The sequence below is a fragment of the Ectopseudomonas toyotomiensis genome, assembly GCF_900115695.1.
In the GTDB taxonomy this organism is placed as follows: domain Bacteria; phylum Pseudomonadota; class Gammaproteobacteria; order Pseudomonadales; family Pseudomonadaceae; genus Aquipseudomonas; species Aquipseudomonas toyotomiensis.
On record NZ_FOXK01000002.1, the window covers coordinates 277260 to 333822 of the forward strand.

A 56563-nucleotide genomic window follows, 5' to 3' on the forward strand; every position below is an offset into this window, starting at 1 on the left:
TGGGGCGATGAACTCATTGAATGCTCGCTGCGGCATGCCGCGCCGAGTTGGCTAATCCTGCAAATCGGATATCTGGAGGGATAAATGGAAAAGGTAGGTGCTTTCACCGACCGGACTACCGAGGGGGGCGAATGGCGCTCCGGTAACCCGGCCTCGGGGCAACAGGCGACGCCGATGCTGGCGGCGTACTTCAACATGCTGCAGCGCGAGCTGGTTTCGGTGGTCGAGTCGGCCGGCATCGAGCTGGACAAGGACGATGACGGCCAACTGCTGCAGGCGATCCGCCGCCTGCGCGGTGGCGCGGCCACAAACTTCGGTCAATGGCTCTGGAGCAGCAGCACGGCCGGCAATCCTGGCACCGGGCGCATCGCTCTGAACAATGCCACGCCAGGCTCGGCCACCACATTGTTCATTGACGAGATCAGCGCCGAGGACGTCGACTTTGCCCAAAGCCTGGGTCTGCTGCGTGCGGGCGATACCATCACGCTCCAGGAACGCGATACGGCCGAGCTGTCGCACCGCCTGCGCGTAACCGGCCTGGCTGTTGATCATGGGACTTACCGCTCGATCCCGGTTGACTACGTCAGTGGCTCGGGCGGCCTGCCCGAGAATGACGCTATCGTCTCGGTGTTGCTGACTCAGGCCGGCGCCTCTGACGCCTCGATCCCGCTCTTTATGGCGCAATGGTGGCCGAACCGCGCCAGCATCCCGGCCGGCTATGCCCCGGCTGATGGGCAACTGCTCTCGCGCGCGACGTTCCCGGACGCCTGGGCCGGCATCGAGGCGGGCAACGTCCCGACCGTAGCGGACGGCACCTGGCTTAGCACCCCCGTCGAACGCGGTAAGTACACCGCTGGCGACGGGGCGACATCGTTCCGGCTGCCTGACTACAACGGTAAAGCTGCCGGTTCGCTGGGTGCCGTCTTCATGCGTGGTGATGGGGCGCTGTCTGCTGCGGTGGCTGGTGCGATTCAGTCAGATGCTTTCCAGGGTCACAAACATAAGTATGGCGGAATTTTATCGGCCGTAGGCTCAGGTGCTCAGGGGGTTATTAACTACAGCGCTGCGTCGGCTGGCGATGTTGGTGATGCAACTTCAGACGGTGTAAACGGTGCCCCTCGCACTGCTTCGGAAACTCGCCCGCTGAACGTGACCGGCTGCTGGATCGTCAAGATCTTCGGCAGTGTCACCAACCCTGGTAGTGCTGACGCGGCACAGCTAGCAACGGATATGGCAGCGCTGATCACGCGTGTGACAGCACTTGAGGCCAGGCCTTTCTCGGTTCAGTTCGTTAGCTCGTGGGCGCAGATGGTCAACAGCGGCCTACTGACGTTCACCCATGGGCTTGGTGTTGAGCCAACGAGCATTGAGCTGGTCGCCGAGTGCATAACCGCAGATGGTGGCTATGCAGTTGGTGACAGGGTCAGGCTCAGCCCTGGCGCTGGTGTCTCGTCGATCAACGGCATTCAGCCGACGGTCTACGCAAACGAAACAAATATCTTTGCCCAGTGCTCTGCCAACGGCTTCGCTTACCTTCCCAAGGGCGGCGGCTCTGGCGTGACTCTGGTGCATGCGCGTTGGCAACTGAGAGTGAGGGCTTGGGCATGACGGCTATGAAGTACTACGTCAGTAATGATGGCCGCTATCTTGGTGGCTGGGACGCTAACCCGCCACCTGGCGCAATCGAAGTACCCAGCGCGCCTGACGATGCTCGTCAACTTTGGCTGGGTGATAGTTGGGGAGAAGTACCAAGCGCTCCGGTCACCTCCCTTGATATCGACATCGAGCGAGATCGCCGTATCGATGCGGGCGTTGAGTTCCAGGGCTTGCTGTTCCAAAGCCGTGCGACCGACCGCGAGAACATCGCAGGCGCCGCCCAGCTGGGCTTTATGGCCGTCGTGGCCGGGGCAGAAGCAAACGACCTGCGCTGGTCAAACCCGGACCAGGACTTCGCCTGGATCGCCTCGGACAACAGCCTTGTGCCAATGGACGCGCAAACTGTGGTGGCCTTCGGCAAGACAGCGGCCGAGCGCAAGCAAGCGCTGATCTTCGCAGCGCGCCAGTTGAAGGACATGGAGCCAATCCCGGCCGACTACACCGACGACAAGTGGTGGCCATGATGGGGCGCTTTCCTCTTCCACTTAACGTGCAGCTCCTAAACGGCGGCGACCTGGCTCGCTTGCTTACCGAGTTCATGTACCACGACTCGGCCGGGCCAACTGTTCGCGTGCCGGCCGGCTTCGAGACGGACTTCGCCAGCGTGCGGCCGCTGCGCAATATCGCCGTAGGTCTGCTGGCCCTGAGCCTGGTGATTGGCTGGTTCCTGCCGATGCTGGGCGCGGCGGTCGGCACTGCCGGCTATGGCGCCCTGGCGCTGTATGCCAGTGTCGTCGGCTATGGCCACGCGGCGGCGACCATTCATGACCGCCTGTACGCCACCGGGGAGTTGAGCCGCTACTGGTCAGATCGGGTTTTCTACCACGCGCTGCGCTCCAGCGGCGTGGCCCGCTGGCGAGCCTGGCTCATGTATGCCGGCGTCCGCATCGGAGGGCACTGGCGCTACAACAAGCAGTAAAAAGAGGGCGACCCGTTTCGAGTGTTCCAGCACCCAAACGGGCCGCCGACCAGCAGAGCTAGCCTGCAAGCCAGCCAAGGCCCTCCTGCTCGCGCGAGCGCCGGGGAGCCTACCTGAAAGAAGGCAATTTTGCAGGATGTTTGACATACGTTGCGGCGGCTGTGGCCGCCTGCTGTGCCGCGTAAGCGGTAGCTACACCATTCAAATCAAGTGCCCGCGCTGCCGGACACTTAATCACCAGAAGGCCGAGAGCCTCCCTCAAGCGCCACTGAGCGCCGACCGAAAGGAGTCTCTATGTCCGCACAACCCATCATCCCCTGGCTCGGCGGCAAGCGTCGTCTAGCCGACCGGATCTTCCCGCTGTTCCCGCGCCACTCCTGCTACGTGGAGCCGTTTGCAGGTGGCGCGGCGCTTTTCTTCCTGCGCCCGGTACCGGCCGACGTCGAGGTGCTGAACGACGTCAACGGCGACCTGGTCAACCTGTATCGAGTCGTTCAGCATCACCTGGAAGAGTTCGTCAGGCAATTCAAGTGGGCTCTATCGTCGCGCCAGGTCTTCAAGTGGCTGCAGGAGACCCGGCCGGAGACGCTGACCGACATCCAGCGGGCCGCCCGGTTCTACTACTTGCAGCAGAGCGCCTTTGGTGCCCGCGTGGAGGGGCAGACCTATGGCACTGCGACCACTACGCCACCCGGTCTGAACCTGCTGCGCCTGGAGGAGAGCCTGTCGGCTGCCCATCTGCGGTTGAGCAGTACCTACATCGAGCACCTGCGCTGGCAGGACTGCCTGGCGAAGTACGACCGAGAACACACCCTCTTCTATATGGACCCACCTTACTGGCAGACAGAAGGCTACGGCGTGCCGTTCGGCTTCGAGCAGTACGAGGAGATGGCCAGGTTGCTTCGCCAGCTCAAGGGCAAGGCCATCATCAGCCTCAACGACCATCCAGACATTCGCAAATGCTTCGCTGGGTTCCACATCGAGGCGACCGACATCAAGTACACGGTGGGCGGCGGCAAAGGAAGTGAAGCGAGAGAGGTGCTGATATTCAGCTGGGATATCCAGGCTGAGCCGGCTGGGCTGTTCTGACGCTTAGTCGTGATGGGATGCTTGGCTGGCCTTCCCCCAAACATAGAGGTGCCTTATGGCTCAGCAACAGCACATTACGTTTCAAGGCTATCTGATCGTCTCCGAACACACCTATCAAAGCGACATAGGGAAGTGGTCTGTGCAGTGTTCCATCACCTCGTCGCAGGGAGAGGTTCTTGGCGTCCGGGCATGTCCCGAGCCCATGTATGCAGCAAGTGAGGAGGAGGCAATTCGCGCGGGGCTGGTCTACGGGCAGTGGTTGGTTAAGACCGGTCGGCCGTAGCATGGGTGCTGTGCCATATCAGCCGCAAAATTTCGCGGCTGATAGACGGTTGCGCTATGCCAAAAGCCTCGCGAGGCAGTGCCAAAAGCACCGCTCGCTTACACACAACAAAGCCCCTGGCGCGAGCAAGCGCCGCGTGAGCCGAATCTGGTAGAGCGTGGTATCGCCGCCGGCAAGGCCTGGCTGTTCGGCGGCAACACCGTGCTGCGAGTCGGCGTGGTACTGCTTTTTCTCGGCCTGGCCTTCCTCCTTCGTTATGCCACCGAAGGTGTCGAGGTACCGGTAGAGTTGCGTTACATGGGCGTCGCCGCCAGCGCCCTGGCCTTGCTTGGCCTGGGCTGGTGGTTGCGCCGACGCAATCGCAACTACGCCCTGGTGCTGCAGGGCACCGGCATCGCCGTGCTGTACCTGACGGTGTTCGCCGCCATGCGCCTGCATCCGCTGCTCGATCCGGGCCTGGCACTCGGCCTTCTGGTGGCGGTGACACTGTTCTCGGCCATCCTCGCCGTGCAGCAGAACGCCCTGGGCCTGGCCGCCGCGGCAGCTCTGGGCGGTTTCGCCGCACCGATCCTGACCTCCACCGGCAGCGGCAACCATGTCGCGCTGTTCTCCTATTTCGCCCTGCTCAATGCCGGCATCTTCGCCATCGCCTGGTTCAAGGCCTGGCGCCTGCTCAACCTGATCGGCTTCGTCGGCACCTTCGGCATCGGTTTCGCCTGGGGGCTGCGCTCCTACACGCCGGAGCTACTGGCCAGCACCCAGCCATTCCTGATCCTGTTCTTTTTGATGTATGTGGCCATCGGCCTGCTGTTCGCCCGCCGCACTCTGCGTGATGCGGCGGATGCGCCCGAGGCGCGGGACGAGCTGTTGCGCTGGTCGCTGCGCCGGGGCGATTACGTCGATGCCACCACGTTGTTCGGCCCGCCGTTGATCGGCTTCGGTCTGCAAGTCGCATTGGTTCGACATATCGAGTTTGCTGCGGCGTTCAGCGCCCTCGGCCTCGGGCTGTTCTATCTGCTGCTGGCGCGGGTACTCAAGGCGCGCGCCGGCGAGCGGGCGCGGCTGTTGGTGGAAATCTGCCTGGCCCTTGGTGTGGTATTCGCCAGCCTGGCCATTCCGCTGGGGCTGGATGCGCGCTGGACGGCGGCGGCCTGGGCGGTGGAAGGCGCTGGTATCTACTGGCTCGGCCTGCGCCAGGGCCGGCCGCTGGCGCGCGCCTTCGCTCTGTTGCTGCAGGTGGGCGCGGCGCTGGCCTTCCTCAGTGGCCTGGATCTTGGCTACGCCAGCCTGCTGGACGGTTCGCCGCTGGGCGCACTGATGCTCGGTGTGGCGCTGCTGTTCAGCTACTGGCAACTGCGCCGCGAACCTGAGGCGGGCAGCGCCTGGGAGAGGCGCCTGCTGCCCTGGCTCGGCATTGCCGGCCTGGCGTTTCTCTATCTGATCGCACCGCTGCTGTTCGAGGCCCCCGGCACGGCCATCGCCTGGGCGCTGGTGGGGTTGGCGACCCTGTTGGTCGGGCTGCGCATCGCGGCGCCGAGCTTCGTCTACAGCGCCTTTGCCATCCAGTTGCTAGGCGGTTTGCTGTTCCTCGGTCAGATGGCGCTGGATTCGCTGTTCGGTCGCGGTGGTTTCAGCGCCGGCTGGTTTGGCTTGCTGGCGGCGTCGATGGTTGGCTTGGGGCTGATCGCCGGCATGCTGCTGGCCGCGCGTGATCCGCAGATTCGCGAGAATCGCCGGCTGCTCGGCGCCTTGTCGATGGTGATGCTGGTGGGCCTGATGTTCATCAACCTGGCCGTGCTGTTCGTCCTGCCCTGGGTCGCAGCCGCGGCGGTGTGGGGTGGTACGGGGCTGCTGATTCTCTGGCTGGCGCTGTATCTGCAGCAGCGCGCCGCCTTCCTGTTCAGCCTGGCGCTGCAAGTGTTTGCAGGCCTGGCCTTCCTCGCGGCCGGGCCGTTGCTGCTGTCGGGCATCAGTGGCGAGGGCCTGTCGCCGCTGGCGCACACCGGCTTCTGGACCCCCGCTGTGCTCGGCCTGGCTGCGCAGATCGGCGCCTGGCGCCTGCAGGGGCTGGCGCGTAGCGGCCGTGATACGGGCATCGATGGCGTCAGTCTGCAGCGCCTGGGCCAGCTACTGTTGGCCTGGGGCGCGGGCTGGTGGGCCTTGGCTTTGGCCAGTGAGGTGCTGCGCTTCGTGAGCGATAACATGCAGGCCAGCGTGTTGCTGATACTGGCTGCGCTGTCGGCGCTGATCTGGATGCTGCTGGCGCTACGCACCCGCTGGCGCGAGTTGGCGCTGCTGTGCAGCCTGCTGGCACCGGTGGCGGGCTTGATCCTGATTCACGCCTGGCATCCCTTCTATCACCCGGCGGCGAACTTCGGCTGGTTGGGCTGGGTGGTGGTGATAGCGGCGCATCTGCTTGTCCTGCGCCGTCTGCATGAGCTACTACCGTCCATGGCAGCCAGCGTCGCCCATGTGCTCGGCTGCTGGTTGCTGATCGGCGTGCTGGCGCTGGAGCTGCGCTACCTGATGCTGAGCCTGGCCGATCACTACAATGCCTGGCGCTGGCTGGGCTGGGCATTGCTGCCGACCGCTTACCTGTGGGTAATGGCGCAGGCACGTCGCCTACCCTGGCCGGTGGCTGGGTTCGAGCGTGAATACAGGCTGTGGGCAGCGGCACCGCTGGCCGCGCTGATGCTCGCCTGGTTCTGGCTGGCCAATGCCAGTAGCGCCGGCGACAGCGATCCGCTGCCTTATCTGCCGCTGTTCAATCCACTGGAGCTGGGTTTGCTGCTGTGTCTGGGCGCGCTGTTCGTTTGGGCGCGTAATGCGTTGCCGCGCTTCGGCCTGGCACCGGTACGGGTGCTGCCGGTGGTGCAGGCCGTCGCAGGGCTGTCGCTGTTCGCCCTGCTGACCGTGATGGTGATGCGCACCGCGCACCACTGGGGCGGCGTGCTCTGGCAGAGCGCGGCACTGTTCGACTCGATGCTGGTGCAGGCCGGGCTGTCCATCGTCTGGACCCTGATCGCCCTGGCGCTGATGCTCTTCGGCCATTTGCGCATACGCCGCGAGCTGTGGCTGGTAGGCGCTGCGCTGATCGCCCTGGTGGTGGCCAAGCTGTTCTTCGTCGAACTGGGCAACCGCGGCGGCCTGGAGCGCATCGTCTCGTTCATCGGCGTCGGGGTGCTGTTGCTGGTGGTGGGCTATTTCGCCCCGCTGCCGCCGCGCAAGGCCGAAAAGTCAGCTGCTGCTGACGAACAGGAGTCTGCCGTATGAAACTCATCCGTTGGGGCCTGCTCCTGGGGTTATCGTTGAGTGCGCTCAGCCAGGCCAGTGAGACACCTCAGGACTATCGGCACAACGCTGCCCTGCAACTCGCTGGTGAGGGCCCCTGGTATCGCCTGGAGCTGCCCTTCGCTGCTCACCTCGCCGCCGGACATGGTGATTTGCGTGATCTGCGAGTATTCGACAGCAATGGTCAGATGCAGGCCTATGCGTTGATTCCGGGGCGTAGCGAGACCGTGCAACAGGAACAGGAGCATGGCGTGCGCTGGTTTCCGTTGCGGGGCCGCGCTGATGCCCAGGAAGTACCCGCGCTACGCGTCGAGCGCAGCACCACTGGCACGCTGATCGAACTGCGCGGCGGTGCACCGGCCGCAAGCGAGCAGCAACTGCGCGGCTGGTTGCTCGATGCCAGCGCCATCGATGCGTCGCTGGTGCGTCTGAATCTGGACTGGAGTGGGGCAGAGGAAGGATTTCAGCGCTTCAGCATCGAGGCCAGTGACGACCTGCAGCACTGGCGCAGTTGGGGAGAAGGGCAGGTGGCACGTCTGAGCTTCGCCGATGAGCGTATCGACCAGCGTCAGGTCGAACTGCCTGGGCAGCGTGCCCGTTATCTGCGTCTGCTGTGGAGCAACCCAGCCCGGGCCCCGCAACTGCAGGCCGTTACCCTGCGCAGTCAGCGGCAGGCTCATCAGGCTGCGCCGCTGGTGTGGTCCGAGTCCATGCCGGCGCAGACCAACGCTGAGGGGCAGTACCAGTGGCAGTTGCCCTTGTCGTTGCCTCTGGAGCGACTGCGGGTCGAATTGGAACAGAGCAACACACTGGCGCCACTGCGCTTCGAGGCGCGCAGCAGCGACCAGGACGCCTGGCGTCAGCTGACAAGCGGGGTGCTTTATCGTCTGCCTGAGGCTGGGCGTGAAGTGGTGAACGATGAGTTGGCCCTTCCCGGTTGGCCGGTGCGCCAGCTGCGCGTGCAGGTGGATGCGCGAGGGGGCGGCTTGGGTGCGGATACGCCTCGCCTGCAGGTAGCGCTACGTGCCACGCAACTGGTGTTTCTCGCCCGTGGCGAGCCGCCTTATCGGCTGGCGCTGGGTAGCCCGAGTGCGCAGTCGGCAGCATTGCCGCTGCACACCCTGATCCCCGGTTATCAGCCTGAACGACTTGTCAGCCTTGGTCGTGCCGAGTTGGTCGAGCCGCTTGCCGCTGTGGTCGAATCACAAGCCGGCGCCGGTCAGGACTGGCAGCGTTGGGGACTCTGGGCTGTACTGCTGGTGGGCGTTGGGTTGCTGGCCGCGATGGCCGCCAGTGTGCTGCGTCGCCCACCAGACGCCTGAGAGGCATGGACCAATAAAGCCCAGCTGCGGCAGGGCTTTTGCAGTATCTTAGGCACCCCGCGCCAATCCAGCATTGAAGGTCAGGAAGGCCCTTGCGTATTTCGATTCGCGTCATCGTCCAGTCGCCCCGTGTCGCTTGCGTATGCGACTCACGCACTGCTTCGCCGGGAATGCGGAGGAGTCGCTGATGCAGGCCTGCATGGCGTCCGGCTGGAGTTTCTCGGCGCCTGTCCTGGTGACACTGCTAGTGTGCCTCGGCGTGATCCTGCTGGCGCACTGGGTGACCCGTCAGCGCGACTTTCCCGGACGTGACAGTTTCATCCTGCTGCATCTGGCCAGCCTCTGGTGGATGGTGGCTGCGGCGCTGGAAATGACCTTCCTCAGTGCCGACTGCAAGATGTTCTGGGCCAGCATGGCCTGGCCCGGCATCGTTTCCACGCCGACGTTCTGGGCCGTCTTTCTTTGGCAATACGTCAACAGCATGCGCGCGCCTCTGGCGCGCAGCAGTATCCTCGGGCTGAGCCTGGTGCCGCTGCTGGTCTGGGGGCTGGCGCTGAGCAACCCTTGGCATGGTCTGTTCTACGGGGCTGGCAGTGCGCCGGTCGATGCCAGTCTGGGGGCGCCGGTGCGCTACGAGCATGGCCCGCTGTTCTACGCCACCGCCGTCTACGTCTACCTGTTCATGGCCTTCTGCATGGGCGTGGTGACGCGTGCCGCGGCGCTGAGTCAGGGGCTGCATCGCCGCCACTATCTGGCCTTCGTGCTGGTCACCGCGGTGCCCTGGGTGGCCAATATCGGTTATGTGGGGTTCGGTTGGACGCTGTTCGGCTTCGACCCGACGCCCTTCAGTTTCGCGTTCACCCTGATTGCTTTTTCCTGGTTGATCGTCGGGGTGCGTCTGTTCGACCTGTTGCCGGTGGCCCGCCATCTGCTGCTCGAAGCCTTGCTCGATCCGGTGCTGGTGATCGACCCGCGTGGACGTGTGATCGAGGCCAATCCGGCGGCGCTGAAACTGGCAGGCCTGCAATCGGGATGGCAAGGCACCGAGTTGGGGCGGTGGCCGGTTTTCGGTGCCGATCTGCAACAGTTGCTGCAAGAGCACAAAGGCCCCGAGCAGGACCTGCCGCTGACGCTGACCAGCGCCGCGCGCTACTACGAGGTGCGCGTGCGCGCCATCCAGCGCGCCACCCGCCATGGCCCGACCCTGCTCGGCCATATGCTCTATATCCGTGACGTGACTCAGCGTCACCTCAGCGAGCTCAAGTTGGCCGAGGCCCTGGCGCTGAGCGAAGAGCGTCTGCGCACCATCTCCAGCCTGCACGAGCAACTGCGCGAGCAGGCCCTGTGCGACCCGCTGACCGGCCTCTACAACCGCCGCTATCTGGATGAATTCTTCGAACGTGAACTGGCCAGGGCACAGCGCGAGAGCCTGCCACTGGCGCTGGCCCTGATCGATCTTGATCACTTCAAGCGCCTCAACGACGAATGCGGCCACCTGGTCGGTGACGACGTACTCAAGGCCGTCGCGCAGCATCTGCTGGACAACCTGCGCAGCACCGACGCGGTGTTTCGTATCGGTGGCGAAGAGTTTCTGCTGATATTGCCGGGCGCTGATCCGCGCGAGGCCAGCGAGCGCCTGCAGAGCATCTGCGCGCAACTGGCGACTCGCGATGTCGCCACCCGTGGCGGCGACCAGCGTGTGACCCTGTCTGCCGGCCTGGCCCATTGGCCTGAGCAGGGGCAGGCACTCGACGAGCTTCTGCAGGCTGCCGACGCCGCGCTGTACCAGGCCAAACGCGACGGGCGCAATCGTGTTTGCGGGCTGCTGGCAGGCGCCGATCTCAGCCATCCATCCCGGCAGGCAGCATTGCGCGGCGACTCGGGTTAAACTGCGCGCGATTTTTCCCCTTTCCGGAGCCGTCCATGTCCCGCGTCACCCTGAGCCGCTACCTGATCGAGCAGACTCGCAGCCACAACACCCCGGCCGACCTGCGTTTCCTTATCGAAGTCGTGGCACGGGCCTGCAAGGCGATCAGCCACCAGGTTTCCAAGGGCGCCCTCGGCGGCGTACTGGGCAGCCTGGATAGCGAGAACGTGCAGGGCGAAGTGCAGAAGAAGCTCGACGTGATCTCCAACGAGATCCTGCTCGAAGCCAACGAGTGGGGCGGCCACCTGGCCGGCATGGCGTCCGAGGAAATGGACAACGCCTACCAGATTCCCGGCAAGTACCCCAAGGGTGCCTACCTGCTGGTATTCGACCCGCTGGACGGCTCCAGCAACATCGACGTCAACGTCTCGGTCGGCACCATCTTCTCCGTGCTGCGCTGCCCGGATCGCAACGGTGACACCGGCGACCTGGGCGAGGAGGCCTTCCTCCAGCCGGGCACCCAGCAGGTTGCGGCCGGCTACGCCATCTACGGCCCGCAGACGATGCTGATGCTGACTCTGGGCGATGGCGTGAAAGGCTTCACCCTGGATCGCGAGCTGGGCAGCTTCGTGCTCACCCATGACAACATCAAGGTGCCGGAATCCACCAAGGAATTCGCCATCAACATGTCCAACCAGCGCCACTGGGAAGCCCCGGTGCAGCGTTACGTCTCCGAGCTGCTGGCCGGCGAGACCGGACCGCTGGGGCGCAACTACAACATGCGCTGGATCGCCTCGATGGTGGCCGACGTGCACCGTATCCTCACCCGTGGCGGCGTGTTCATGTACCCGCGTGACGCCCGCGAGCCGGACAAGCCGGGCAAGCTGCGCCTGATGTACGAGGCCAACCCGATGTCGATGATCATCGAACAGGCCGGTGGCGCTGCCACCGACGGTAACCAGCGCATTCTCGATATCCAGCCCACTTCCCTGCACCAGCGAGTGCCGGTATTCCTCGGCTCCAAGGAAGAAGTGCTGCGCATCACCGCTTACCACCGCAACTGATGAGCGCCTGGCAACCGCTGCTCGACTGGTGGTTCGGTACCGAAGGCAGCGCTACCGAAGTCGCCGCAGCGCGCCAGGGTTTGTGGTTCGGCAAGCGTGACAGCCAGGATCGTGAAGCCGAGGTGCGCTTCGGTGCCCTGGTCGAGCAGGCACTGGCTGGCGAGCTGCAGGGTTGGACGGACGACCCGCAAGGTTGGCTGGCGCAGCTGATCCTGCTCGATCAGCTGCCGCGCATGATCTTTCGCGATACGCCGCGGGCCTTTGCCGGCGACAGCCTGGCCCGCCCGCTGTTGCGCGATGGCCTGGATCGCGGCTGGGATCGCAGGCTGACGCCGATCCAGCGCGTCTTTGCCTATCTGGTCTTCGAGCACGCCGAAGATCTGCCCTTGCAAGACCGTGCGGTCGAGTTCTTTGCTGATCTGCTGAACGAAGCCGCTGTCGATGAACGGCCATTGTTCGCCAATTTCCTCGATTTCGCCGAGCGCCATCAGCGGGTGATTGCCCGCTTCGGTCGCTTTCCTCATCGCAATGCGATTCTCGGTCGCGCCTCCACTGACGAAGAGCAGGCCTTCCTGCGGGAACCCGGCTCGCGTTTCTGAACTCCAAGCGGGCAAGTCGTCGCCGGCTATGCCAAGCTTGCTGGCACCTTCCCATCAGGAGCTTCATCCATGTCGATGCGTATCGTCGCGTTGCTCGCCTGCTGCCTGCTCGCCGCTTGCAGCAAGGTCAATCAGGAAAACTATTCCAAGCTCAAAGCGGGCATGAGCAAGCAGGAAGTGGAAAGCCTGCTCGGCGCGCCGGGCGAATGTGCCGGCGCACTGGGCATGACCAGTTGCACCTGGGGCGACGACAAGGCCTATATCAGCGTCCAGTACGCCGGGGACAAGGTCATGCTGTTCTCCGGCAAGGGACTCAAGTAAACAGGAGCTTTCATGCGTTCGATCCTAATCGCCAGCGCCATTCTCGCCCTGGCCGGCTGCGCCAATTCCGGTACCGGCAGCATCCCCAAACCGCCACCGCAGACCATGCAGGTCGACCTGCAGCGCTACCAGGGCACCTGGTACGAGCTGGCGCGCCTGCCGATGTTCTTCCAGCGCAACTGCGTGCAGTCCGAAGCGCATTACGGTCTGCGTGACGATGGCCGCATCGACGTGACCAACCGCTGCCGCGACAAGGACGGTGAGTGGATCGAGGCCAAGGGCGTCGCCGAGCCTCAGGTCGAAGGGCAAACCGACAAGCTGTGGGTGCGCTTCGACAACTGGGCCAGCAAGCTGCTACCGATCAAGGGCGACTACTGGGTGATCTACCACGACGAGGACTATCGCGTGGCACTGGTCGGTCACCCGGAGCACAAATACCTCTGGCTGCTCGCGCGCACCCCTGAAGTCGATCAGGAAACCCGCGACAAGCTGCTCAGCGTCGCGCGCGAGCAGGGCTACGTCACCTCTGACCTGATCTGGCGTCAGGCCGATTGATCCAGCGCTCGCCCGTAGCCCAGATGCAATCCGGGGATGTCTACCGGGATTTCCCGGATTGATCCGGGCTACGTCGTCATTCCCAATCCAGGCGCGCCAGCTTCCACTCGCTGCCGTCGAGCCACCATTCCAGTTTCACCGAATAGTGCCGCGCGCTGTCGGGGATCAACCCCTCGGCGCCACTCAGGCCTACCTGAACTTCGGTATAGCCCTTGCTGCTGATCGCCGCGTCGATCCAGCTGTTCTTGCCCAGTGCGATGACCTTGATGTTCTTGTGGCGCAGGAACAGCAGGGTCATGGTGCGCTTGGCCCATTCACGATTGAGTTCCTGGCGGGCGAGGAAGTCGCCATGCAACTGCTCCAGCACTGCACCGGTGCTCTTGGCCTCGATGTTGTCCTGCAGCTGCTGAACGGCCGTCTCCAGAGCGGCCTGCGGGTCGTCACCGCCGCCGCAGCCGGCAAGCAGGAGGGTGAAGGACATAAACAGCGACCAAGCCAGATAACGCATCGACATGCTGAACTTCCTTTTCATGGTTATGATGCCGGGCAGAGTGGAACACGGCAGTTGTAGCCCAGCCAACAGGAGCCAACCATGCAGACTTTGTACCCGGAGATCAAACCCTACGCTCGCCATGAACTGGCGGTCGAGCAACCGCACGTGCTGTACATCGACGAGAGCGGCTCTGCGGATGGGTTGCCGGTACTGTTCATCCATGGCGGCCCCGGCGCAGGCTGCGATTCTGCCAGCCGCCGTTACTTCGATCCCGCCCTGTATCGCATCGTCACCTTCGACCAGCGCGGCTGTGGCCGCTCCACACCCCACGCGAGTCTGGAGAACAACACCACCCAGGCGCTGATCGCCGATATCGAGCGTATTCGCGAGCATCTGGGCATCGACAAGTTCGTGCTGTTCGGTGGCTCCTGGGGCTCGACCCTGGCGTTGGCCTATGCACAGGCGCATCCGCAGCGCGTGCATGGACTGATCCTGCGCGGCATCTTCCTGTGCCGGCCGCAGGAGTTCAGCTGGTTCTATCAGGAAGGCGCCAGCCGCCTGTTCCCGGATTACTGGGAAGATTACGTGGCGCCCATCCCGGTCGAGGAGCGCGGCGACCTGATGCAGGCCTTCTACAAGCGCCTGACGGGTCCCGACCAGATCGCCCAGATGCATGCGGCCAAGGCCTGGTCGACCTGGGAGGGGCGCACTGCCACCCTGCGTCCGAACACCCAGGTGGTCGAGCGCTTCAGCGAGGCGCATCGGGCGCTGTCCATCGCCCGTATCGAGTGCCACTACTTCGTCAACGACGCCTTCCTCGAGTCTAACCAGTTGCTCCGTGACATGCCGAAGATCGCCCATCTGCCGGGCATCATCGTGCACGGTCGCTACGACGCCATCTGCCCGCTGGACAACGCCTGGGCGCTGCACCAGGCCTGGCCCAACAGCGAGCTGCAGATCATCCGTGACGCCGGCCACTCGGCGGCGGAACCCGGTATCACCGATGCGCTGATCCGCGCTGCCGAACAGATGGCCCGGCGCCTGCTCGACCTGCCGCCGGAGGACGCATGAAGCTCCTGATCCAGCGCGTCACTGGCGCACGGGTTGAAGTCGAAGGCGAGGTGGTGGGGAGTATCGATCAGGGGCTGCTGGCATTGGTTGGCATCGAGCCGCAGGACGATCAGGCCAGCCTCAGCCGTGCTCTGCACAAGTTGCTCAACTACCGCGTGTTCAGCGATGACGCGGGCAAGATGAACCGCTCGCTGAGCGACGTGCAAGGCGGGTTGTTACTGGTTTCGCAATTCACCCTGGCCGCCGACACCAAGAGCGGCATGCGTCCCAGCTTCTCCAACGCTGCGCCACCCGCACAGGGCGCTGCGCTGTTCGATGCTCTGGTGGAAATGGCCAGGGCCCAGCACCCGCAGGTCTCCACCGGACGCTTCGGCGCCAATATGCAGGTGCACTTGGTCAACGATGGGCCGGTGACCTTTCTGCTCGAGGTATAGCGGTAGTTTGTGGGAGCGAGCTCTGCTCGCGAATGCTGGCGACTCGAACGCTTCGCGAGCAGAGCTCGCTCCTACAGGTTGCTCGTTCGCGTTTAGAACAATCTGGCCAGCAATGCCGGCACTGCCGTCTCCACCCGCAGAATGCGCTCGCCCAGTTGCACCGGTTGCAGGCCTGCTGCTTCGCGCAGCAGCTCGACTTCGTAGGGAATCCAGCCGCCTTCCGGGCCGATGGCCAGGGTCACGGCCTCCTGCACTGCACGCGGGCAGGCCGGGTAATCACCGGGGTGGCCGGTCAGGCCAAGCGTTCCCGCCGCCAGGGTCGGTAGGCGATCCTCGACGAAGGGCTTGAAGCGTTTCTCGATGCTTACTTCGGGTAGCACCGTGTCGCGGGCCTGTTCCAGGCCGAGGATCAGCTGTTCGCGAATGGCCTCGGCCTCGAGAAACGGTGTTTGCCAGAAACTCTTCTCCACCCGGTAGCTGTTGACCAATACCAGGCGCGCCACGCCCATGGCGCTGACCGTCTGCAGCACGCGCTTGAGCATCTTCGGGCGGGGCAGGGCGAGGATCAGGGTCAGCGGCAGCTTGGCCGGTGACGGCTGGTCGAGACTGACCTGCAGTTCGGCATGCTCGGCATCCAGGGCGATCAGTCGACCTTCGCCCATCAGGCCGCCAAGATGACCGACGCGCAGGCGGTCACCGGTTTCGGCGCGATGCACTTCATGTAGATGTTTCAGGCGCCTGCCACTGAGGCGTACCCGCTCGCCACCGACGAAGTCGGCGTCCTCCAGCAGTAGCAGGTTCACGGCAGCGGTGCGGGTGGCTGGTCTTCGGACTTGGCTTCTTCTTCGGCCTGTTCCTGGTCGCGCTTGCGCTTGACCAGCGCGCCAGCCAGTACACCGGTCTCGAATAGCAGCCACATCGGCACGGCCAGCAGGGTCTGCGAGAACACGTCCGGCGGCGTCAGCACCATACCGACCACAAAGCAGCCGACAATGACGTAGGGGCGGCTCTTGCGCAGAGTCGCTACGTCGACCATGCCTACCCAGATAACCAGGAAGGTAGCGATAGGGATCTCGAAGGCCACGCCAAAGGCGAAGAACAGCGTCAGGACGAAATCCAGGTACTGGCCGATGTCGGTCATCATCGCCACGCCTTCCGGGGTCACGCTGGCGAAGAAGCCGAACATGATCGGGAACACCACGAAGTAGGCGAAGGCCATGCCGGCGTAGAACAGGAAGATACTGGAAATCAGCAGCGGTACCGCGATGCGTCGCTCATGGGTGTACAGCCCCGGCGCGATGAAGCCCCAGATCTGGTGCAGGATCACTGGCATGCCGAGAAACAACGCACACATCAGGGTCAGCTTGAATGGCGTCAGGAACGGCGAGGCGACCCCTGTGGCGATCATCGTCGCGCCTTCTGGCAGATAGGCGCGTAACGGCGCAGCGACCAGGGCGTAGATATCCTGAGCGAAGTAGAACAGGCCGGCGAAGATCAGCAGGATGATCACTACACAGCGCAACAGGCGAGTGCGCAGCTCGGCCAGGTGCGAGACCAGAGGCATTTCCTGGTCGGCTTGTGGATTATTGCTCATGGCTGGGGATTCTTGTCCTGAACGCTCGGGGCCGTGTCGGCAGTCGGTTTGGCGCTGTTCTCCGCTGGCGGATTGTCGCTTTTGCCGGTGCCGAGAATGTCCTGCTTCATCGCCTGCATTTCCCGCTCGAGTTCGAGAATCCGCTCGTTATGCAGCTGACGGCGAATCTCGTCGGCGCCGATCTCGCGCTCCACCTCGGCCTTGATCGAGTTGAAGCTGCGCTTGATCCGGCCGATCCACAGGCTGGCCGTACGCACGGCGCCTGGCAGGCGCTCGGGGCCGAGCACCACCAGGGCCACCAGACCGACCAGCAGCAGCTCGGTAAAACCGATGTCGAACATGGCTTAGTCTTTCTTCGCTGGCTCTTCGACCTTGCGTGCCTGGGCGTCGATGGTCTGGCCCTTGGGCTCTTCCACGGCTGGCTTTTCAGCTTCGCCGCTATCCATCGATTTGCGGAAACCCTTGATCGCGTCGCCCAGATCCGAGCCCAGGCTCTTCAGGCGCTTGGTGCCGAACAGCATGACCACGATGAGCAGGATGATCAGGAGTTGCCAGATGCTGATACCGCCAAAGCCCATGATATGTACTCCGTAATGAAGGTTTATTCGGATTGCGGTCGCGCGGCTTTTTCCGCGTGGCCGGAGAGGCCGAAACGGCGATCCAGTTCATCCAGTACAGCCTGGGGATGCTGGCCGAGGGCGGCGAGCATGACCAGGCTATGGAACCACAGATCGGCGGTTTCGTAGATCAGGTCCTTGCAGTCACCGCTGGCGGCGGCGTCCTTGGCGGCGAGGATGGTTTCCACCGATTCCTCGCCGACCTTTTCCAGAATCTTGTTCAGACCCTTGTGATACAGGCTGGCGACGTAGGAGCTGTCGGCCGCTGCGCCCTTGCGCGACTCCAGTACCTCGGCCAGGCGGCTCAGGGTGTCACTCATGGCTGTGTCCTGCATAGATGGCGTGCGGATCTTTCAGCACTGCGTCGACGGTTTTCCAGCCGCCATTCTCGTATACCCGATAGAAGCAGCTTTCGCGACCGGTGTGGCAAGCGATGCCGCCCAGCTGTTCGACCATCAGCACGATGACATCGGCGTCGCAATCCAGGCGCAGCTCGTGCAGCTTCTGCACATGGCCGGATTCCTCGCCCTTGCGCCACAACTTGCCACGTGAGCGCGACCAGTAGATGGCGCGTTGCTCGCTGGCGGTGAGGGCAAGGGATTCGCGGTTCATCCAGGCCATCATCAGGATGCGGCCAGTCTGGTAGTCCTGGGCGATGGCCGGCACCAGGCCGTCTTCGTTCCAGTGGATTTCGTCGAGCCAATCGTTCATCGGTATTCCGTGTCTGTTGCGCCGGGCCTCGGCCCGTGAATTCCTCAAGTGTGCCAGTGCCGCAGCCAACTGGCTATCGGCGCAGTATCAGATAGAGCCCGCCGCCGACCATCAGCCAGGCTGGCCAGGTGGCCAGCAGTGGTGCCAGGCCCTGCATGGCGCCAGCGCCGATCAGTGCCGCGCCAAGCAGGCGCAGTGGCCAGTGATCGCGCGATGCGGTGGTCTGGACCTGTACCGGCTGCTGCAGACGCTCCAGGGTGTCGCGGGCGATCTGTGACAGGTGCGGTACCTGCTCGGCTTGTTGCTGCAGGTTGCGCAGCAGATGCAGCGGGCTGATGCGCTCGCGCATCCAGCGTTCGAGGAAGGGCTGCGCGGTACTCCACAGATCCAGATCGGGGTAGAGCTGACGGCCCAGGCCTTCGATGTTGAGCAGGGTCTTCTGCAGCAGCACCAACTGCGGCTGCACTTCCATGTTGAAGCGCCGGGCGGTCTGGAACAGGCGCAGCAGCAACTGGCCGAAGGAGATGTCCTTCAGCGGCTTCTCGAAGATCGGCTCGCACACGGTGCGAATCGCCGCCTCGAACTCGTTGACCTTGGTGTCGGCCGGTACCCAGCCTGAGTCGATGTGCAATTGCGCGACCTTGCGGTAGTCGCGCTTGAAGAAGGCGATCAGGTTGCGCGCCAGGTAGTCCTGGTCTTCGTCGGTGAGGCTGCCGATGATGCCGCAGTCGATGGCGATGTACTGCGGGCTCCACGGCGTGCGGGTACTGACGAAGATGTTGCCGGGGTGCATGTCGGCGTGGAAGAAGCTGTCGCGGAACACCTGGGTGAAGAAGATCTCCACGCCGCGCTCGGCCAAAAGTTTCATGTCGGTGCGCTGGTCGGCCAGGGTTGCCAGGTCGGTCACCGGGATGCCATAGATGCGCTCCATCACCAGCACCTGGTGGCGGCACAGGTCCCAGTACACCTGCGGTACGTAGAGCAGAGGCGAGCCGTCGAAGTTGCGCCGCAACTGGCTGGCGTTGGCTGCTTCGCGCAGCAGGTCGAGTTCGTCGTAGATGGTCTTTTCGTAGTCGCTGACCACTTCCACCGGGCGCAGGCGGCGGGCATCGGCCGAGGCTTTCTCGGCGATACGGGCGATCAGGAACAACCAGGCAAGGTCCTGGCGAATCACCGGCTTGAGGCCCGGGCGCACTACCTTGACCACCACCTGCTCGCCGCTTTTCAGCTGCGCGGCATGCACTTGTGCCACCGAGGCCGAGGCCAGGGGCTGGCTGTCGAAACGGGCGAACAGCTCGCTCACTGGTGCGCCAAGCTGGCGTTCGATCAGGGCGATGGCTTGCTCTTCCGGGAAGGGCGGCACCTGATCCTGCAGGCGCGCCAGCTCATCGGCGATATCCGGCGGCAGCAGGTCGCGGCGGGTGGACAGCAGTTGGCCGAACTTGATGAAGATCGGCCCCAGGTCTTCCAGCGCCAGACGCAGGCGTGCTCCGCGCGACAGCCCCAGCGGCTTGCGCGGCAGCCAGCGCCAGGGCAGCAGGCAGGACAGCGCGCGCAGCCAGAATGGCAGCGGCAGCTCGAAGAGCATCTCGTCCAGTTGATAGCGGATGACTACGCGCTGGATGCGCAACAGGCGGCGAACGGCAAGCAGCTTCATGCGTCGGACTTATTGGCAGAAGTGAGGCGCTCGATGCGTGCTTCCAGGCGGTCGAGGGCGAGTTTGAGTTGATCCAGCTCGGCGAAACGCGCATCGGCTTCGCGCTGGCCCACCAGGGTGCGTGACTCTTCGGCCAGGTAGTCGGCCAGATTCTGCTTGAGGCTGGCGGCGCCGTGGCTGGCGAGATTGACCCGGCTGCGCAGGTGACCCGCGAGCAGGGTGGTGGCCACCGGGCCGAGCCAGCGCGAGATTTCGTATTCCCAGTCCAGCTCCAGATCCTGGAGGATGCCGGCCAGTTGCAGCAGCACCGCGCTGTCGCCATCGAGCGACACTTCCGGGCGGTGCAGGATGGCGGTTTTCTCGCGACTCAGGGCGAGGCGCGCCAGGCTGGAGGCAGGCGCGGTGAGTGTGCAGTCGGTGGGTGCATGCCATTGCGACGCCAGTTGCAGGCCGTCGCCGCTGGGCAGGATAAATATTTCCAGTGCTGGGTTCTGGCAATGTACAGCGATGACCTTGCCACTCAGCGTCTGCAGGCGCGGCAATGCCGTGCCATCGAGGCGCAGGACGCGGTTGAGGCCCGCCTCGACGCCCGCCAGCAAGCCCGTGATCAGCATTAAGGCTTGATGCCGCGATGCAGGGCGACGATGCCGCCAGTCATGTTGTGGTAGGTGACACGCTCGAAGCCGGCGTCGACCATCATCGCCTTGAGGGTTTCCTGATCCGGATGCATGCGGATCGACTCGGCCAGGTAGCGGTAGCTTTCCGAGTCATTGGTGATCAACTTGCCGGCCAGCGGCATGAAGCTGAACGAGTAGGTGTCGTAGACCTTTGCCAACAGCGGGTTGCCGGGCTTGGAGAACTCCAGCACCAGCAGGCGACCGCCGGGTTTGAGCACACGCAGCATCGAGCGCAGGGCGTCTTCCTTGTGGGTGACGTTGCGCAGGCCGAAGGCGATGGTGACCACGTCGAAGTGGTTGTCGGGGAACGGCAGCTTCTCGGCATCGGCCTGGACGAACTGCACGTTGCCGGCCACGCCCTTGTCCAGCAGGCGGTCACGACCGACCTTGAGCATGGAGTCGTTGATGTCGGCCAGCACCACTTGCCCGGTCGGACCGACGATGCTGGAGAACTTGCGGGTCAGGTCGCCAGTGCCGCCAGCGATGTCCAGTACGCGGTTGCCCGGACGCACGCCGGACAGCTCGATGGTGAAGCGCTTCCACAGGCGATGCAGGCCACCGGACAGCACGTCGTTCATCAGGTCGTACTTGGCCGCCACCGAGTGAAAGACTTCGGCCACTTTCTCCGCCTTCTGACTTTCCGGCACATCTTGGAAACCGAAGTGGGTGGTGGGTTCCTGCTCCTGGGCCTTGCGTGGATCGCTCATGTCGCTCTCACCGGGTAGAAAACCGCACCATTCTAAAGGCGCCTGGCGCCTTTGTCTTGCCTGGGTGCCCGCTTGCCCGATGGGCTGGTAGAGTGATGTGACCTCATGCCGCAGACGTGCGGCACGCCGCCAGTTCAAGGAGTTGCCATGTCCCGTATTCGTGTCGAACGATCCCATTCCCTCGGTCGCGAGGCCGCCCGCGAGAAGGCCGAACGCCTGGCCGAGCGCCTGGCCAGCGAGTACGACGTGCGCTACCGCTGGAATGGCGACACCCTTGAGTTCAAGCGCAGCGGTGCCGACGGCAGCATCGCGGTCGGTGAAGACACTGTGCGTGTGGAGCTCAAGCTCGGGCTGTTGCTGTCGCCCATGGGCGGCATGATCCAGCGCGAGATCGAGCAGGTGCTGGACAAATCCCTGGCCTGAGAGCAGTGGCAAGCCAGTAGGGTGCGCTGTGCCCGCCGCCACTGGGTCGCATTGAACATGCATGCTGTCGCCTGCTCCTAGTATGCGATTTCTAATTTTTCTCCTTAGGGTGTACCCAAGCCTGCATTCCGTGGGCGTTTCCGCTAACTGTCAAAGCGCGTGAGGTGCACCATGTCGAAAGTTGCCGTGAAGAAAAAAGTCGAAGCCGTGGTCGAAGACAAAGCCGGTCTGTTCGACGACGTGAAGGGCTATGCCCGCAAGATCTACCTCGCTGGCCTGGGCGCTTACGCCAAGGCGGGTAGCGAGGGGGCCGAATACTTCAAGGAGCTGGTCAAGGCCGGTGAAGGCGTCGAAAGCAAAGGCAAGAAGCTGGTCGACGAGCAGGTAGAAGCCGCCAACAGCCAGATCGAATCGGTCAAGCAGTCGGTCAATAGCAATGTCACCAGTGTTAAAGGCAAGGTCGAAGTTCAGCTCGACAAGATCGAGAAGGCTTTCGATACTCGTGTGGCTTCCGCTCTGAACCGTATCGGCATTCCGTCCAAGCAGGATGTTGAAGCACTCTCTGCTAAGCTGGATGAGCTGAGCGCGTTGCTCGAGCATGTCGCGCGTACCAAATAAGGAGATCAGGATGGCTGTTAAGAAGAAAACCGAGAAACAGACCAGCTCCTGGATCGGCGAGGTCGAGAAATACTCGCGTCAGATCTGGTTGGCAGGCTTGGGCGCTTATTCCAAGGTCAGCAAGGACGGCACCAAGCTGTTCGACACGCTGGTCAAGGACGGCGAGAAGGCTGAAAAGCAGGCCAAGAGCGAAGTCGACAAACAGGTTGATGCGGTGAAAGCCGGCGTCGGTTCCAAGGTCGGTTCCGCCAAGTCCAAGGTCGATGAAGTCCGGGGCAAGGCGATCGGCAAGTGGGGTGAGCTGGAAGAGGCCTTCGACAAGCGTCTGAACAATGCCATCTCGCGTCTGGGTGTACCCAGCCGCAATGAGGTCAAGGCATTGAATGACAAGGTCGACAGCCTGACCAAGCAGTTGGAGAAGATCACTGGTGTATCGGCCAAGTCGGTCGCCAAGCCTGCTGCCAAAGCTGCGCCCAAACCTGCCGCGAAGGCTGCCGCCAAGCCTGCTGCCAAACCTGCTGCGAAGCCGGCCGCCAAACCTGCTGCCAAAGCTGCAGCCAAGCCCGCTGCCAAACCGGCTGCCGCGAAACCTGCAGCCGCCAAGCCGGCAGCTAAACCTGCGGCCAAGCCTGCGGCGAAACCGGCAGCCAAGGCCGCAGCGAAACCCGCTGCCAAGCCAGCCGCCGCCAAGCCTGCAGCTAAGCCAGCAGCCAAACCTGCTGCGGCGAAGAAGCCGGCTGCGAAGAAACCGGCAGCGCCCAAGGCAGCTGCGCCGAAACCGGCTGCACCGGCACCGGCTCCGGCCGCTGCTGCAACGCCGGCCGCTGCACCGGCTCCGGCTGCCGCTCCGGCAACTCCAGCCACCCCGTCCTGAGTTTCTCAGGATCAAAAACGCCCGGCCTGCCGGGCGTTTTCGTTTGCGGTCGCAGGGTGCGCCATGCACAGCAACCGAGGCTGCGCGTCAGGCTTCCAGATACCGCTGCGCCAAGTGCTCGACGGTGCTGCGTGAGGGCTGGTTCAGGTGTGGCGCCACCAGCATCATGATCTGGTACACCACCAGGCGCACTTCACCTTCCTGGTCGAGGATGCGCTGATAGTCGAGGGAGAACAGCAGAGTCAGGGTGATCTGCTCGACCAGTTGGCCGAGCGCCTGGGTGCCGCTGGCCAGTTGGCCGTCGGCCATCAGGCGGGCGAGCAGGGAGGCCAGCGTGCGTTTCAGCGCGTTCAGCCAGTGACGAATGCCGCGCGCCAGTTTCGGCAGACGCCCGGCCAGGTTGGACAGGTCCTGGAAGAGAAAGCGGTACTGCGACAGGCGCTCGACGATCAGGTGCAGGAACAGCCAGTAGTCCTCGACGTCCAGCTGGGCTTCGGCTGGCGGGTCGAGCAAAGGCGCCATCTCGCTCTGGAAACGCTCGAAAAGCTCCAGTACCAGCGGCTCCTTGCCATGGAAGTGGTAGTAGAGATTGCCCGGGCTGATGTCCAGCTCGTTGGCGATTTCCAGTGTGGAAACGTTGGGCTCGCCCTGCTCGTTGAACAGCTGCAGGGCGGTTTGCAGAATGCGCTCGCGGGTTTTCATCCTTGGCTTCTTGTTCGATTAGGCGCGAAGGGCTGACGATAACCGGCCGGCGTGCAGCCGGCCATCCCTTTAGTAAAAGTCGCGTAGCGACATCTCTCATGTCCTTCTCTCTTCGGGGGAAGGTGGAGCGAAGCGCCGGATGAAGGATGTGGGCATGCCGCGCAGGTTTTGTTGGCGCTGGGGGCTTCGTGGCATGCCGCTTCAGCGGATATGCACGTAAGTGCCCGGTGCCGCCTCCATGGCCGGATGGTTCTGGTTACCCAGCGCCATCAGGGTTTCGCGTTGCGCGCCGGAGCGTGCCTGCATCCACTCCAGCCACTGTGGCCACCAACTGCCTTGCTGGTGCGTGGCGTCGTGATACCAGGCGCGTGGGTCGGAGGTGAGCTTGGTGTTCTCGTAGTAGTTGGCCTTGGGGTTGCCCGGCGGGTTGAGAATGCTCTGGATATGCCCGCTATTGGACAGAATGAAGCGGCGGTTGCCGCCAAGCAGCAGGGTCGAGCGATAGACCGCATCCCAGGGCGTGATGTGATCGTTGATACCGGCCACGCTGAAGCTGTCGACGTTGACCTTGGCCAGATCCACTGGCGTACCGCAGACCTCCAACGCACCCGCGCGGCTAAGCGGGTTGTGTTTGAAGAAATCGATCAGGTCGCCATGCAGTGCAGCGGGCAGCCGCGTGTTGTCGTTGTTCCAGTAGAGGATGTCGAAGGCTGGCGGCTGCTTGCCAAGCAGGTAATTGTTGACCCAGTAGTTCCAGATCAGGTCGTTGGGGCGCATCCAGGCGAATACTCTGGCCATGTCGCGACCGTCCAGCACGCCCTGCTGGTAGGAGCGGCGCTTGGCCGATTCGAGGGTTTCCTCGTCGGCGAAGAGCATCGCCGGGCTGTCGATCTGGCTATCGAGCAGACTGACCATGTAGGTGGCGCTGGCAACTTTGCGCAGCTGGCGGCGTGCCTGCAGGTGGCCTTGCAGGGCGGCGATGGTCAGGCCGCCGGCGCAGGCGCCGAGCAGGTTGACGTCCTTGCTGCCGGAGATGGCGCGGCAGGCATCGACGGCCTCCTCGACGGCCTGCACGTAGCTCGACAGGCCCCATTCGCGGTGGCGTGGATCGGGGTTGCGCCAGCTGATCATGAAGGTCTGCAGGCCGTTCTTCAGTGCGTACTGGACGAAGCTCTTGTCGTTGGACAGGTCGAATATGTAGTACTTGTTGATCTGTGGCGGCACGATCAGCAGTGGGCGCAGGTACTGCTTTTCGCTCATCGGCTTGTACTGGATCAGTTCCAGAAGCTCGTTGCGAAAGACCACGGCACCTGGCGTGCAGGCCAGATTACGGCCGACCTCGAAGGCGTGTTTGCTGACCTGGCTGGGCAGGCCGTCGTTGTTCAGCAGGTCGTCGAGCAGATGGCGCAGGCCCTTGAAGGCGCTACTACCTCCTGTGTTGAACAGCTCCTTGAGTGCCTGCGGGTTGAGCGGGCTGTTCGACGGTGACAGGGCGTCGCTCATCAGCGATGCGAGAAAGCGCGCGCGGGCGCGGTCATCGGCCGACAGATCGCTGTCGTCGATCCACGCAGCCAGTTGTTTCTGCCACGCCAGATAGGCCTGCAGGCTGCGTCGGTAGAAGGGGTTGAGGTGCCAGGTCGGGTCGGCGAAACGCGCGTCTTGCGGGTTGACCTTGTGCAGGGTATCGCCGAGCAGCACCCGGCCAAGCTGGCTGCCGAAGGCCAGCAGATGACGTCCACTGCGCACCGGGTTCTTCAGGCCCTGGGCGGCCAGCAGGCGCATGGTGGACAACAGATCGCGACCGCGCACGCCGACCACGGCGCTCTGGGCATTCATGAAACTGGCAGGTGCCGGCAGTGAAGCCGGGTTCGACTTGTCTCGCATGGGGCAACACTCCGTCGTCAAACCGTCTAGAGACTTTCATGGCGCGGACTGCCTGACACGCACCTTGTACTTGTGCAGGGTGTGCAGCAAGCCCTGTACCAGGCGCGCGGGAAGTGCATTCCAGAGCGCCGCGTCGAACAACAAGAGGCCTTGAGCGGCCCCTTTGTCGAGCACGCAGAACATTGCGCACTACGCTGGTGCGGTCAATGCTGGCGCAATGGTGTGGGCTGCGGGTGCATCACCGCGCGGTGCCGTTCCTCTTCGAGAAACTTCATGATGATCGGGGCCACCGCTTCGGCGCGGGTAACCAGGAACAGGTGGCCGTCGTCGATCACGTGCAGTTCGGCGTTGGGAATGCGCCAGGCCAGCAGGCGCATGTTGATCAGCGGAATCAGTGGGTCGTCGTCGCCGGCCATCACCAAGGTCGGTTGGCGGATCTTGTGCAGCCAGTGGATGCTGGTCCAGCCGAGGCCGGCGAACAGCTGCCAGTAGTAGCCCATCTTGCCGCCCGAGCGCACCTTGCTGGCGTGCGCCATGGCCAGCTTGGGGTCGCGCCGGAAGGCGCCACCGTAGATGTCCGGGGCGATGCGCACACCGTAGGACGGCTGCACATAGCGGCGTGGGCTGGCCATGCGCCAGAGCACCTTGGGCTTGCCCGGCACCATCACCGCGCCGGCTGACGTGGCGGCGAGGATCAGCTTCTTGCAGCGCTCGGGATAGTCATGGGCGAACTGCTGCGCCAGGGCGCCGCCCCAGGACACGCCGATGGCATTGACCTGACCGTAGTCGAGGTAATCGAGCATGCGCGCTGCCAGCTTGGCCAGACCGGGGAAGCGGTAGGGCGTGGCCGGCGTGGAGGAACCGCCGACACCGGGGACGTCGAAGGCGATGATTTCCAGCTCCGGGTCCAGGGCGGCGACGAAGGGCATCACCAGCTCCAGGTTGGCGCCGATGCCGTTGAAGATCAGCAGCGGCACCAACTGGCTGTTGCCTGGCCGCACCGCGGTGCGGATGGTCTGCCCATCGAGATCGATGGTGCGGAATACGAATGGTTGCGGCATAGGCGCAGCCCCTGTGGAGTTGAGCGCTGGAGAGGGCCGTCCGGGCCGCCTCCAGGGTTACCAGGGGTTACCTGGTTCCACGCCGGTCAGACCGTCGTGGCGTGCGGCACTTCCCGGTGCCGCTGCGGTTGAGACTGAAAATCAGCGTTCGTGTACATAGGTGCCCGGAGCGGCTTCGCCGGCCGGGAATTTCTTGTTGCCCAGCGCTCGTGGCGCATTCTTGGTTTCGCCCGAGCGTTCGCTCAGCCACGTCTGCCAATGTAGCCACCAGGAGTCGGCGTGCTTGGTCGAGCTTTCCTGCCAGGCCTTCGGGTCCAGCGGCATCTCGCTGTTGGTCATGTAGCGCGCCTTGGGATTACCCGGTGGGTTGAGAATGCTTTGGATATGGCCGCTGTTGGACAGCACGAACTCGCACTTGCCGCCGAACAGGTGCGCCGACTTGTAGCAGGAGTCCCATGGCGTGATGTGGTCGGTGGTGCCGGCGACGACGAAGAAATCACAGGTGACCTGCTTGAGGTCGATCGGTGTGCCGCAGACTTCCAGCGCGCCCGGACGGGTCAGTGGGTTGGTCTGGAACATGTCGATGAACTCGCCATGCAGCGCGGCCGGCAGACGCGTGGTGTCGTTGTTCCAATAAAGGATGTCGAACACTGGTGGCTCGTTGCCGAGCAGGTAGTTGTTGACCCAGTAGTTCCAGATCAGGTCGTTGGGGCGCATCCAGGCGAACACCTTGGCCATGTCGCTACCCTCCAGTACGCCGGCCTGGTAGGAGCGGCGCTTGGCGGCTTCCAGGGTCTTCTCGTCGGCGAACAAGGCAACCTGGGTGTCGAGCTGGGTGTCGAGCACGCTGACCAGCAGGGTCAGGGCGTTGACCTTCTGCTGGCCAAGCGCTGCATAGTGACCGAGCAGCGAGGCAGTGGTCAGGCCGCCGGAGCAGGCGCCTAGCATGTTGACGTCCTTGCTGCCGGTGATGGCGCAGATCACGTCGATGGCTTCCTTGAGCGCCTCGATGTATGTGGACAGGCCCCACTCGCGCTGTGCCTTGGTCGGGTTGCGCCAGCTGACCACGAAGGTCTGTACCTGGCTGCGCAACAGGAAGCGCGCCAGGCTCTTGTCGGGCGACAGGTCGAAGACGTAGAACTTGTTGATCTGCGGTGGCACCACCAGCAGCGGGCGCTCGTGCACGCTCTCGGTGATTGGCTTGTACTGGATCAGCTCCAGCACATCGTTGCGAAATACCACGGCGCCGTCGGTGGTGGCCAGGTTCTTGCCGACCTCGAAGGCCTCCATGTTCACCTGGCTGGGCATGCCGCCGTTGTGCACCATGTCCTTGGCCAGGTGGGAGAGACCATCGAGCAGGCTTTTGCCGCCGGTTTCGAAGAAGCGTTTGACCGCGGCCGGGTTGGCCATGCTGTTGGACGGCGCCATGGCTTCGGTCATCAGGTTGATGACGAAGTGGCCGCGACTGGCGTCCTGCTCGGACAGCGAGCTGTGTTCGATCCAGTCATGCAGTTCCTTGCGCCAGGCCAGGTAGGTCTGCAGGTAGCGGCGATATAGCGGGTTCTGGCTCCAGGCCGGGTCGGCGAAACGGCGGTCGCCGTCTTCAGGCTTGAGCGCGGACTGGCCGAGCATGACGTTCTTCAGTTCGAGGCCGAAATGGGCGACGTGCTTGGCGCTGTGGAAGGGTTGCTTGAGTGCCTGGGAGAGCACCATGCGGGCAGAGGTCAGGAGATCCTTGCCGCGGATACCAATCACCGGGTTGAGTCCCAGGGTGTTTTCCGAGGCCTGGCGTTTCAGGTCTTCGTTATTCTTATCACTCATCTACGACGCTCCATTGTCCTGAGACGAATACCGGCCTGCGAGGGCGCACGGCGACACAGGGCCTGGTACTGCTCGGGTTACCGGGGGCGGATCGAGTCCGCGTATTTCGTTGCACCTGGCACTGCCAAATGCAGGGAACCTGCCAGTTCCTTGGTTACCCGAGTTTGTGAAGTTAAGCAAGCTGCTCGATGGCGCAGGAGTATGCCGCGATAGATTAGAAAACTCGCCCTAACTGTCGTTAACGTGGTCGTTGGCGGATGCGCCGAGCGCTCTGTGGCAAGGGTTTTCCTGACGCCTCAGAGCATCAGACGTACGACCGATTCGCTGGGGTCGCGGGATTTCCCAGCGGCGCTGAGCTGCGCCAGATAGTCGGCCCACAGCTGATCATGCCGGGTGGCCAACTCGTGCAGATAGTCCCAAGTGAACAGGCCGCTGTCATGGCCGTCGTCGAAGCACAGTTTCAGTGCATAGTTGCCGGCCGGTTCGATGCGCTCCAGGCCGACGTTGAGCTTGCCGGTCTGCAGAGTCGGCTTGCCATGCCCCTGCACCTCGGCCGACGGCGAGTGCACGCGCAGGAACTCGGCGCTGAGCGAATAGCTCTGTTCGCCGTAGCGCAGCTCCAGGGTTTTCGAGGCCTTGTGCAGTTTGATCGCGCTGGGGATGGGCATGGCTGATTTCCGTGATCTTTTTAGGCACAACGCCCAGTTGAGTGATTGCACCGTCCTGTAGGAGCGGATTTATCCGCGAATTTCGCGGCTGAAGCGGAATGCCGCCCAGCCGCTCCTACAGAATGACGCCGGCCACCGGCTCTAAGATCGTGCTTCTGGATTTACAGAATATAGCGCGACAGGTCTTCGTCCTGTGCCAGCTCGCCGAGGTGACCGTTGACGTAAGCCGCGTCGATACGGATCGGCTCGCCGTTCTGCTGGCCTGCCAGGTCGCCGGCACTGAAGGACACCTCCTCCAGCAGGCGCTCGAGCAGCGTGTGCAGGCGGCGGGCGCCGATGTTTTCGGTCTTCTCGTTGACCTGCCAGGCGATCTCGGCCAGACGCTTGATGCCGTCTTCGGCGAACTCGATGTTCAAACCCTCGGTCTGCAGCAGTGCACTGTACTGCTCGGTGAGCGAGGCATGCGGCTCGCTGAGGATGCGCTCGAAGTCCTGCGGGCTCAGCGCCTTGAGCTCGACGCGGATCGGCAGGCGACCCTGCAGTTCGGGCACCAGATCGCTGGGTTTGCTCAGGTGGAAGGCGCCGCTGGCAATGAACAGGATATGGTCGGTCTTGACCATGCCCAGCTTGGTGTTGACCGTACAACCTTCGATCAGCGGCAGCAGGTCGCGCTGCACGCCTTCACGCGACACATCGGCGCCGCCGGTGTTGCCGCGCTTGGCGACCTTGTCGATCTCGTCGATGAAAACGATGCCGTGCTGCTCGACGGCTTCCAGGGCTCGAGCCTTGAGTTCTTCCTCGTTGACCAGGCGGGCGGCCTCCTCGTCGCGCACCAGTTTCAGCGCGTCGGCGACCTTGAGCTTGCGGCTCTTCTTCTTGCCCTTGCCCATGCTGGAGAACAGGTTCTGCAGCTGGTTGGTCATTTCTTCCATGCCTGGCGGGGTCATGATCTCTACGCCCATGGGCGAGTCGGCCACTTCGATGTCGATTTCCTTGTCGTTCAACTGACCTTCGCGCAGGCGCTTGCGGAACAGCTGACGGGTATTGGAATCCTCGCTGCGCACCGGCTCGTCACCGAAGCCCTGGCGCGCGGGTGGCAGCAGCGCGTCGAGGATGCGCTCCTCGGCGGCATCTTCGGCGCGGTGGCGGACCTTGGTGATTTCCTGCTCACGCAGCATTTTCACCGCTGCATCGGCCAGGTCGCGGATGATCGATTCGACATCGCGGCCGACATAGCCGACCTCGGTGAACTTGGTGGCTTCCACTTTGAGGAACGGCGCATTGGCCAGCTTGGCCAGACGACGGGCGATCTCGGTCTTTCCGACGCCGGTGGGGCCGATCATCAGGATATTCTTCGGCGTGACTTCCTGGCGCAGTTCGGCCGGCAGCTGCATGCGCCGCCAGCGGTTGCGCAGGGCGATGGCCACGGCGCGCTTGGCGTCGTCCTGGCCGATGATGTGGCGGTTGAGTTCGTGGACGATCTCGCGGGGCGTCATGGACATGGAGTTTGGCTCGCTATCGAATCTGTATGAAGAACGGACGTCACTCGGGCGCGTCCAGTTCCTCTATTGTCTGGTGATGATTGGTGAACACGCAGATGTCGCCGGCGATGCCGAGTGCAGTCTGCGCTACCTCGAGGGCGGACAGGTCGGTCTTCATCAGCAGGGCGCGGGCGGCGGCCTGGGCGAAGTTGCCGCCGGAGCCCATGGCGATCAGGCCTTCCTCGGGTTCGACGACGTCGCCGTTGCCGGTGATGATCAGCGAGGCGTCCTTGTTGGCCACTGCCAGCATGGCTTCCAGGCGGCTCAGGCTGCGGTCGGTACGCCAGTCCTTGGCCAGCTCGACGGCGGCGCGCACCAGGTGACCCTGGTGTTTTTCCAACTGGCCTTCGAAGCGCTCGAACAGGGTGAAGGCGTCGGCGGTGGCACCGGCGAAGCCGGCCAGCACCTGGCCGTGGTAGAGGCGGCGCACCTTCTTGGCGTTGCCCTTCATGACGGTGTTGCCGAGGGAAACCTGGCCGTCGCCAGCCATCACGACCTTGCCGTGGCGGCGCACTGAAACGATGGTGGTCAAGGGTGAATCTCCACGCTGCGGGGCGAACTTGCCCGGATGGAAACTCAGATGGGGTGCCCGCCGCAGCTTTTCAACCGGCGGCGGGTCAATCGGCGATCAGCGGACCTGGCGTTGCTGTAACAGCAGGTTGCTGAAGCCGCCGGCTGCCAGGGTCTTCTGCGCGCTGGCCAGTTGCTCGCGGCTGGCGAAGGGGCCGACCAGTACGCGGTGCCAGGTTTCCTCACGCACCTTGCCGGTTTCCACCCGTACGTTCTGGCCGAGCAGGATGATCTGCGCGCGCAGGCCGTCGGCGTCATCACGTTTACGGAACGAGCCGGCCTGCAGGAAGAACTGCGTGGTGACCGGCGCGCTGGCCAGGACGGGCGGTGGGGGCGGCGGCACCTGGCCGTTAAGGGCCGCTTCGGCGCGAGCGGTGTCGATCTTCGCGGCTTCTTCCGGGGTGACCGGCTTTTGCTCAGGCACGGGTGGTGGCGTTTCTTCCAGTGCCTGCGGCAGGATCACTTCCGACTCCGGCAGCAGAGTGTAGAAGTCGTACTTGGGCCTGGATGGCTCGGGTTGCGTCGGCTTCGGCTCAGGCTTGGTGCTGCGCACTTGTTCGCCCTTGTCGCGCTTGATCTCGTCACGGCCTGGTTCGAGGCTGAACAGGAACATGAAGAAACCGCCGACCACCAGGCCGCAGGCCAGCCAGATCCAGCCCGGTACCGGCTTCTTCGCTGGGGCCTGATAGCGACTGGCGCCGCGTTTCGGTGCCGGCTTCTTGCGCGCTGCCATTTACATCCGCTCCAGAGTTTCCAGGCCGAGCAGCTCCAGGCCCTGCTTGAGGGTGCGGCCGGTAAGGGCTGCCAGGCGCAGGCGGCTGTCACGGGTGGCCTCGTCCTCGGCGCTGAGGATCGGACAGTTCTCATAGAAGCTGGAGAACAGGCCGGCGAGGTCATACAGGTAGGCACAAAGGATATGCGGCGTGCCCTTGTTGGCGACGTTGCCGAGCAGCTCGTTGAATTGTGCCAGCTTGGCTGCCAGGGCTTGCTCCTGCTCGGCGACCAGGGTGATCTGCCCGCCGATCTCGTCCACGCCCTTGCCCAGCTTGCGGAACACGCCGGCCACGCGGGTGTAGGCGTACAGCAGGTAGGGTGCGGTATTGCCCTCGAAGCTGAGCATCAGGTCGAAGTTGAAGCTGTAGTCGCTGGTGCGATGCTTGGACAGGTCGGCGTACTTCACCGAGGCGATGCCAACCACGCGGGCGATTCTACGCAGCTCGTCCTCGCCCAGGTCCGGGTTCTTGTCCTTGACCAGGCTGTAGGCGCGCTGTTCGGCTTCGTCGAGCAGTTGCACCAGCTTCACCGTGCCGCCGTCGCGGGTCTTGAACGGGCGGCCGTCCGGGCCGTTCATGGTGCCGAAGCCCATGTGTTCCATGTCCATGCTGGCCGGGACGAAGCCGGCCAGGCGCGCGCAGGCGAAGACCATCTGGAAGTGCAGGGCCTGGCGCTGGTCGACGAAGTACAGCACGCGGTCGGCCTTGAGCACGCCTGCGCGGTAGCGGGTGGCGGCCAGGTCGGTGGTGGCGTACAGGTAGCCGCCGCCTGCCTTCTGCACGATCAGCGGGAGCGGGTTGCCTTCGGCGTTCTTGAATTCGTCCATGAACACGCACTGGGCGCCGTTGTCTTCGGTCAGCAGGCCCTTGGCGGCGAGATCGGCGACCACCTGCGGCAGGTCGTCGTTATAGGCACTCTCGCCCTTGACGTCGGCCATGGAGAGCTTGACGCCGAGACGGTCATACAGCGCCTGGCAGTGCGACAGGGAGATGTCGTTGAAACGGTGCCACAGGCGCAGGCACTCGGCGTCGCCGGCCTGCAGTTGCACCACCAGCTCACGGGCGCGGTCGGCGAACTCGGGGGATTCGTCGAAGCGCTTCTTGGCGGCGCGGTAGAAACCTTCCAGGTCGGCCAGCTCGCTTTCGGCGGCGGCCGGGTTTTCCTGCATGTAGGCCAGCAGCATGCCGAATTGGGTGCCCCAGTCGCCGACATGGTTCTGGCGGATCACGGTGTCACCGAGGAACTCCAGTACGCGCGCCACGCCGTCTCCGATGATGGTCGAGCGCAGGTGGCCGACGTGCATTTCCTTGGCCAGGTTCGGCGCCGACAGGTCGACCACCACGCGCTGCGCGGGGCCGTTCTTGCGCACGCCGAGATGGGCGTCGGCCAGTGCCGCTTCCAGGTACTGAGCCAGGACATCGCTGTTCTGGAAGAAGTTGAGAAAGCCGGGACCGGCGATTTCCACCTTGGTGATCTGCTCGTCGGCCGGTAATGCCGCGATCAGTTTCTCGGCCAGGTCGCGCGGCTTCATGCCGGCGGGTTTGGCCAGCATCATGGCGATGTTGCTGGCGAAGTCGCCGTGGCTCTTGTCCTTGGTGTTCTCCACCTGGATGGCCGGCGTCAGGCCCGCAGGTAACACGCCTTCGGCGGTCAGGCGGTCGAGGGCTTGCTGGATCAGGTGGCGAATGCTGTCTTTCATGTTCGGCTCGGGTTGCCTTGGGGCTTTGATCGAAAACTGCGCATTATAGAAGTAGCGACAGGCTGCAGGCCATAACTTGTAGGGTGCGCTATGCGCACAAAGGGTTGCCTGGTTGCGAATCGAGAAGCGGGTGCGCACGGCGCACCCTATGGTTAGGCGAAGCGGTGGTGCGTCAAAACAGGTCGATCGGGTCGACATCCAGCGACCAGCGCACTGCACGACCGCTGGGCATTTGTTCCAGTGCATGCAACCAGCGGTTGAGCAGCCGGTGTAGTGGCGCGCGGGCATTGCCCTGCAGCAGCAGTTGCGCGCGGAAGCGCCCGGCGCGGCGTTCCATCGGTGCGGGCACCGGTCCGAGCAGTTCGATGCCGGTCAGACCCAGTTCGCCCAGCAAATATTCGGCCTCGCTGCAGGCCTCATCGAGAAAACTCTCGGCCTGGCCAGGCTTGTGCGCTTCGGCGCGCAGCAACGCCAGGTGGCAGAATGGTGGCAGACCGGCACTGCGGCGTTCGCTCAGCTCCTGTTCGGCGAAGGCGAAGTAGCCTTGCTCGGTCAGTTGCACCAGCAGCGGATGGTCGGCCAGGTGGCTCTGGATAATCACCTTGCCCGGTTCCTCGGCGCGGCCGGCGCGACCGGCAACCTGCACGATCAGCTGCGCCATGCGCTCGCTGGCGCGGAAATCGGCGGAGAACAGGCCGCCGTCGGCATCGAGGATCGACACCAGTGTCACTCTGGGGAAGTGATGACCCTTGGCGAGCATCTGGGTGCCGACCAGGATGCACGGCTCGCCCTTGTTGATGGTGGCGAACAGGCGATCCATCGCGCCCTTGCGTGAGGTGCTGTCGCGGTCGATGCGCAGCACCGGGTAGTCGGGGAACAGCACCGCCAGGCGCTCTTCGGCGCGCTCGGTGCCAGCCCCGACCGGGCGCAGGTCGACGTGCTGGCATTTCGGGCAGTTGCTCGGCTGTTTCTCGACGTGGCCGCAGTGATGGCAGCGCAGTTCCTGATAGCGCTGGTGCACGGTCATGCGTGCGTCGCAGCGTGGGCATTCGGACAGCCAGCCGCAGTCGTGGCAGAGCAGGGTCGGGGCGAAGCCGCGGCGGTTGAGAAACACCAGCACCTGCTGGCCGGCGGCGAGGGTCTGGGCGATGGCCTGCTGCATCGGCCCGGAGATGCCCGAATCCAGTGGCCGGCTCTTCACGTCCAGGCGCAGGAAGCGCGGCTGGCTGGCGCCGCCGGCGCGCTGGGTCAGCTTGAGCAGGGCATAGCGGCCGCTGTAGGCGTTGTGCAGGCTCTCCAGCGAAGGTGTGGCCGAGCCGAGGACGATGGGCACGTCTTCCTGGCGGGCGCGCACCAGCGCCAGGTCACGGGCGTGGTAGCGCAGACCTTCCTGCTGTTTATAGGAAGCGTCGTGTTCTTCGTCGACGATGATCAGCCCCGGGTTCTTCATCGGCGTGAACAGCGCCGAGCGCGTGCCGATGATGATGTCGGCCTCGCCATCGCGTGCCGCCAGCCAGGCGTCGAGGCGCTCGCGGTCGTTCACTGCCGAATGCAGCAGGGCGATACGTGCATTGAAGCGGCGAGCGAAGCGGTCGAAGGTCTGCGGCCCGAGGTTGATCTCGGGGATCAGCACCAGCGCCTGCTTGCCGGCCTCCAGGCATTGGTGGATCAGTTGCAGGTAAACCTCGGTCTTGCCGCTGCCGGTGACGCCCGCCAGTAGAAAGGCATTGAACTGGCCCCAGCCTGACGCCACGGCATTCACCGCGGCACGCTGCTCGGCATTCAGTGGCAGTTCCGGTTGTGCCAGCCAGTGCGCCGGCTTGGCATGCGGCTGGGTGCGGCGCACCTCGACCCGTACCAGCCCCTTCTCATGCAGCAATTGCAGGCTGTCGCGGTTGAGTTGCAGCTGGCTGAGCAGGCTGTGGGCGACACCGTGCGGGTGTTGCGCCAGTGCCTTGAGGGCGTCGCGCTGGCGTGGCGCGCGGGCCAGGCGAGGGTCGTCGACGCTGGCGCCTTTGTTGGCCAGCCAGTAACGCTCCTGGCGGGTTTCGGCGGGTTCGCCCTGGCGTAGCAACACGGGCAAGGCCCAGCTCAGGGTGTCGCCTAGGCTGTGCTGGTAGTACTGCGCCGTCCACAGGCACAGCTTGAACAGCGACGCCGGCAGCGGTGGGCGGGCGTCGAGCAGTTCCAGGGCGGGCTTGAGCTTGTCCGTCGGGACCTCGCTCTGGCTGTCGACTTCTACCAGCACGCCGATCATCTCGCGCCGGCCGAAGGGCACGCGCAGGCGTGCGCCTGGCTGCAAGGCGCTGCGCGACACGCCGGCGGGGGCGAGGTAGTCGAACAGGCGGCGCAGCGGCGAGGGCAGCGCGAGGCGCAGGATCAGGTTGGGCAAGCCAGAAGCTCCATTGACAGGCCGGCGATCTTAACACGCGACGACCGGCGCCTTGCGTGGCTTGCATCGGTCTGCGTCTCTGGTAAGATGCGCGGCCTATTTCTGTGCGGTGCCTGACATTGGTCGGGTGGCGGCACGACTACCCCGAGGAAAGCACGATGAAAGCCGATATCCATCCGAACTACGTCGAAATCGACGCTACCTGCTCCTGCGGTAACGTGATCAAGACCCGCTCCACCCTGGGCAAGAACCTGAGCCTCGACGTTTGCTCCGAGTGCCACCCGTTCTACACCGGTAAGCAGAAAGTGCTGGACACCGGCGGCCGTATCGATCGCTTCAAGCAGCGCTTCGGCGTATTCGGCGCCAAGTAAGCGACCGAACGATTACGGAACGTGCCATGCACCTTTCCGTGAATCTGAAAAAGGCGTCCCTGGTGGGCGCCTTTTTCGTTTCTCTGCTGTGTGTCGATCTGGCGCAGGCCTTCTGTCCGCAGCGCACAGATCTGGCTCAGGTCGTCGTACGTCAGGTGGTCGATGGCGACACCGTGCGCCTGACCGATGGGCGCAGCATTCGCCTGATCGGCATCAACGCACCTGAGCTGGGGCGCAAGGGACGTAGTGACGAGCCTTTCGCCGTGCAATCCAAGCGTCGTCTGCAGGCGCTGGTCGATGCCAGTGATGGCCGTGTCGGCCTGCTCTACGGTGAGCAGCGCAAGGATCGTTACGGTCGTACCCTGGCCCATCTTTACGACCGTCAGGGGCGTAATCTGGAAGCGCAGTTGCTGGGTGAAGGCCTTGGTTTCATGGTCGCCGTGGCGCCCAATAGTGCACTCGTGAGTTGTCAGGTAGAGGCCGAGCGCCAGGCACGGCGTCAGCGTCTGGGTGTGTGGCGCACCGAGCAAGTGAAGACGGCTGGCCAAATAAAAAGTGGCGGCTTCGCCATGCTCGGCGGGCGGGTGGCGGGTGTGCAACGCAATCGTGGCGGCCTCTGGCTCGATCTCGATGGGGGGCGGGTATTGCGCGTGTCGCCTGAGCTGCTTGGCGAGTTCGATGTGCGCGCCTTGCAGCGGCTCGAAGGGCGACGGGTGGAGGCGCGGGGCTGGGTCATCGATCGCCAGAGTCGCGGTGGCTTGAAATCTGGGCAGGCGCGCTGGATGCTGCCGCTTACTCATTCGGCGATGCTGGAGGTGTTGCCATGATACGCGCATTGACGCTGTGTTTTATCTGCGGCTGGTTGGCGGGTTGCGCGGTCAATCCCGCCACGGGCCGCACCGATTTCGTGATGATGAGCGAGCGTCAGGAGCTGGAACTTGGTGCGCGTTACAACCAGGAAATCCTCAAGCAGTATCCGCGCTATGAGGACGCCAAGTTGCAGGCCTATATCCAGCGCGTCGGCGAGCGGGTGGCACGCAGCAGCCATCGCAATCAGCTCAACTACGTTTTCACCTTGGTGGACAGCCCGGACGTCAACGCCTTCGCCTTGCCGGGGGGCTACATCTATATCCACCGTGGCCTGCTCGCCTATCTCAATTCCGAAGCGGAACTGGCGGCCGTGCTGGGCCACGAGGTCGGTCACGTGACCGCGCGCCACAGCGTGCGCCAGCAAAGCCAGTCCACGGCCTGGGGCTTGCTCGGGCAGGCTGCGGCCATCGGTACCGGTGTCGGGGCGGTAGGGGATCTGACCAGTGCCATGGGCAATGCTTTCGTGCGCGGCTACGGGCGCGACATGGAGCTGGAAGCCGACGGCCTTGGCGCGCAATACCTGGCGCGTGGTGGCTACGATCCGCAAGCGATGATCGAGGTGGTCAAGGTGCTCAAGGCGCAGGAGGATTTCGCCCGCGAGCAGGCAGCCAAGCGGGGCGAAGTGCCCGCGGCGGGTGGCTACCACGGCTTGTTCGACACCCACCCGGACAATGATCGTCGTCTGCAGGAGGTGATCGGTCCTGCACGTGCGCTGGTGGGCGGTAATCAGGAAGTGGGGCGCGACAATTTCCTGCAGATGCTCGACGGCCTGGTGTTCGGCGATTCGGCCGCCAGCGGCATTCGTCGTGGGCGCAATTTCTATCACGGCGAGCTGGACTTCACCCTGACCTACCCGCAGGGCTGGCAACTGGTCAATCGCCCCGATGTGTTGATCGGCCACACCCCGGATGAGCAGGCTTTCATCGCCATGACCCTGGAAGCGGCGGACAAGCGTCTGTCGCCTGCCGAATTTCTGCGCCAGCGCGTCGGCAACCAGCGTCTGATGGCCGGTGAGGAGCTGCGCCTTGGTGCGTTGCAGGGCTATACGGCGGTGTTGCAGGGTCAGTCGGCGCGTCGCGTGGCGGTGATCTATCGTGGCGACAACGCTTACCTGTTTGTGGCAGCGGTGAAAGGTCGTGCCTCGCTGGAAACCGAGGACCAACGTTTCCTTGAGGTTATCCGCAGTTACCGGCCGCTGAAGCCTGCCGAACGCAAGCTGGCCGAGCCAGTGCGCCTGCACCTGGTAAGGGCGAAGGCAGGGCAGAGCATCTCCGCTTTGGCCAAGAATTCGCCGCTGCCGGCCGACGGCGAGGCCCAGTTGCGCCTGCTCAACGGGCTCTACCCAAGCGGTGAGCCGCGTGCTGGAGAGTGGCTGAAAACGCTGCGCTAGCGCGGCGCTTCAATCGCGACCGAACGGTCTTGTGCAGGTGTATACAACTTGCGTATCCTCGGCCGCCTGCCCGTTCAACAGCCAACAAAAGCGGAAATGCCACTATGTCAGATCTAAAAACTGCCGCTCTCGAATATCACGCCCAGCCCCGCCCCGGTAAGCTGAGCGTCGAGTTGACCAAAGCCACCGCTACTGCCCGCGACCTGTCGCTGGCCTACAGCCCGGGTGTCGCTGAGCCGGTTCGCGAAATCGCTCGTGACGCCGAGCTGGCCTACCGTTACACCGGTAAAGGCAACCTGGTAGCCGTTATTTCCGATGGCACCGCCATCCTCGGCCTGGGTAACCTCGGCCCGCTGGCGTCCAAGCCGGTGATGGAAGGTAAAGGCGTGCTGTTCAAGCGTTTCGCCGGTATCGATGTGTTCGATATCGAAGTAGATTCGGAAAGCCCGCAGGCCTTCATCGACACCGTCAAGCGCATCTCCATCACCTTCGGCGGCATCAACTTGGAAGATATCAAGGCCCCCGAGTGCTTCGAGATCGAGCGCGCGCTGATCGAGCAGTGCGACATTCCGGTATTCCACGATGACCAGCACGGCACTGCGATCGTTACCGCTGCCGGCATGCTCAACGCCCTGGAAATCGCCGGCAAGACCCTGGAAGAGGCGAAGATCGTCTGCCTGGGGGCCGGTGCTGCCGCCATCTCCTGCATGAAGCTGCTGGTGAGCATGGGCGCCAAGGTCGAGAACATCTTCATGATCGATCGCAAGGGCGTGATTCACGCTGGCCGCGATGATCTGAACCAGTACAAGGCGGTATTCGCTCACGAAACCGATCGTCGCACCCTGTCCGATGCGCTCGACGGCGCGGACGTATTCGTCGGTCTGTCCGGCGCCAACCTGCTGAGCCCGGAAGATCTCCAGCGTATGGCGGCCAACCCGATCGTCTTCGCCTGCTCCAACCCGGATCCGGAAATCAAACCGGAGCTGGCGCACGAGACGCGCAACGACGTGATCATGGCCACCGGTCGTTCGGACTATCCGAACCAGGTCAACAATGTGCTGGGTTTCCCCTTCATCTTCCGCGGTGCTCTGGACGTGCGCGCCACCCGCATCAACGAAGAGATGAAGATCGCCGCAGCGCTGGCGCTGCGTGATCTGGCCAAGTTGCCGGTACCGCAGGAAGTCTGCGACGCCTACGGCGGTATCGAGCTGTCGTTCGGTCGTGAGTACATCATTCCGAAGCCAATGGACCAGCGTCTGATCACCGTGGTTTGCGATGCAGTGGCCAAGGCTGCCATCGAATCCGGCGTGGCGACTCTGCCCTATCCGAAGCACTATCCGCTCAAGTCGGTGGATGAAGTGTTCAACGGCTGATCGGCCTGGCAATAAAAAACCCGCTTCGGCGGGTTTTTTATTGTCGATGATTCGGCTCAGGGCGACGCTTACTGTCGTGTGAGCCTTATCCTAGAACAAGTCGATCGGCGCCATCTCGTCGGCCGGTAGCGGGCTGCCAGGCACGCCCATGCCAGGTTCGAACTCGCTCATCGGAGGGGGCGAGTCTTCACTCTTGAACAGTTCGAAATAGGCGTCCGGTGTGCCGGGTGCGGCAGCGCGGCCACTGATTGGGTCGACGCGCAGCGTCAGTAGCCCCTTGGGTTCCTTGGGCAGATGGTTGGGGCGATCCTTGAGTACTGCGCCCATGTAGTTCATCCAGATCGGCAGCGCGACAGTGCCGCCGTACTCATGGCGGCCCAGGCTCTCCGGCTGGTCGAAGCCGGCCCAGACGGTGGTGACGTAATCGGCGTTGTAGCCTGAGAACCAGCTGTCCTTGGACTCGTTGGTGGTGCCGGTCTTGCCTGCCAGGTCATTGCGGCCAAGGGCGAGAGCACGGCGGCCGGTACCGCGCTTGATCACGTCCTGCAGCATGCTGGTCATGATGTAGGCGGTGCGCTCGTCGATGATCTGTTCGGCGACCTTGGGCTCCTCCAGCGGCAACTCATCAGTTGCGTTGACGGTGAGGTTGGCGTTCTCCTCGGTCGGTGCGCTGCCTGGCACGCGGGCCGGATTGGCGCGGAACAGCGGCTTGCCGTTGCGGTCATCGATGCGTTCGATCAGGTACGGCTCGATCTTGTAACCGCCATTGGCGAAGACGGCCCAGCCCTCAGCGATTTCCATGGGGGTCAGGCTGGCAGTGCCGAGTGCCAGTGACAGGTTGCGTGGCAGATCCTGCGGGGCGAAGCCGAAGCGCTCGATATAGCGCAAGCTACGGTCGATGCCCATGTCCTGCAGCAGGCGGATGGAAACCAGGTTGCGCGACTTGTACAACGCTTCGCGCATGCGAATCGGGCCGAGGAAGGTGTTGTTGTCGTTCTTCGGACGCCACTTCTGTGACAGGTAGTCGTCGGAGAGGATGATTGGCGCATCGTTGACGAGCGTCGCTGCAGTGTAGCCGCTATCGAGAGCCGCGCTATAGATGAAGGGCTTGAAGCTCGAACCCGGCTGGCGCTTGGCCTGCACGGCGCGGTTGTAGTTGCTCTGATCGAACGAGAATCCACCGACCAGTGACTGAATGGCGCCGCTGTATGGGTCGAGGGAAACCAACGCGCTCTGCGCAGCGGGGACTTGGGTGAAACGCAGGCTGCCATCCTCCTGGCGCTGCACGCGAACGATATCGCCGATCTGGGTGACATCGCCAGGCTGCTGCGGCCGCGGTCCGAGGCTGTTGGTGTTGAGGAAAGGACGTGCCCATTTCATGCTGTCCCACGACACCGCTTGTTCTTCGCTGTTACGGGTCAGTACCAGAATGCCGCTTTTCTCTACCTGGGTAACCACGGCAGGCTCCAGGCCGCCGATGCTGCGGTACTTGGCCAGCTCGGCCAGCCAGGTTTCGCGGGTCATGCCCGGCAGGCGACTCTCAGGACCGCGATAGCCGTGGCGCTGGTCATAGGCGATCAGTCCGTCACGCAGGGCGGTGTTGGCCACTTCCTGCAATTGGCTGGGCACGGTGGTGGTGACGTTGAAACCTTCGGTGTAAGCCTCGCTGCCATAGCGACCGACCATCTCCGCACGCGCCATCTCGGCTATATAAGGCGCGCTCAGTTCGGGAGCAGGTACGTGGTAGCGCGCGTCGACTTCTTCGGCCAGGGCTTGCTCGTAGCTGGCCTGATCGATACGGCCCAGGCGATACAGGCGGCCGAGAATCCAGTCGCGGCGCTCCTTGGCGCGGGTCGGATTGACCAGCGGGTTGTAGCGCGACGGTGCTTTCGGCAGGCCGGCGATCATCGCCATCTGCGCCAAGTTCAGGTCACGGATCGATTTGCCGTAGTACACCTGTGCAGCAGCTTCGATGCCGTAGGCGCGGTGGCCGAGGTAGATCTTGTTGACGTAGAGCTCGAGGATCTCGTCTTTGCTCAGTTCGCGCTCGATCTGCAAGGCCAGGAGAATTTCGGTGGCCTTGCGCGAGAAACTGCGCTCGCTGGTGAGGAAGAAGTTCTTCGCTACCTGCATGGTAATGGTGCTGCCACCGCTCTGAATCTGGCCGCTTTTCAATAATTGCGTGGCAGCGCGCATCAGGCTGGTCACATCGACGCCATAATGATTGGCGAAATTATCGTCTTCGGCAGCCAGCAGGGCGCTGATGAATTCCTTGGGGATTTCGTCGAAGCGAATGGGCGAACGGCGCATCTCGCCGAACTCGGCGATCAGCTTGGCATCGCTGCTGTAGACGCGCAGAGGAATCTGCAGCTGTACCTGGCGCAGCGACTCGACGGACGGAAGGGTCGGGCTAAGATAAAGAAACGCGCCGCTGAAACTGAGCAACAGCCCACAAAAAACGGCAACGCAAGACCACCAGATGAACTTCAGCAGGCGTATCAAAATGTTCGGAATTCCAAGTAAAAGAATGAGTTAAGCAGGAGCCGAGGCTAAAAGGGAAAAGCTGATCACATTATAAGCGTTTTTTTTCCCGGGGAGCCATTTGCGCTTCTGTCAAGACTGATATTTAATGTGGAAAAACATAAATAGTCCGTAAGTCGCGGATGCCAATAGGAAAACGGTCGTGCTAGGGCTCTTCACTAAGAAAGCGAATACGCTGCTGGGGATCGATATCAGCTCGACTTCGGTCAAGCTCCTCGAACTGAGTCGCTCGGGAAGCCGCTACAAAGTAGAGGCTTATTCAGTCGAGCCGCTTCCACCTAACGCAGTGGTAGAGAAGAACATCGCCGAGCTGGAGGGGGTCGGTCAGGCACTCTCTCGCGTATTGGCCAAGGCCAAGAGCGGTGTCAAGACGGCTGCAGTTGCTGTGGCGGGTTCGGCTGTCATCACCAAGACCATCGAAATGGAAGCAGGTCTTTCCGAGGACGACTTGGAAAACCAGCTGAAGATCGAGGCCGATCAGTACATTCCCTACCCGCTGGAAGAAGTCGCCATCGATTTCGAAGTGCAGGGGGCGGCGCCGCGCAACCCCGAGCGGGTCGAGGTGCTGCTGGCTGCATGCCGTAAGGAGAACGTGGAGGTCCGCGAGGCCGCCCTTGCGCTCGCAGGACTTACCGCGAAAGTGGTCGATGTCGAGGCGTATGCCCTCGAGCGCGCATACAGCCTGCTGGAGGCGCAGCTGGGAGGTGGTCACGATGAGTTGACCGTCGCGGTGGTGGATATTGGCGCGACGATGACCACGCTCAGTGTTCTGCACAATGGCCGCACCATCTACACCCGCGAGCAGCTTTTCGGCGGCAAGCAGCTGACCGAGGAAATCCAGCGCCGCTACGGCCTGTCGGTCGAGGAAGCTGGGCTTGCCAAGAAGCAAGGTGGTCTTCCAGATGACTACGACAGTGAGGTTTTGCAACCGTTCAAAGAAGCTGTCGTTCAGCAGGTTTCGCGCTCGCTGCAGTTCTTCTTCGCCGCCGGGCAATTCAATGATGTCGACTACATCCTCCTGGCTGGCGGCACCGCGTCCATTCCTGATCTCGATCGGTTGATCCAGCAGAAGATTGGTACGCAGACGCTAGTGGCCAATCCCTTTGCCGATATGGCGCTGAGCAGCAAGGTCAACGCCGGTGCGCTGGCCAGTGATGCGCCGGCACTGATGATTGCCTGTGGTCTGGCGATGAGGAGTTTCGACTGATGGCGCGGATTAACCTACTTCCCTGGCGTGAACAGCTGCGCGAGGAGCGCAAGCAGCGGTTTTTGGTAAGCCTTGTCGGTGTCCTCGTTGTGGCTGCTGGTTTGGTGTTTCTGGGGGATCAATTTCTCAGTGCGGCGATCAGCAACCAGAATGCGCGAAATGACTTCATCAAGAAGGAGATCGCAGTTCTCGATGCGCGTATCAAGGAAATCAGTGAGTTGAGAACGCGTCGCCAGCAATTGTTGGAGCGCATGAAGATTATTCAAGACTTGCAGGGTAACCGGCCAATTATCGGTCGTGTGTTCGACCAGTTGGTGAGAACGCTGCCGGACGGTGTGTATTTCACCAATGTGAAAATGGCGGGTAAGAGCATTGCCATTGTTGGTGCGGCTGAATCGAATAATCGCGTCTCGAATCTGATGCGTAACTTGGATGGTTCTGAGTGGTTAACGGCTCCTAATCTGACCGAAGTCAAAGCCGTTACTGCGGGGGCTCTGGATCAGGCGAATGTGTTTCAGTTGACGGTCCAGCAGACGCAGCCTGATCAAGAAAAGGCGGAGGCGGTGCAATGAGTATTAAAGATTCCTTGGACAGCCTGCGCAGTATTGATGTCAATGACCTTGATTTGAATAATGTTGGGTCGTGGCCTGGTGCGGTCAAATTCATTGCCGGCCTGCTACTGCTTATTGTCGTTCTGGCGTTGGGCTACAACTTTCACCTCAAGGATCTGCAAAGCATGCTCGAGCAGCGTCAGCGAGAAGAGGTGACGCTGAAGGAGCAGTTCTCCAGCAAAGCTTTTCAGGCGGCGAACCTTGAGGCCTACAAAGAGCAGATGCAGGAGATGGAGGTGTCCTTCGGCGCTCTTCTGCGTCAGCTGCCAAGCGATACCGAGGTTCCCGGGTTGCTGGAGGATATTACCCGTACCGGCCTGGGTAGTGGCTTGGAGTTCGAAGAGATCAAGCTGTTGCCGGAAGTGGCTCAGCAGTTCTATATCGAGTTGCCGATTCAGATCAAAGTCACCGGTGGTTATCACGACCTTGCGACTTTCGTAAGCGGCGTTGCCAGTCTGCCGCGTATCGTTACCCTGCATGATTTTCAGTTGGCGCCAGCCAGTGCTGGAAACTCCAGCCGCCTGAGCATGCAGATTATGGCCAAGACCTATCGCTACAATGATAAGGGGGCTCAATAATGAGTTTCTCTCGTTTGGTTCTGGTGGCGGGGTTCTCTCTTCTGACAGGGTGCGGCGTCGGTGGTGATTTTTCCGATTTGCGTACCTATATGGATGAAGTGCGCGCAAAGCCTAAAGGCGCTATTGAGCCGCTGCCGACTTTTCAGCCGTATGAAAGCTTCACTTATCGTGCTGCGTCTTTACGTAGCCCGTTTCAGCCCCCGGTCAAGATCGATGTCGTAACCCGGCAAAAAGGGGCGCCAGAGATCAAGCCTGATGAAAGTCGTGTCAAGCAATTCCTCGAAGGGTTCAACATCGAAACATTCGAGATGGTTGGCACGCTGAGAAACGATCACCAGTTATTCGCTCTGGTTAACGGTGCGGGTGGTGTTCATCGTGTAAAAGTAGGCGACTTTCTTGGGCGTAACCACGGCAAGATTCTCGTGATCGATGACTCCAAGATCGATGTTATGGAAATTGTTCCAGATGGCGAAGGTGGCTGGCTTGAGCGACCACGCAGCCTTTCCTTGAAGGAGCGCTCCTGACGGGGCGGGGTGAGAAATGAATATAAATAATCTGTCTGCCACACGGGATACGAAAATGAACAGCTCTCTTTCGCGTCTTAGCGTCGCTCTGCTGGCGGCGCTGCTGTCGCCCGCGGTATTGGCGGCCAATCTTCAGGATTTGAATGTCGCCAGTTTGCCTGGTGATCGAGTTGAGCTGAAGCTTTCCTTCGATGAGCCGGTAACGGCTCCTCGCGGCTATACCATCGAGCAGCCTGCGCGTATCGCTTTGGATCTGCCGGGAGTGTCGAACAAGCTCGGCTCCAAGAATCGTGAACTGGGCGTCGGTAATGCGCGTAGCGTTACCATTGTCGAGGCCAAGGACCGTACCCGTCTGATCGTCAACCTCACCAGTCTGGCGCCATACAGCACTCGAGTTGAGGGTAATGATCTGTATGTTCTGGTTGGTGATTCTTCTGCTGTCGCGTCGCGGCCCTCTGCCTCGGCGCCTGCTTCGGTAGCGGCGGTTCCGCCCAAGAAAACCTACGGTCCTCAACCGAAAACAATCAGTAATATCGACTTTCAGCGTGGGGAGCAGGGTGAGGGCAATATCGTCATTACCCTTTCCGATGCATCGGTGAGCCCTGATATCCAGGAGCAGGGCGGGAAGATCCGTCTGGACTTCGCCAAAACTGACCTGCCCGAGTCGCTGCGTGTACGGCTGGATGTGAAGGATTTCGCGACGCCGGTGCAGTTCGTCAGTGCCACGGGTAGCGCAGACAGAACCAGTATCGTGATTGAACCAGTCGGTTTATACGATTACCTGGCTTACCAGACCGAGAACAAGCTGACGTTGAGTGTCAAACCTCTCACTCAGGATGACGTAGAACGCCGCAAGGCTGAGCGCTTTGCTTATACCGGGGAGAAATTGTCGCTCAACTTTCAGGATATCGATGTGCGTTCGGTGCTGCAGCTGATTGCGGACTTCACTGATCTGAACCTGGTTGCAAGCGATACTGTCGCCGGCAATATCACTCTGCGTTTGCAGAACGTGCCATGGGATCAGGCGTTGGACCTGGTGCTGAAGACCAAGGGGCTCGACAAGCGTCAGGTCGGCAATGTCTTGTTGGTGGCGCCGGCGGACGAGATCGCCGCTCGTGAGCGTCAAGAACTGGAGTCGCAGAAGCAGATCGCCGAACTCGCCCCGCTGCGTCGTGAGCTGATTCAGGTGAACTACGCCAAGGCGGCCGATATGGCCAAACTGTTCCAGTCGGTCACCAGTGCTGATGGTTCAGCGGATGTACGAGGCTCTGTAACCGTCGATGATCGCACCAATAGCATCATTGCCTATCAGACCCAGGAGCGCCTTGACGAACTGCGTCGCATCATCGCTCAGTTAGACATTCCTGTGCGTCAGGTGATGATCGAGGCTCGTATTGTTGAGGCGAACGTGAATTACGACAAGGCGTTGGGAGTTCGTTGGGGGGGGCTCGACTCGTCGGGGTAATTGGAGTCTTTATGGTAAGGACGGTGCAACCTCCTTTGACGATGGGCAGGCCTTTTTGCCCGGCACTGACACCATAGGAGATTTCACATTGGAGGATGGCGTTGCTCCCGTGCCTTTCGTCGATATGGGGGTTGCAGCCAGCACTTCGGGTATCGGTATTGGCTTCCTGACAGACAATCTTGTTCTGGATCTACAGCTTTCCGCTATGGAAAGCTCTGGAAATGGTGAAGTTGTTTCTCAGCCCAAGGTGGTTACTGCAGATAAAGAAACTGCAAAAATTCTCAAGGGGCAGGAGGTTCCGTATCAAGAAGCCAGCTCCAGTGGGGCCACCTCCACATCCTTCAAGGAAGCGGCACTGTCTCTTGAGGTGACGCCTCAAATCACCCCAGACAATCGAATTATCATGGAGGTGAAGGTTACCAAGGACGCGCCTGACTTTCAGCGAGCTATCAACGGCGTTCCTCCGATCAACAAGAATGAGGTCAACGCTAAGGTTTTGGTTTCTGATGGTGAAACGATCGTCATTGGTGGCGTTTTCGAGAATACCCAAACCAAGGCTATTGAAAAGGTCCCGTTCTTAGGCGATTTGCCTTATCTGGGGCGGTTGTTCCGCCGCGATATCGTGCAGGACAACAAGACCGAGTTGCTGGTTTTCCTCACTCCGCGCATCATGAACAACCAAGCCATTGCCGTGAACCGATGACCTAAGTGCGGAATGTAATCCTCGTGGGCCCGATGGGAGCTGGAAAGAGCACCATCGGGCGTTTGCTTGCCAAAGAACTGCGTTTGTCTTTCAAAGACTCCGACAAGGAGATCGAGCAGCGCACCGGTGCTGATATACCCTGGATCTTCGATGTCGAGGGTGAGCAGGGCTTTCGTGAGCGGGAGCGGGCGGTGATCGCCGAGCTCTCGATGCAGGACGGTCTTGTGTTGGCCACTGGCGGCGGGGCGGTTATGCGTCCGGAGAATCGCCAGGCGCTGCATGCCGGCGGCCGGGTCGTGTACCTGCATACTTCGGTGGAGCAGCAGATCGACCGCACGTCGCGCGATCGTAATCGTCCGTTGTTGCGCACGGCCAATCCGGCTCAGGTACTCAGGGATCTGATGGCCATGCGTGATCCTCTGTATCGAGAGGTCGCCGATATCATCATCGAGACGGACGAGCGTCCGCCGCGTATGGTGGTTCAGGAAATTCTGTCGCGTCTGGAAGCCTTGTCGCCCCGTTAAAGCGCGGGGCGAACTGCGCTATCCTAGTGGCCTTTTTATCCTGGGGGCCTCATGCAGACTCTTCATGTCGATCTCGCTGAACGCAGCTATCCCATTTATATCGGTCAGGGGCTGCTGTCCCGACCTGAACTGCTCACTCAGCACATAGCTGGTCGGCAGGTGGCGATCGTGACCAATGACACCGTCGCGCCGCTGTATCTGCAGACGCTGCTGCAGGTGCTCGAGGGCTACAGCGTCACCTCCGTGGTGCTGCCCGATGGTGAGGCGTTCAAGAACTGGGAAACCTTGCAACTGATCTTCGATGGACTGCTGAGCGCTCGACATGATCGCCGCACCACTGTCGTGGCGCTTGGTGGCGGTGTGATCGGTGATATGGCGGGCTTTGCTGCGGCCTGTTATCAGCGTGGCGTCGATTTCATCCAGGTCCCGACGACCCTGCTATCTCAGGTCGATTCGTCGGTGGGCGGCAAGACAGGCATCAATCATCCACTGGGCAAGAACATGGTGGGTGCCTTCTATCAGCCCAAGGCCGTTCTGATCGATACGAGCAGTCTGAACACTTTGCCCGTTCGCGAATTGTCGGCTGGCCTTGCCGAGGTCATCAAGTATGGCCTGATCTGCGATGAGCCCTTCCTGGTATGGCTGGAGCAGAATATGCCGGCCTTGCGTGCGCTTGATCAGCAGGCGCTTACCGAAGCTATCGAGCGATCCTGTGCGGCCAAGGCGCGTGTCGTCGCTGCGGACGAGCGTGAGTCGGGAGTGCGTGCCACTCTCAATCTCGGCCACACCTTTGGGCATGCCATCGAGACCGAGCAGGGGTATGGCGTGTGGCTGCATGGCGAGGCCGTTGCCGCTGGAACGGTGATGGCGCTGGAAATGTCCTATCGCCTGGGCTGGCTGTCGGCGGCGGATCGAGACCGAGGTGTACGTCTGTTGCAGGCTGCCGGGCTGCCAGTGGTGCCGCCGCAGGATATGACGCCTGCGCAGTTCCTCGAGCATATGGCAGTGGACAAGAAGGTGCTCGATGGTCAGCTGCGTCTCGTGTTGCTCAAGCGATTGGGTGAGGCTGTAGTGACTGCTGACTACCCGCGTGAAATTCTCGACGCCACGCTGCGTAGCGATTACGCAGCGCTGGCTCTGTCGTCCAACTCTTGAAGAGTGATCCATGACCAGTTTGCATGCTGACGAAGCTTTCCTGGCGCATTACCAGTTCAGTCACGACCCCTTTGCGCCGCGCGTACCTGGCTTCAAGTTCTTCCCGGCGCAGCGCAAGCCAGTGTTGGGGCAATTGCATCACCTTGCACGTTACAGTCAGCTGTTGCTCGCAGTGGTCGGGCCCGAAGGTAGTGGTAAGACGCTGCTGCGTCAGGCATTGGTGGCCAGTACCAACAAGCAGGCGGTGCAGAGCATTGTCGTTGCGCAGGGCGTCACCGGTAGCGAGGCGCTGCTGCGCCAGGTCGCTCAGGGGCTGTCCATTGCTCAGGCTGATGTGCGTTCGATTCTGGCGCAGGTAGCGCAGTTGGCGTTGACCGGGCAGGAGGTCTATCTGCTGGTCGACGATGCTCATCAGCTGGATGACGCGGCATTGAAGGGCGTCTTGGCGCTTGCTGCGGGAAATGCCGAAGGGCGCCCACATATCTTTCTGTTTGCCGAGCAGGATCTGTTGGCGCGCTTGGAGGCGCTGGCAGGTGGCGAGGAGTGTTATCACGCGATCGAGCTTCAGCCTTACGCCGAAGAAGAGACGCGAGACTATTTGGCGCAGCGGCTCGACGGGGCCGGTCAGAGTATCGATCTGTTGAGCGAAGAGCAGATCGAGGACATTCATGTTCGTGCTCAGGGGTGGCCCGGAGCAATCAATCAAGAGGCGCGTGAACTGCTGGTCGAGCAGATGCTCGCGCAGCGCTCGGCTGGTCGTGGTACGGGCGGCGGTTTTGCCCTGCCGAAAAAGCATCTGTTGGCGCTGGCCGTCGTGCTGGTAGGTGTTGCCGCTGCCTGGTTCATGCAGGGGCGCGAGTCCGCCCCGCCGGCGCCGGTGGCTAGCAACACGTCGCTACCTTTGCAGTCCTCCACGCCGCCTGTAGAAGCTGAAGAGCCGGCGCAAGCGCCTGCTGCGGAAAGTCGCGCGCCAGCCATTGAATTCGCAGGCGCCAGTCAGCCGCTGCCATTGCCGCTTGTGGGGGAATCGCAAGCCGTTATTCGTCAGCCTCTGGCTGAGGCGGCGGGTGAAGAACTGGATAACTTTGAGCCGCCAGCGTCGCCTGAGCCCTCGACAGTCATTCCGCCTTCGGCTCCAATCACTGCTGCACCTGCACCTGCACCTGCACCTGCACCTGCACCTGCCAAGCAGCCTGAGCCTGTTACGCCGAAGTCAGCGACTCCGGCTCCCGCGCCGGCTCCGGCTGTGGCCTCAGGTGGGGTGGCGACCAACTGGTACGCGCAGCAGCCGGCGTCCCGCTATGCCTTGCAGGTGGTCGGGTCGCGTTCGGAGGCCAATATTCAGGCGCTGGTGCGTGAGGGTGGCAGCGAATACCGTTACTTCAAGAAAGTCCACCAGGGGCAGCCGCTGTACGTGCTGACCTATGGTAGCTTCTCCAGTCGCGATGCTGCTCAGGCAGCCGTGAAAACCTTGCCTGCCAAGCTGCAGGCGGGCAAGCCCTGGCCTCGTACCCTGGGTAGCATCCAGCAGGAAATGAGCCGCTAAGCGCTCTGTCCCAAGATGACTGCTTGGTCGTTAGCACGACCTTGCGGTCTTATCCTTCGTTTTTGCGACATAAATATTCACCCCCTCGTCACGAAAATTTGTGACGCCATGGGTGGATATGTACAATGACCTCCCTTTTGCCTGTGCAAAGCTGGCCCGTGCCCGCTTTTCGGGTTTAAGTAATTGAATTAGAAAGTAATTTGCCTGAGGTCTAGGCAGCCTGGTGAGAGTTTCCCCTATGAAAGCAGGTTTGTACCGTCCTGATGAGTTCAAGGATAACTGCGGCTTCGGCTTGATCGCCCATATGCAAGGTGAGCCTAGTCATCACCTGCTTAATACCGCTATTGAGGCCCTCACCTGCATGACTCACCGCGGTGGTATCAACGCCGACGGCAAGACCGGTGATGGCTGTGGCCTGCTGATCCAGAAGCCCGATCAATTCCTGCGCGCCATCGCCCAGGAGCAATTCGGCGTCGAACTGCCTGCGCAATATGCCGTGGGCATGGTGTTCTTCAATCAGGATTCGGCCAAGGCCGAGACTGCGCGCGAGAACATGAACCGTGAAATTCAGGCTGCCGGCCTGCAACTGGTGGGCTGGCGCAAGGTGCCAATCGACACCAGTGTGCTCGGTAGGCTGGCGCTGGAGCGCCTGCCGCAGATCGAGCAGGTGTTCATCGGTGGTGATGGCCTGTCCGACCAGGAATTCGCCATCAAGCTGTTCAGCGCCCGCCGTCGTTCCTCGGTGGCCAATGCCGACGACAGCGATCACTACATCTGCAGCTTTTCGCACAAGACCATCATCTACAAAGGCCTGATGATGCCGGCGGACCTGCAGCAGTTCTACCCGGATCTGGGTGACGAGCGCCTGCAGACCGCCATCGCGGTTTTCCACCAGCGCTTCTCCACCAACACCCTGCCGAAGTGGCCGCTGGCGCAGCCCTTCCGCTATCTCGCGCACAACGGCGAGATCAACACCATCACTGGCAACCGCAACTGGGCGCAGGCCCGTCGCACCAAATTCGCCAACGAGCTGATCCCTGATCTCGACGAGTTAGGCCCGTTGGTCAACCGCGTCGGCTCCGACTCCTCGAGCATGGACAACATGCTCGAGCTGATGGTCACCGGTGGCATCGATCTGTTCCGTGGCCTGCGCATGATCATTCCGCCGGCCTGGCAGAACGTCGAGACCATGGACGCCGACCTGCGCGCGTTCTACGAATACAACTCCATGCACATGGAGCCCTGGGACGGCCCGGCCGGCGTGGTACTGACCGATGGTCGCCATGCCGTATGCCTGCTCGACCGTAACGGTCTGCGCCCGGCGCGTTGGGTCACCACCAAGAACGGCTACATCACCCTGGCGTCGGAAATCGGCGTGTGGGACTACCAGCCCGAAGACGTCATCGCCAAGGGCCGTGTCGGCCCGGGGCAGATCCTCGCCGTCGACACCGAAACCGGCCAGGTGCTGGACACCGAGTCCATCGACAGCCGCCTGAAGTCGCGCCACCCCTACAAGCTGTGGCTGCGCAAGCATGCCCAGCGCATCAAGGCGACGCTGGAAGACCGTGACCATGGTTCGGCCTTCTACGACCCGGATCAGCTCAAGCAGTACATGAAGATGTTCCAGGTCACCTTCGAGGAGCGTGACCAGGTGCTGCGTCCGCTCGGTGAGCAGGGCCAGGAAGCCGTCGGCTCCATGGGCGATGACACGCCGATGGCGGTGCTCAGCCAGCGCGTGCGTTCGCCGTACGACTACTTCCGCCAGCAGTTCGCGCAGGTCACCAACCCGCCGATTGACCCGTTGCGCGAAGCCATCGTGATGTCCCTGGAAATCTGCCTGGGCGCCGAGCGCAACATCTTCAGCGAGTCGCCGGAGCACGCCACCCGCGTGATCCTCAGCAGCCCGGTGATTTCGCCGGCCAAGTGGCGCGCGCTGATGAACCTGGATCGCCCTGGTTTCGACCGTCATGTCATCGACATGAACTACGACGAGTCGCTGGGTCTGGAAGCCGCCGTGCGCAACATGGCCGACCAGGCCGAGGAAGCCGTGCGTGCCGGCAAGGTGCTGTTGGTGCTGACCGATCGCCATATCGCTCCGGGCAAGCTGCCGGCACATGCCGCGCTGGTTACCGGCGCCGTGCATCACCGCCTGACCGAGAAAGGTCTGCGCTGCGACTGCAACATTCTTGTAGAAACCGCCACCGCGCGTGACCCGCACCACTACGCTGTGCTGCTGGGCTTCGGCGCCTCGGCGGTGTATCCGTTCCTGGCTTACGAAGTGCTGGGCGACCTGATCCGCACCGGTGAAGTGCTGGGTGATCTGTACGAAGTGTTCAAGTACTACCGCAAGGGCATCTCCAAAGGCCTGCTGAAGATCCTGTCGAAGATGGGTATCTCCACGGTCGCGTCCTATCGCGGTGCGCAACTGTTCGAGGCGGTCGGCCTGGCCGATGAAGTCACCGAACTGTGCTTCCGTGGCGTGGCCAGCCGTATCCAGGGCGCGCGTTTCGTCGACATCGAAAGCGAGCAGAAGCTGTTGTCCCAGGAGGCCTGGAACAACCGCAAGTCGATCCAGCAGGGCGGCCTGCTCAAGTTCGTCTATGGCGGCGAATACCACGCCTACAACCCGGACGTGGTACGCACGCTGCAAGAGGCCGTGCAGCAGGGCAACTACGAGAAGTACAAGGAATACTCGACGCTGGTCGACACCCGCCCGGTGTCGATGATCCGCGACCTGCTCAAGGTCAAGGAGTCCGCCACGCCGATCAGCCTCGACGAAGTCGAGCCGCTGCAGTCGATCTTCAAGCGCTTCGACGCCGCCGGTATCTCCCTCGGCGCGCTGTCGCCCGAGGCGCACGAGGCGCTGGCCGAGGCGATGAACCGCCTGGGTGGTCGCTCCAACTCCGGCGAGGGCGGCGAAGACCCGGCCCGCTACGGCACCATCAAGAGCTCGAAGATCAAGCAGGTGGCTACCGGCCGCTTTGGCGTGACCCCAGAATACCTGGTCAACGCCGAAGTACTGCAGATCAAGGTGGCCCAGGGCGCCAAGCCCGGTGAGGGCGGCCAATTGCCGGGCGGCAAGGTCAACGGTCTGATCGCCAAGCTGCGCTACGCGGTGCCGGGCGTGACCCTGATTTCGCCGCCGCCGCACCACGATATCTACTCCATCGAAGACCTGGCGCAGTTGATCTATGACCTCAAGCAGGTCAACCCGAAGGCGCTGGTGTCGGTCAAGCTGGTGGCAGAAGCCGGTGTTGGCACCATCGCCGCTGGCGTGGCCAAGGCCTACGCTGACCTGATCACCATTTCCGGGTACGACGGTGGTACTGGCGCCTCGCCGCTGACTTCCATCCGTTATGCCGGCGCGCCCTGGGAACTGGGCCTGGCCGAAACCCACCAGACCCTGCGTGGCAATGACCTGCGCGGCAAGGTGCGGGTACAGACCGACGGTGGTCTGAAAACCGGTCTGGACGTGATCAAGGCAGCCATCCTCGGCGCCGAGAGTTTCGGCTTCGGTACCGCGCCGATGGTGGCCCTGGGCTGCAAATACCTGCGCATCTGCCACCTGAACAACTGCGCCACCGGCGTGGCCACGCAGAACGACAAGCTGCGCAAGGATCACTTCATCGGCACTGTCGAGATGGTGATGAACTTCTTCACCTACGTCGCCGAGGAAACCCGCGAGTGGCTGGCCAAGCTGGGCGTGCGCAGCCTCGAAGAGCTGATCGGGCGTACCGACCTGCTCGAAGTGCTACCGGGTGAAACCGCCAAGCAGGGCAACCTGGATCTGTCGCCGCTGCTGGCCAGCGCGCATATCCCGGCTGACAAGCCGCAGTTCTGCCAGGTGCCGAAGAACCCGCCGTTCGACGAAGGCCTGCTGGCCGAGAAGATGGTGGAAATGGCCAAGGACGCCATCGCCAACAAAACCGGTGGTGAGTTCGAGCTGAACATCGGCAACTGCGACCGTTCCATCGGTGCGCGCATTTCCGGTGAGATCGCCCGCGTGCATGGCAACCAGGGCATGGTTGATGCGCCGATCACCTTCCGCTTCAAGGGCACTGCCGGGCAGAGCTTCGGCGTGTGGAACGCCGGTGGTCTGCACCTGCGCCTGGAAGGCGACGCCAACGACTACGTCGGCAAGGGCATGACCGCAGGCAAGATCGTCATTACCCCTCCGGCTGGCAGCCCGTTCGCTACCGAGGACAGCGCGATCATCGGCAACACCTGCCTGTACGGCGCCACTGGCGGCAAGCTGTTCGCCACCGGCACCGCGGGTGAGCGTTTCGCCGTGCGCAACTCCGGCGCCCATGCCGTGGTGGAAGGTACTGGCGATCACTGCTGCGAGTACATGACCGGCGGTTTCGTCTGCGTACTGGGCAAGACCGGCTACAACTTCGGCTCGGGCATGACCGGCGGTTTCGCCTACGTGCTCGACATGGACAACGGCTTCTACGACCGCGTCAACCACGAGCTGGTGGAGATCCAACGCATCAACAATGAAGCGATGGAGGCTTACCGCAGCCACCTGGAAAGCGTGCTCGCCGAGTATGTCGAGGAAACCGGCAGCGAGTGGGGCCAGAACCTGCTGGAAAACCTGGACGATTACCTGCGCAAGTTCTGGCTGGTGAAACCGAAAGCGGCCAGTCTGAAGTCGCTGCTGTCCAGCACCCGTGCCAACCCGCAATAAGAATGCGCCTGAAGTGGTTTGATGAGGTAATGCAATGACTGAACGTCTGAATAACGACTTCCAGTTCATCGAAGTCGGGCGCAAAGACCCGAAGAAGAAACTGCTGCGTCAGCGCAAGAAGGAATTCGTCGAGATCTACGACAACTTCAAGCCGGCGCAAGCTGCAGACCAGGCGCACCGCTGCCTGGGCTGCGGCAACCCGTATTGCGAGTGGAAGTGCCCGGTGCACAACTTCATTCCCAACTGGCTCAAGCTGGTGTCGGAAGGCAACATCCTGGCCGCCGCCGAGCTCTCGCACCAGACCAACACCCTGCCGGAAGTCTGCGGCCGCGTGTGCCCGCAGGATCGCCTCTGCGAGGGTGCCTGCACCCTCAATGACGGCTTCGGCGCGGTCACCATCGGGTCGGTGGAGAAGTACATCACCGACACCGCCTTCGCCATGGGCTGGCGCCCGGACATGTCCAAGGTCAAACCGACCGGCAAGCGCGTCGCGGTGATCGGCGCCGGCCCGGCCGGCCTGGGTTGCGCCGACGTACTGGTGCGCAACGGCGTGACCCCGGTGGTGTTCGACAAGAACCCGGAAATCGGTGGTCTGCTGACCTTCGGTATCCCCGAGTTCAAGCTGGAAAAAACCGTGCTCAGCCGCCGCCGTGAAGTGTTCACCGGCATGGGCATCGAGTTCCGCCTGAACACCGAGATCGGCAAGGACGTGACCATGCAGCAACTGCTGGATGAGTACGATGCCGTGTTCATGGGCATGGGCACCTACACCTACATGAAGGGCGGTTTCCCGGGTGAGGACCTGCCGGGCGTTTACGATGCGCTGGACTTCCTCATCGCCAACGTCAACCGCAACCTGGGTTTCGAGAAGTCGCCGGAAGACTTCATCGACATGAAGGGCAAGCGCGTCGTGGTGCTGGGCGGTGGCGACACCGCGATGGACTGCAACCGCACCTCGATCCGTCAGGGCGCCAAGGCTGTGACCTGCGCTTACCGCCGTGACGAAGAGAACATGCCCGGCTCGCGCAAGGAAGTGAAGAACGCCAAGGAAGAGGGCGTGAAGT

52 protein-coding genes and 1 pseudogene (2 of these 53 only partly in view) are annotated in these 56563 nt (G+C 62.5%); 32 read left to right on the plus strand and 21 right to left on the minus strand.

The annotated features are described in order from the left end of the window. The 13 genes from BM186_RS04580 to BM186_RS04645 form a co-directional block, all read left to right on the plus strand. A protein-coding gene (locus BM186_RS04580; RefSeq protein ID WP_074913695.1) for a YmfQ family protein crosses the window boundary here: on the plus strand, positions 1-84 show its 3' end. The gene continues 540 nt to the left of window position 1, outside the view; only the last 84 of its 624 coding nucleotides appear in the window; its start codon lies beyond the left edge, outside the window; it ends in the stop codon at positions 82-84. Continuing rightward, entirely contained in the window at positions 85-1608 is a 1524-nt protein-coding gene (locus BM186_RS26745) for a phage tail protein (protein WP_074913696.1), read from the plus strand. It abuts the gene before it with no gap. A gap of 5 nt (positions 1609-1613) precedes the next feature. After that, positions 1614-2120, plus strand: a complete 507-nt coding sequence (locus BM186_RS04590) for a DUF4376 domain-containing protein (RefSeq protein ID WP_074913697.1) — start codon at positions 1614-1616, stop codon at positions 2118-2120. Then, positions 2117-2575, plus strand: a complete 459-nt coding sequence (locus BM186_RS26225) for a DUF1353 domain-containing protein (RefSeq protein ID WP_241519859.1) — start codon at positions 2117-2119, stop codon at positions 2573-2575. The genes BM186_RS04590 and BM186_RS26225 overlap by 4 nt, the downstream gene beginning before the upstream one ends. Before the next feature lie 136 nt (positions 2576-2711). After that, positions 2712-2918, plus strand: a complete 207-nt coding sequence (locus BM186_RS04600; RefSeq protein WP_074913699.1) for a Com family DNA-binding transcriptional regulator — start codon at positions 2712-2714, stop codon at positions 2916-2918. Next, positions 2870-3664, plus strand: coding sequence for a DNA adenine methylase (locus tag BM186_RS04605; RefSeq protein ID WP_074913700.1), 795 nt, complete (start codon positions 2870-2872; stop codon positions 3662-3664). Before BM186_RS04600 ends, BM186_RS04605 begins: the two co-directional genes overlap by 49 nt. A 361-nt stretch (positions 3665-4025) precedes the next feature. Further along, positions 4026-7220 carry a DUF2339 domain-containing protein gene (locus BM186_RS04615; protein ID WP_241519858.1) on the plus strand — a complete coding sequence of 1065 codons (3195 nt, stop codon included), beginning with the start codon at positions 4026-4028 and terminating at the stop codon, positions 7218-7220. Further along, positions 7217-8560, plus strand: coding sequence for a DUF3999 domain-containing protein (locus BM186_RS04620; RefSeq protein WP_074913702.1), 1344 nt, complete (start codon positions 7217-7219; stop codon positions 8558-8560). Before BM186_RS04615 ends, BM186_RS04620 begins: the two co-directional genes overlap by 4 nt. A 187-nt stretch (positions 8561-8747) precedes the next feature. Continuing rightward, a complete protein-coding gene (locus BM186_RS04625) occupies positions 8748-10448 on the plus strand; it encodes a histidine kinase N-terminal 7TM domain-containing diguanylate cyclase (protein WP_074913703.1) in 1701 nt (566 codons plus the stop codon). Positions 10449-10483: 35 nt separating this feature from the next. Next, positions 10484-11491 carry a class 1 fructose-bisphosphatase gene (locus BM186_RS04630; RefSeq protein WP_072423387.1) on the plus strand — a complete coding sequence of 336 codons (1008 nt, stop codon included), beginning with the start codon at positions 10484-10486 and terminating at the stop codon, positions 11489-11491. Beyond that, on the plus strand, positions 11491-12090 hold the full coding sequence (locus BM186_RS04635; RefSeq protein WP_074913704.1) for a DUF924 family protein: 600 nt from the start codon (positions 11491-11493) through the stop codon (positions 12088-12090). The genes BM186_RS04630 and BM186_RS04635 overlap by 1 nt, the downstream gene beginning before the upstream one ends. A 69-nt stretch (positions 12091-12159) precedes the next feature. Next, a complete protein-coding gene (gene bamE / locus BM186_RS04640; RefSeq protein WP_024306606.1) occupies positions 12160-12411 on the plus strand; it encodes an outer membrane protein assembly factor BamE domain-containing protein in 252 nt (83 codons plus the stop codon). A 12-nt stretch (positions 12412-12423) separates the two neighbouring features. Beyond that, a complete protein-coding gene (locus BM186_RS04645) occupies positions 12424-12966 on the plus strand; it encodes a lipocalin family protein (protein WP_074913705.1) in 543 nt (180 codons plus the stop codon). A 76-nt stretch (positions 12967-13042) separates the two neighbouring features. On the opposite strand, the gene BM186_RS04650 is transcribed toward BM186_RS04645, so the two are convergent. Continuing rightward, entirely contained in the window at positions 13043-13480 is a 438-nt protein-coding gene (locus BM186_RS04650; protein ID WP_074913706.1) for a hypothetical protein, read from the minus strand. Positions 13481-13558: 78 nt separating this feature from the next. Between BM186_RS04650 and pip the strand changes: the two genes are divergently transcribed. Continuing rightward, a complete protein-coding gene (pip, locus tag BM186_RS04655; RefSeq protein WP_074913707.1) occupies positions 13559-14530 on the plus strand; it encodes a prolyl aminopeptidase in 972 nt (323 codons plus the stop codon). Continuing rightward, the gene (gene dtd / locus BM186_RS04660) at positions 14527-14964 is read left to right on the plus strand and encodes a D-aminoacyl-tRNA deacylase (protein WP_074913708.1); all 438 of its coding nucleotides are present in this window, start codon (positions 14527-14529) and stop codon (positions 14962-14964) included. Before pip ends, dtd begins: the two co-directional genes overlap by 4 nt. A gap of 92 nt (positions 14965-15056) precedes the next feature. Here the strand turns inward: dtd and BM186_RS04665 are convergent, their stop codons facing one another. From BM186_RS04665 to ubiE, 9 genes are all read right to left on the minus strand, one after another. After that, positions 15057-15767, minus strand: coding sequence for a 16S rRNA (uracil(1498)-N(3))-methyltransferase (locus BM186_RS04665; protein ID WP_074913709.1), 711 nt, complete (start codon positions 15765-15767; stop codon positions 15057-15059). Next, positions 15764-16558: a twin-arginine translocase subunit TatC gene (tatC, locus tag BM186_RS04670; RefSeq protein ID WP_074913710.1), complete on the minus strand. Its 795-nt coding sequence runs from the start codon at positions 16556-16558 to the stop codon at positions 15764-15766. Before tatC ends, BM186_RS04665 begins: the two co-directional genes overlap by 4 nt. Next, positions 16555-16899, minus strand: a complete 345-nt coding sequence (gene tatB, locus BM186_RS04675; protein WP_003458969.1) for a Sec-independent protein translocase protein TatB — start codon at positions 16897-16899, stop codon at positions 16555-16557. Before tatB ends, tatC begins: the two co-directional genes overlap by 4 nt. Before the next feature lie 3 nt (positions 16900-16902). Next, positions 16903-17136 (minus strand): twin-arginine translocase TatA/TatE family subunit, encoded by a 234-nt coding sequence (gene tatA / locus BM186_RS04680; protein ID WP_074913711.1) that lies wholly within the window; start codon positions 17134-17136, stop codon positions 16903-16905. Positions 17137-17159: 23 nt separating this feature from the next. Further along, positions 17160-17495 carry a phosphoribosyl-ATP diphosphatase gene (locus tag BM186_RS04685; protein ID WP_003458971.1) on the minus strand — a complete coding sequence of 112 codons (336 nt, stop codon included), beginning with the start codon at positions 17493-17495 and terminating at the stop codon, positions 17160-17162. Beyond that, on the minus strand, positions 17488-17886 hold the full coding sequence (gene hisI, locus BM186_RS04690; protein ID WP_072423379.1) for a phosphoribosyl-AMP cyclohydrolase: 399 nt from the start codon (positions 17884-17886) through the stop codon (positions 17488-17490). The genes BM186_RS04685 and hisI overlap by 8 nt, the downstream gene beginning before the upstream one ends. Before the next feature lie 73 nt (positions 17887-17959). After that, positions 17960-19543, minus strand: a complete 1584-nt coding sequence (gene ubiB / locus BM186_RS04695; protein ID WP_074913712.1) for a ubiquinone biosynthesis regulatory protein kinase UbiB — start codon at positions 19541-19543, stop codon at positions 17960-17962. Further along, positions 19540-20157 carry a ubiquinone biosynthesis accessory factor UbiJ gene (locus BM186_RS04700; RefSeq protein WP_074913713.1) on the minus strand — a complete coding sequence of 206 codons (618 nt, stop codon included), beginning with the start codon at positions 20155-20157 and terminating at the stop codon, positions 19540-19542. The genes ubiB and BM186_RS04700 overlap by 4 nt, the downstream gene beginning before the upstream one ends. Beyond that, complete coding sequence (ubiE, locus tag BM186_RS04705; RefSeq protein WP_072423376.1) at positions 20157-20927, minus strand: bifunctional demethylmenaquinone methyltransferase/2-methoxy-6-polyprenyl-1,4-benzoquinol methylase UbiE; 771 nt, start codon at positions 20925-20927, stop codon at positions 20157-20159. The genes BM186_RS04700 and ubiE overlap by 1 nt, the downstream gene beginning before the upstream one ends. Positions 20928-21074: 147 nt before the next feature. Here ubiE and BM186_RS04710 point away from each other — a divergent pair, with 147 nt between their 5' ends. The 3 genes from BM186_RS04710 to BM186_RS04720 all read left to right on the plus strand — a co-directional run bounded on the left by BM186_RS04710 (position 21075) and on the right by BM186_RS04720 (position 22842). Continuing rightward, positions 21075-21350 carry a polyhydroxyalkanoic acid system family protein gene (locus BM186_RS04710; protein ID WP_017678522.1) on the plus strand — a complete coding sequence of 92 codons (276 nt, stop codon included), beginning with the start codon at positions 21075-21077 and terminating at the stop codon, positions 21348-21350. 171 nt (positions 21351-21521) lie between these two features. After that, positions 21522-21968 carry a phasin family protein gene (locus tag BM186_RS04715; protein WP_072423375.1) on the plus strand — a complete coding sequence of 149 codons (447 nt, stop codon included), beginning with the start codon at positions 21522-21524 and terminating at the stop codon, positions 21966-21968. A 10-nt stretch (positions 21969-21978) separates the two neighbouring features. Next, positions 21979-22842, plus strand: coding sequence for a phasin family protein (locus tag BM186_RS04720; protein ID WP_072423374.1), 864 nt, complete (start codon positions 21979-21981; stop codon positions 22840-22842). Positions 22843-22929: 87 nt separating this feature from the next. Here the strand turns inward: BM186_RS04720 and BM186_RS04725 are convergent, their stop codons facing one another. The 10 genes from BM186_RS04725 to BM186_RS04770 form a co-directional block, all read right to left on the minus strand. After that, the gene (locus BM186_RS04725) at positions 22930-23544 is read right to left on the minus strand and encodes a TetR/AcrR family transcriptional regulator (RefSeq protein ID WP_072423373.1); all 615 of its coding nucleotides are present in this window, start codon (positions 23542-23544) and stop codon (positions 22930-22932) included. A gap of 201 nt (positions 23545-23745) precedes the next feature. Further along, on the minus strand, positions 23746-25428 hold the full coding sequence (gene phaC, locus BM186_RS04730; protein ID WP_072423372.1) for a class II poly(R)-hydroxyalkanoic acid synthase: 1683 nt from the start codon (positions 25426-25428) through the stop codon (positions 23746-23748). A gap of 203 nt (positions 25429-25631) precedes the next feature. Next, positions 25632-26489 (minus strand): poly(3-hydroxyalkanoate) depolymerase, encoded by an 858-nt coding sequence (gene phaZ, locus BM186_RS04735; protein ID WP_003458999.1) that lies wholly within the window; start codon positions 26487-26489, stop codon positions 25632-25634. Positions 26490-26630: 141 nt separating this feature from the next. Further along, on the minus strand, positions 26631-28310 hold the full coding sequence (gene phaC / locus BM186_RS04740; RefSeq protein WP_072423371.1) for a class II poly(R)-hydroxyalkanoic acid synthase: 1680 nt from the start codon (positions 28308-28310) through the stop codon (positions 26631-26633). A gap of 296 nt (positions 28311-28606) precedes the next feature. Then, positions 28607-28978, minus strand: coding sequence for a gamma-butyrobetaine hydroxylase family protein (locus BM186_RS04745; protein WP_074913714.1), 372 nt, complete (start codon positions 28976-28978; stop codon positions 28607-28609). Between the two features lie 161 nt (positions 28979-29139). Beyond that, on the minus strand, positions 29140-30480 hold the full coding sequence (gene hslU / locus BM186_RS04750; RefSeq protein ID WP_017678530.1) for an HslU--HslV peptidase ATPase subunit: 1341 nt from the start codon (positions 30478-30480) through the stop codon (positions 29140-29142). 40 nt (positions 30481-30520) lie between these two features. Further along, positions 30521-31051, minus strand: coding sequence for an ATP-dependent protease subunit HslV (gene hslV, locus BM186_RS04755; protein ID WP_003459006.1), 531 nt, complete (start codon positions 31049-31051; stop codon positions 30521-30523). Between the two features lie 96 nt (positions 31052-31147). Beyond that, a complete protein-coding gene (locus tag BM186_RS04760) occupies positions 31148-31822 on the minus strand; it encodes an SPOR domain-containing protein (protein WP_021487790.1) in 675 nt (224 codons plus the stop codon). Continuing rightward, positions 31823-33562, minus strand: coding sequence for an arginine--tRNA ligase (argS, locus tag BM186_RS04765; RefSeq protein ID WP_074913715.1), 1740 nt, complete (start codon positions 33560-33562; stop codon positions 31823-31825). It lies immediately after the preceding gene. Positions 33563-33734: 172 nt separating this feature from the next. Further along, positions 33735-35954, minus strand: a complete 2220-nt coding sequence (locus BM186_RS04770; RefSeq protein WP_074913716.1) for a primosomal protein N' — start codon at positions 35952-35954, stop codon at positions 33735-33737. A 158-nt stretch (positions 35955-36112) separates the two neighbouring features. Between BM186_RS04770 and rpmE the strand changes: the two genes are divergently transcribed. The 4 genes from rpmE (at position 36113) to BM186_RS04790 (ending at position 39958) form a co-directional block, all read left to right on the plus strand. Further along, complete coding sequence (gene rpmE, locus BM186_RS04775) at positions 36113-36325, plus strand: 50S ribosomal protein L31 (protein WP_003459015.1); 213 nt, start codon at positions 36113-36115, stop codon at positions 36323-36325. A gap of 26 nt (positions 36326-36351) precedes the next feature. Next, positions 36352-37152 (plus strand): thermonuclease family protein, encoded by an 801-nt coding sequence (locus BM186_RS04780; RefSeq protein WP_074913717.1) that lies wholly within the window; start codon positions 36352-36354, stop codon positions 37150-37152. Further along, positions 37149-38585: a M48 family metalloprotease gene (locus BM186_RS04785; protein ID WP_074913718.1), complete on the plus strand. Its 1437-nt coding sequence runs from the start codon at positions 37149-37151 to the stop codon at positions 38583-38585. The genes BM186_RS04780 and BM186_RS04785 overlap by 4 nt, the downstream gene beginning before the upstream one ends. 104 nt (positions 38586-38689) lie before the next feature. After that, complete coding sequence (locus tag BM186_RS04790; protein ID WP_017678537.1) at positions 38690-39958, plus strand: malic enzyme-like NAD(P)-binding protein; 1269 nt, start codon at positions 38690-38692, stop codon at positions 39956-39958. 90 nt (positions 39959-40048) lie between these two features. Here the strand turns inward: BM186_RS04790 and BM186_RS04795 are convergent, their stop codons facing one another. Continuing rightward, on the minus strand, positions 40049-42460 hold the full coding sequence (locus BM186_RS04795; RefSeq protein ID WP_074913719.1) for a penicillin-binding protein 1A: 2412 nt from the start codon (positions 42458-42460) through the stop codon (positions 40049-40051). Positions 42461-42641: 181 nt separating this feature from the next. On the opposite strand from BM186_RS04795, the gene BM186_RS04800 reads away from it, so the two are divergent. The 10 genes and pseudogenes from BM186_RS04800 to BM186_RS04845 form a co-directional block, all read left to right on the plus strand. After that, positions 42642-43706: a pilus assembly protein PilM gene (locus BM186_RS04800; RefSeq protein ID WP_074913720.1), complete on the plus strand. Its 1065-nt coding sequence runs from the start codon at positions 42642-42644 to the stop codon at positions 43704-43706. Next, on the plus strand, positions 43706-44278 hold the full coding sequence (gene pilN / locus BM186_RS04805; protein ID WP_072423363.1) for a type 4a pilus biogenesis protein PilN: 573 nt from the start codon (positions 43706-43708) through the stop codon (positions 44276-44278). Before BM186_RS04800 ends, pilN begins: the two co-directional genes overlap by 1 nt. Further along, positions 44275-44895: a type 4a pilus biogenesis protein PilO gene (pilO, locus tag BM186_RS04810; RefSeq protein WP_072423362.1), complete on the plus strand. Its 621-nt coding sequence runs from the start codon at positions 44275-44277 to the stop codon at positions 44893-44895. The genes pilN and pilO overlap by 4 nt, the downstream gene beginning before the upstream one ends. After that, positions 44895-45419 (plus strand): type 4a pilus biogenesis lipoprotein PilP, encoded by a 525-nt coding sequence (gene pilP, locus BM186_RS04815; protein WP_072423361.1) that lies wholly within the window; start codon positions 44895-44897, stop codon positions 45417-45419. Before pilO ends, pilP begins: the two co-directional genes overlap by 1 nt. 55 nt (positions 45420-45474) lie before the next feature. Beyond that, a pseudogene (gene pilQ / locus BM186_RS04820) lies at positions 45475-47587 on the plus strand (type IV pilus secretin PilQ). A gap of 5 nt (positions 47588-47592) precedes the next feature. Then, complete coding sequence (aroK, locus tag BM186_RS04825) at positions 47593-48111, plus strand: shikimate kinase AroK (protein WP_026088727.1); 519 nt, start codon at positions 47593-47595, stop codon at positions 48109-48111. 51 nt (positions 48112-48162) lie between these two features. Beyond that, complete coding sequence (gene aroB, locus BM186_RS04830) at positions 48163-49266, plus strand: 3-dehydroquinate synthase (RefSeq protein WP_072423358.1); 1104 nt, start codon at positions 48163-48165, stop codon at positions 49264-49266. Between the two features lie 10 nt (positions 49267-49276). Continuing rightward, a complete protein-coding gene (locus BM186_RS04835; RefSeq protein ID WP_074913721.1) occupies positions 49277-50812 on the plus strand; it encodes an AAA family ATPase in 1536 nt (511 codons plus the stop codon). Between the two features lie 238 nt (positions 50813-51050). Continuing rightward, positions 51051-55499 (plus strand): glutamate synthase large subunit, encoded by a 4449-nt coding sequence (gltB, locus tag BM186_RS04840; protein ID WP_074913722.1) that lies wholly within the window; start codon positions 51051-51053, stop codon positions 55497-55499. A 34-nt stretch (positions 55500-55533) separates the two neighbouring features. Continuing rightward, positions 55534-56563 carry the 5' portion of an FAD-dependent oxidoreductase gene (locus tag BM186_RS04845; protein ID WP_017678548.1) on the plus strand. It continues 389 nt past the right edge of the window, so only the first 1030 of its 1419 coding nucleotides appear in the window; its start codon is at positions 55534-55536; its stop codon lies beyond the right edge, outside the window.

What these genes read in the sequence shown, in the direction of transcription:
- pilN (WP_072423363.1), top strand. Translation starts at nt 43,706, where the DNA reads ATGGCGCGGATTAACCTACTTCCCTGGCGTGAACAGCTGCGCGAGGAG.
- rpmE (WP_003459015.1), top strand. Translation starts at nt 36,113, where the DNA reads ATGAAAGCCGATATCCATCCGAACTACGTCGAAATCGACGCTACCTGC.
- BM186_RS04635 (WP_074913704.1), top strand. Translation starts at nt 11,491, where the DNA reads ATGAGCGCCTGGCAACCGCTGCTCGACTGGTGGTTCGGTACCGAAGGC.
- BM186_RS04835 (WP_074913721.1), top strand. Translation starts at nt 49,277, where the DNA reads ATGACCAGTTTGCATGCTGACGAAGCTTTCCTGGCGCATTACCAGTTC.
- BM186_RS04760 (WP_021487790.1), bottom strand. Translation starts at nt 31,822, where the DNA reads ATGGCAGCGCGCAAGAAGCCGGCACCGAAACGCGGCGCCAGTCGCTAT.
- BM186_RS04720 (WP_072423374.1), top strand. Translation starts at nt 21,979, where the DNA reads ATGGCTGTTAAGAAGAAAACCGAGAAACAGACCAGCTCCTGGATCGGC.
- BM186_RS26745 (WP_074913696.1), top strand. Translation starts at nt 85, where the DNA reads ATGGAAAAGGTAGGTGCTTTCACCGACCGGACTACCGAGGGGGGCGAA.
- BM186_RS04605 (WP_074913700.1), top strand. Translation starts at nt 2,870, where the DNA reads ATGTCCGCACAACCCATCATCCCCTGGCTCGGCGGCAAGCGTCGTCTA.
- tatA (WP_074913711.1), bottom strand. Translation starts at nt 17,136, where the DNA reads ATGGGCTTTGGCGGTATCAGCATCTGGCAACTCCTGATCATCCTGCTC.
- phaZ (WP_003458999.1), bottom strand. Translation starts at nt 26,489, where the DNA reads ATGCCGCAACCATTCGTATTCCGCACCATCGATCTCGATGGGCAGACC.
- BM186_RS04590 (WP_074913697.1), top strand. Translation starts at nt 1,614, where the DNA reads ATGAAGTACTACGTCAGTAATGATGGCCGCTATCTTGGTGGCTGGGAC.
- bamE (WP_024306606.1), top strand. Translation starts at nt 12,160, where the DNA reads ATGTCGATGCGTATCGTCGCGTTGCTCGCCTGCTGCCTGCTCGCCGCT.
- BM186_RS04620 (WP_074913702.1), top strand. Translation starts at nt 7,217, where the DNA reads ATGAAACTCATCCGTTGGGGCCTGCTCCTGGGGTTATCGTTGAGTGCG.
- dtd (WP_074913708.1), top strand. Translation starts at nt 14,527, where the DNA reads ATGAAGCTCCTGATCCAGCGCGTCACTGGCGCACGGGTTGAAGTCGAA.
- hisI (WP_072423379.1), bottom strand. Translation starts at nt 17,886, where the DNA reads ATGAACGATTGGCTCGACGAAATCCACTGGAACGAAGACGGCCTGGTG.
- BM186_RS04745 (WP_074913714.1), bottom strand. Translation starts at nt 28,978, where the DNA reads ATGCCCATCCCCAGCGCGATCAAACTGCACAAGGCCTCGAAAACCCTG.
- gltB (WP_074913722.1), top strand. Translation starts at nt 51,051, where the DNA reads ATGAAAGCAGGTTTGTACCGTCCTGATGAGTTCAAGGATAACTGCGGC.
- BM186_RS04630 (WP_072423387.1), top strand. Translation starts at nt 10,484, where the DNA reads ATGTCCCGCGTCACCCTGAGCCGCTACCTGATCGAGCAGACTCGCAGC.
- BM186_RS04790 (WP_017678537.1), top strand. Translation starts at nt 38,690, where the DNA reads ATGTCAGATCTAAAAACTGCCGCTCTCGAATATCACGCCCAGCCCCGC.
- BM186_RS04685 (WP_003458971.1), bottom strand. Translation starts at nt 17,495, where the DNA reads ATGAGTGACACCCTGAGCCGCCTGGCCGAGGTACTGGAGTCGCGCAAG.
- ubiE (WP_072423376.1), bottom strand. Translation starts at nt 20,927, where the DNA reads ATGAGCGATCCACGCAAGGCCCAGGAGCAGGAACCCACCACCCACTTC.
- hslU (WP_017678530.1), bottom strand. Translation starts at nt 30,480, where the DNA reads ATGTCCATGACGCCCCGCGAGATCGTCCACGAACTCAACCGCCACATC.
- BM186_RS04650 (WP_074913706.1), bottom strand. Translation starts at nt 13,480, where the DNA reads ATGTCGATGCGTTATCTGGCTTGGTCGCTGTTTATGTCCTTCACCCTC.
- phaC (WP_072423372.1), bottom strand. Translation starts at nt 25,428, where the DNA reads ATGCGAGACAAGTCGAACCCGGCTTCACTGCCGGCACCTGCCAGTTTC.
- BM186_RS04780 (WP_074913717.1), top strand. Translation starts at nt 36,352, where the DNA reads ATGCACCTTTCCGTGAATCTGAAAAAGGCGTCCCTGGTGGGCGCCTTT.
- pilO (WP_072423362.1), top strand. Translation starts at nt 44,275, where the DNA reads ATGAGTATTAAAGATTCCTTGGACAGCCTGCGCAGTATTGATGTCAAT.
- BM186_RS04625 (WP_074913703.1), top strand. Translation starts at nt 8,748, where the DNA reads ATGCAGGCCTGCATGGCGTCCGGCTGGAGTTTCTCGGCGCCTGTCCTG.
- pilP (WP_072423361.1), top strand. Translation starts at nt 44,895, where the DNA reads ATGAGTTTCTCTCGTTTGGTTCTGGTGGCGGGGTTCTCTCTTCTGACA.
- BM186_RS04785 (WP_074913718.1), top strand. Translation starts at nt 37,149, where the DNA reads ATGATACGCGCATTGACGCTGTGTTTTATCTGCGGCTGGTTGGCGGGT.
- BM186_RS04645 (WP_074913705.1), top strand. Translation starts at nt 12,424, where the DNA reads ATGCGTTCGATCCTAATCGCCAGCGCCATTCTCGCCCTGGCCGGCTGC.
- argS (WP_074913715.1), bottom strand. Translation starts at nt 33,562, where the DNA reads ATGAAAGACAGCATTCGCCACCTGATCCAGCAAGCCCTCGACCGCCTG.
- BM186_RS04600 (WP_074913699.1), top strand. Translation starts at nt 2,712, where the DNA reads ATGTTTGACATACGTTGCGGCGGCTGTGGCCGCCTGCTGTGCCGCGTA.
- BM186_RS04715 (WP_072423375.1), top strand. Translation starts at nt 21,522, where the DNA reads ATGTCGAAAGTTGCCGTGAAGAAAAAAGTCGAAGCCGTGGTCGAAGAC.
- BM186_RS04725 (WP_072423373.1), bottom strand. Translation starts at nt 23,544, where the DNA reads ATGAAAACCCGCGAGCGCATTCTGCAAACCGCCCTGCAGCTGTTCAAC.
- BM186_RS26225 (WP_241519859.1), top strand. Translation starts at nt 2,117, where the DNA reads ATGATGGGGCGCTTTCCTCTTCCACTTAACGTGCAGCTCCTAAACGGC.
- phaC (WP_072423371.1), bottom strand. Translation starts at nt 28,310, where the DNA reads ATGAGTGATAAGAATAACGAAGACCTGAAACGCCAGGCCTCGGAAAAC.
- tatC (WP_074913710.1), bottom strand. Translation starts at nt 16,558, where the DNA reads ATGAGCAATAATCCACAAGCCGACCAGGAAATGCCTCTGGTCTCGCAC.
- pip (WP_074913707.1), top strand. Translation starts at nt 13,559, where the DNA reads ATGCAGACTTTGTACCCGGAGATCAAACCCTACGCTCGCCATGAACTG.
- aroB (WP_072423358.1), top strand. Translation starts at nt 48,163, where the DNA reads ATGCAGACTCTTCATGTCGATCTCGCTGAACGCAGCTATCCCATTTAT.
- BM186_RS04710 (WP_017678522.1), top strand. Translation starts at nt 21,075, where the DNA reads ATGTCCCGTATTCGTGTCGAACGATCCCATTCCCTCGGTCGCGAGGCC.
- ubiB (WP_074913712.1), bottom strand. Translation starts at nt 19,543, where the DNA reads ATGAAGCTGCTTGCCGTTCGCCGCCTGTTGCGCATCCAGCGCGTAGTC.
- BM186_RS04700 (WP_074913713.1), bottom strand. Translation starts at nt 20,157, where the DNA reads ATGCTGATCACGGGCTTGCTGGCGGGCGTCGAGGCGGGCCTCAACCGC.
- tatB (WP_003458969.1), bottom strand. Translation starts at nt 16,899, where the DNA reads ATGTTCGACATCGGTTTTACCGAGCTGCTGCTGGTCGGTCTGGTGGCC.